This is a genomic window from Enterobacter vonholyi, from assembly GCF_040834095.1.
Taxonomy (GTDB): Bacteria; Pseudomonadota; Gammaproteobacteria; order Enterobacterales; family Enterobacteriaceae; genus Enterobacter; species Enterobacter vonholyi.
In genome coordinates, this window is the sequence record NZ_CP162152.1 from 3,541,462 (window position 1) to 3,599,132 (window position 57,671).

Genomic DNA, 57,671 nt, shown 5'->3' on the forward strand with positions numbered 1-57,671 from the left:
TCGGCCATCAGGCTGGCGACTTCCCCGACCCGGCGGATGTTCTCTTTGCGGTCGTCGTCGCTGAACCCTAAATCGCTGCACAGGCCATGGCGCACGTTGTCGCCATCCAGCAGGTAGGTGCTTACGCCCTGCTGATGCAATGCCTCTTCCAGCGCGCCCGCCACCGTCGATTTACCCGAGCCGGACAGCCCGGTAAACCACAGCACAACCCCACGGTGACCGTGGAGCTGTTCACGCTGGGCAACGGTGACCGGATGAGGATGCCAGACGACGTTCTCATCATGGGCGGCCATTACTTGCCTCCCAGCAGATCGCGCGCGCCCCAGTGCGGGAAGTGTTTACGCACCAGCGCGTTCAGTTCCAGCTCAAAGGCGCTGAATTCAGAGGCCACGGCAGCCTGTTTAATCGGTTCGCGTACCATACCGGCCCCGACGGTAACGTTGGTCAGCCTGTCGATAAAGATAAGACCTCCCGTCACCGGGTTCTGCTGATACGGATCCAGCACCAGCGGTTCGTCAAAGGTCAGATCGACCAGACCAATGCCGTTCAGCGGCAGCTCGGTGACGTCACGCTGGGTCAGGTTGTTGATATCCACCTGGAACTGAATGCCGTCCACGCGGGCGCGGGTTTTCTTGCCGGCAATTTTGATGTCATAGCTCTGGCCAGCGGTCAGCGGCTGTTCGGCCATCCACACCACATCCACGGACGCGCCCTGTACCGCCGCCAGCGTTTCCTGCGCGTCTACCAGGAGATCGCCCCGGCTGATATCAATTTCGTCTTTCAGCACCAGCGTTACGGCTTCACCGGCCCCCGCGTCCTGCAGGTCACCGTCAAAGGTGACGATGCGGGCGATAGTCGATTCCACACCGGATGGCAGCACCTTGACGCGCTGGCCAACCTGTACAGAGCCTGACGCTAGGGTGCCGGAGAAACCACGGAAATCGAGATTTGGACGGTTCACGTACTGCACCGGGAAGCGCATCGTCTGGGTGTCGACCACGCGCTGAATTTCAACCGTTTCCAGCACCTCCAGCAGCGTCGGGCCGCTGTACCACGGCATGTTCGCGCTTTGGGACGCGACGTTATCCCCTTCCAGCGCCGAGAGCGGCACAAAGCGGATATCCAGGTTGCCCGGCAGCTGTTCAGCAAAGGTCAGATAGCTCTGGCGGATCTCCTCGAATTTTTCTTCGCTGAAGTTCACCAGATCCATCTTGTTGACCGCCACCACCAGATGTTTGATCCCCAGCAGCGTCGAGATAAAGCTGTGGCGACGGGTCTGATCCAGCACGCCTTTACGCGCGTCCATCAGCAGGATCGCCAGGTCGCAGGTCGACGCGCCGGTCGCCATATTGCGGGTGTACTGTTCGTGCCCCGGGGTGTCGGCGATAATAAATTTGCGCTTCTCGGTAGAGAAGTAGCGGTAGGCCACGTCAATCGTGATGCCCTGCTCGCGCTCCGCCTGCAGGCCATCCACCAGCAGCGCCAGGTCGAGTTTTTCACCCTGGGTGCCGTGACGTTTACTGTCGTTATGCAGGGAAGAGAGCTGATCTTCGTAAATCTGGCGCGTATCGTGCAGCAGGCGGCCAATCAGGGTACTTTTCCCGTCATCCACGCTGCCGCAGGTCAGAAAACGCAGCAGGCTTTTGTGTTGTTGCGCGTGCAGATACGCTTCCACGCCGCCTTCTTTGGCAATTTGTTGAGCAATAGTGGTGTTCATGGCGGCTCCTTAGAAATAACCCTGACGTTTCTTCAGCTCCATGGAGCCTGCCTGGTCGCGGTCAATCACGCGGCCCTGTCGCTCGCTGGTGGTCGACACCAGCATCTCTTCGATGATCTCCGGCAGCGTCTGTGCGCTGGATTCCACCGCGCCGGTCAGCGGCCAGCAGCCAAGGGTGCGGAAACGCACCATCTGTTTTTTAATCACTTCGCCCGGCTGCAGGTCGATGCGATCGTCGTCGATCATCATCAGCATGCCGTCGCGCTCCAGCACCGGGCGCTCGGCGGCCAGATACAGCGGAACGATCTCGATATTTTCCAGATAGATGTACTGCCAGATATCCAGCTCGGTCCAGTTGGAGAGTGGGAAGACGCGAATGCTTTCGCCCTTGTTGATCTGACCGTTGTAGTTGTGCCACAGCTCCGGACGCTGGTTTTTTGGGTCCCAGCGGTGGAAGCGGTCGCGGAAGGAGTAGATACGCTCTTTGGCGCGGGATTTCTCCTCGTCACGGCGCGCGCCGCCGAAGGCCGCGTCAAAACCATATTTGTTCAGCGCCTGCTTCAGCCCTTCGGTCTTCATAATATCGGTATGTTTGGCGCTGCCGTGCACGAACGGGTTAATGCCCATCGCCACCCCTTCCGGGTTTTTGTGCACCAGCAGCTCGCAGCCGTAGGCTTTCGCGGTACGATCGCGGAACTCGTACATTTCGCGGAATTTCCAGCCGGTATCCACGTGCAGCAGCGGGAACGGCAGCGTGCCCGGATAAAACGCTTTACGCGCCAGATGCAGCATGACGCTGGAATCTTTACCGATGGAGTACATCATCACCGGGTTAGAAAACTCGGCGGCCACTTCGCGGATGATATGGATACTTTCCGCTTCGAGCTGCCGCAGGTGTGTAAGACGTTTTTGGTCCATAACCGTTCCTTAAGCCAAATTTACAACAGAAGAACCAAAGCCTTCTGTATCGGTTGTGTGTTGGAACCAGGCGAGCGTGCTGTGCAGCTGCACCACTTCACCCACCACGATCAGGGCGGGCATAGGGGCGTCTTTCGCCAGGGTTGCAAGATGTTCCAGCGTGCCCGTCGCAACGTGCTGATCGACGCGCGTGCCGCGAGAAATGACGGCAACGGGCGTCGTCGCCTCGCGACCGTGCTGAATAAGCTGTTCGCTGATGTCCGCCGCCTTCATCGTGCCCATGTATATCGCCAGCGTCTGGCGGCTCTGGGCGAGATGCGACCAGTCGAACGGCGTGCTGTCCGCCTTGTAGTGGCCGGTCACAAAGGTGACGCTCTGGGCGTAATCGCGATGGGTCAGAGGAATACCGGCGTAGGCCGTCACCGCAGAGGCCGCCGTAATGCCGGGCACCACCTGGAACGGTATGCCCGCTTCGGCTGCCGCCTGCAGCTCTTCGCCGCCGCGGCCAAAGATAAACGGATCGCCCCCCTTCAGGCGCACCACGGTTTTGCCCGCTTTGGCGGCGTCAACCAGCATCTGGTTGGTGTCGTGCTGCGGCACCGAGTGCTCGCCAGCCCGTTTGCCCACGCAGATTTGCTCCGCGTCGCGACGGATCAGTTCGCGCACGCCGTCGGTGACCAGATGGTCGTAGAACACGACGTCCGCGTCCTGCAGCACCTGCAGGCCGCGCAGCGTCAGGAGCCCGGCATCGCCAGGCCCCGCGCCCACCAGGATGATCTCCCCGCCCGTGCTGCCGGGGTTATCCAGTTCATCCTCGAGGATTTTTTGCGCAGCCGTTTCATTGCCGGCATGCATCAGGCTGGCGAAGCGGCCGCGAAACACGCGTTCCCAGAAGCGACGGCGTTCCGTCACGCTGGTCAGGCGGGTTTTCAGGTGGCTACGCCAGTAGCTGGCTTTCTCCGCCATGCGCCCGAGGCTGGTCGGCAGCAGCGCTTCGATTTTTTCACGCAGCACACGCGCCAGCACCGGTGCGGTACCGCCGGAGGAGATCGCCACCAGCAGCGGCGAGCGGTCAACGATCGACGGGAAAATAAACGAGCATAAAGGCTGGTCGTCCACCACGTTCACCAGGCGGTAACGGGCCTGCGCGGCGTCGGAGATCCGCTGGTTCAGTTCACGATCTTCGGTCGCCGCAATTACCAGCACCACGCTGTCGATTTGTGACTCGTCGAAATCCGCCTCTGCAACGACCTGCACCTGGGCCCCTGCGCGCTGTAGAAACGCGATTTTGCGATCGGCGATTTCACCCGTGCCAACAACCAGCACCGGTTTCTCTTTAATCGCAGCAAATAAGGGCAGATAGTCCACAGGCAACAACTCACTAACAACGAGGAATAGAGGGACTATAGGGGGCGGCTTAGACCGAATGAAATTACGAATTGGAATGAGTAGTTACTCAATGGAATAACGCCATGAAAATGCTAATACCAAAAAGTGCTTAACGCGCGAAATTTCGGGCATTTAAGAGCAATTCAAATTGTGTATGGACGATCACAGTTTCATACTAGGCGGGTTATTATTTTGCTCTGTTTTTAAGGACTCACTATGTTTTCCGCAACGCGCCACCGTATTGCTGCCCTGGCGCTCGGCGTTTGCTTTATTCTTCCTGCTCAGGCAAAAAACCAACCTTATGGTGAAATCGCCAATATGCAGGCGCGGCATATTGCCACCGTTTTCCCTGGCCGCATGACCGGCTCGCCTGCGGAAATGCTCTCCGCGGACTATCTTCGCCAGCAGTTTGCTGAGATGGGTTACCAGAGCGACATCCGGTCGTTTCACAGCCGCTACGTCTATACCTCGCGAAATAAAACGAAAAACTGGCATAACGTGACCGGCAGTACGGTGATTGCGGCCCACGAAGGAAGCGCAAAAGAGCAAATTATTATTATGGCGCACCTTGATACCTACGCTCCGATGAGCGATGCCGACACGGATAACAACCTCGGCGGGCTGACGCTGCAGGGCATGGACGACAACGCTGCAGGCCTGGGCGTGATGCTCGAACTGGCCGAGCGGATGAAAGATATTCCAACCCAGTATGGCATTCGTTTTGTTGCCACCAGCGGTGAAGAAGAGGGCAAACTCGGCGCTGAGAATCTCCTTAAACGCATGAGCGCCGAGGAGAAGAAAAATACGCTGCTGGTGATCAACCTCGACAACCTGATCGTCGGCGACAAGCTCTATTTCAACAGCGGGCAGAGTACGCCGGGTACCGTGCGAAAACTGACGCGCGACCGTGCGCTGGCCATTGCCCGCAGCCATGGCGTTTATGCCACCAGCAATCCCGGCGGTAACCCGGATTATCCGCGAGGCACAGGCTGCTGCAACGACGGGGAAGTGTTCGATAAGGCGGGCATTCCGGTGCTGTACGTGGAAGCCACAAACTGGACACTGGGCAAAAAAGATGGCTACCAGCAGCGGGCTAAATCGAAAGCCTTCCCGGACGGGACAAGCTGGCACAACGTGATGCTGGATAATCAGCAGCACATCGATCGCGCGCTGCCGCAGCGGATTGAACACCGCAGCCGTGATGTAGTGAAGGTGATGTTGCCGCTGGTGAAGGAGCTGGCGAAAGCGGGGAAAGCCTGAGGCCGTTAAGCCCGGTGGCGGCTACGCCTTACCGGGCAAAAAGGTTATCACCCTTCGTGCAACCCGCACTCGCGCTTCAGCCCGAAGAATCGCGTCTCTTCTTCCGCCATTCCCGGTTCCCACTTACGCGTGGTGTGGGTATCCCCCACTGACAGATAGCCCTGATCCCACAGCGGATGGTACTTCAGCCCGTGTTTTTGCAGATACTGGTACACCGTCCGGTTATCCCAGTCGATAATCGGCAGCACTTTAAACACCCCGCGCTGCACCGCCAGCACCGGTAAGGTTGCCCGGCTGCCGGACTGCTCGCGGCGCAGGCCCGCAAACCACGTCTGCGCATTAAGCTCTTTCAGCGCCCGGTTCATCGGCTCGACCTTGTTAATCTCATTGTATTTCTCAATGCCCTCAACGCCCTGTTCCCACAGCTTACCGTAGCGCGCCTCCTGCCAGGCCGCGCTTTCCGTCGCGCGGTAGACCTTGAGGTTCAGCTTGAGCTTGTCCGTCAGCTCGTCAATAAACTGATAGGTTTCCGGGAACAGGTAGCCGGTATCGGTGAGGATCACCGGAATGTCCGGACGGATCTGATTCACCAGATGCAGGCTGACCGCCGCCTGAATACCAAAGCTCGACGAGAGCACATATTCTCCCGGCAGGTTTTCCAGCGCCCACGCCACGCGCCCTTCGGCGTCCAGCTTTTCAAGGTGGGCATTGGTTTCTGCCAGCGCCAGAATACGTTCGACTTTTGGCAGGTCATTAAGGGCGTTTAGATCGAGTTCGGACATAGTTACCTCTCGTGGTTACTCCCAGAAATCCCTTGCGGGATCGAGCACCGGGCGAATGATGCCCGCACGCACCGTAAAGTCGCCGAAGCCTTCACCCGCTTCGCGCTCTTTCGCCCAGCGCCCGACAAGCTCGTCGATGGAATCAAGAATTTCCGGCTCGGTGATGTTCTCGCGGAACATGCGCGGAATGCGCGTGCCGATACGGTTACCGCCCAGATGCAGGTTATAGCGCCCCGGCGCTTTCCCCACCAGACCGAGCTCGGCCAGCATCGCGCGACCGCAGCCGTTCGGACAACCGGTGACGCGCATAACAATATGCTCGTCCGGAATGCCGTGTTTTTCCAGAATCGCTTCCACTTTGTCGGTAAACGACGGCAGGAAACGTTCCGCTTCGGCCATCGCCAGCGGACAGGTCGGGAACGACACGCAGGCCATTGAGTTTTCACGCTGCGGCTTCACCGCATCCATCAATCCATGTTCGCGCGCCAGCTTCTCGATCTTCGCCTTCTGGCTTTCCGGCACGCCGGCAATGATCAGGTTCTGGTTAGCCGTAATGCGGAACTCGCCCTTATGGATCTTCGCAATTTCCAGCAGGCCGGTTTTCAGCGGACGCCCCGGATAATCCAGAATACGGCCGTTTTCGATAAACAGCGTCAGGTGCCATTTATTGTCGATACCCTTCACCCAGCCAATGCGATCGCCGCGACCGGTGAATTCGTAAGGGCGGATCGGCTCAAACTTGATGCCCGCGCGACGCTCCACTTCCGCTTTGAACGTCTCCACGCCCACGCGCTCCAGGGTGTATTTGGTTTTCGCGTTTTTACGGTCGGTACGGTTACCCCAGTCGCGCTGGGTCGTCACCACCGCTTCCGCCACGGCCAGCGTATGCTCCAGCGGCAGGAAGCCGAACTCGCTCGCGGTGCGGGCGTAGGTTTTCTTGTTACCGTGTTCGATGGACAGGCCGCCGCCCACCAGCAGGTTAAAGCCCACCAGCTTGCCGTTTTCGGCTATCGCCACGAAGTTCATGTCGTTGGCGTGCAGGTCGATATCGTTCTGCGGCGGGATCACTACCGTGGTTTTAAACTTGCGCGGCAGGTAGGTCTGGCCAAGGATCGGCTCTTCGTCGGTGGTCGCGACTTTTTCCTGATCGAGCCAAATCTCGGCATAGGCGCGCGTACGCGGCAGCAGGTGCTCAGAGATCTTCTTCGCCCACTCGTAGGCTTCGGCGTGCAGCTCGGACTCATACGGGTTCGAGGTGCAGAGCACGTTACGGTTCATGTCGTTGGCGGTCGCCAGCGCGTCCAGCCCGACCGAGTGCAGCATCTGGTGCACCGGCTTGACGTTCTTCTTCAGAATGCCGTGGAACTGGAAGGTCTGACGGTTGGTCAGACGAATGCTGCCATAAATCGTGTTTTCACCGGCAAACTTGTCGATCGCCTGCCACTGTTTGGTGGTAATCACCCCACCCGGCAGACGGCAGCGCAGCAGCATCGCGTGACGCGGCTCCAGCTTCTGCTCGGCACGCTCGGCACGGATGTCGCGGTCGTCCTGCTGGTACATGCCGTGGAAGCGGATCAGCAGGAAGTTGTCGCCTTTGAAACCGCCGGTGAGACCGTCATTCAGATCTTCAGCAATGGTGCCGCGCAGATAGTTGCTTTCCAGCTTCATGCGCTCGGCGTCTGTCAGTTTACCTTCGACCACCAGTGGCCCTGGATGTTTTTCGCTCATTAGTAGACATCTCGCTGATAACGGCGCTCAACGCGCAGCTCACTTAAAAATTCATCTGCCGTTTCGGCATCCATACCGCCGAATTCGGCAATCACTTCCAGCAGTGCCTGCTCAACGTCTTTCGCCATGCGATTGGCGTCGCCGCAGACATAAATGTGGGCACCGTCATTGATCCAGCGCCACAGCTCTGCGCCCTGTTCGCGCAGTTTGTCTTGTACGTATACTTTTTCTTTCTGGTCGCGAGACCAGGCCAGATCGATGCGGGTCAGTACGCCTTCTTTCACATAGCGCTGCCACTCAACCTGGTAGAGGAAATCTTCGGTAAAGTGCGGATTGCCGAAGAACAGCCAGTTCTTACCCGACGCGCCGTCTGCCGCGCGCTGCTGCATGAAGGCGCGGAACGGCGCAATGCCGGTGCCCGGGCCAATCATGATGACCGGTGTTTCCGGGTTTGCCGGCAGGCGGAAGTTGTCGTTGTGCTCGATAAAAACGCGCACTTCGCCCTCTTCTTCCACGCGATCGGCCAGGAAGCTCGACGCCCCACCCGCGCGCGCGCGGCCTTCGATGTCGTAGCGCACCACGCCGACGGTAACATGCACTTCACTCTCCACTTCGGCCTGCGAAGAGGCGATGGAGTACAGGCGCGGGGTTAGCGGACGCAGCAGGCCGATCAGCGCATCGGCATCCAGCTGAGCCGGAGAGAAACGCACCATATCGACAATCGGCGTCGTCGCGGCGTAATGCTGCAGCTTCGCCTTGTCGCCCACAAGCGGCAGCAGGGATTCGCTGCGCGTTAAGGTGGCATAATTTTCGACGATATTCGGGGTATTCACCGTCAGTTCGAAATGCCACTGCAACGCCTCGGATAACGGCAGCGATTTGCCGTCAACGGTGACAGGCTCGTCGCCTTTCAGCCACAGCAGCTCAACCAGCTCTTTCACCAGCGCCGGATCGTTCTGATACCAGACGCCCAGCGCATCGCCAGGCTGATAGCGCAGCCCCGAGTCGCCTAAATCGATTTCGATATGACGCACGTCTTTTTCTGAGTCGCGGCCGGTAATTTTCTGGTTCACCGACAGGCTCGCCGTCAGCGGCGCCTCTTTGGTGTACGGGCTGGTGTGGATGTCGTTGACAGCACCCGTCGCGGTGAACGCGGCCTGCGTCGAGGTCTCTTTCGGCACGCGCGCTTTTAGCACTTCAACGATGCGGGCGCGCCATTCAGCGGCGGCGGTCTGGTATTCGACATCCGCATCAACGCGGTCCAGCAGACGCTCCGCGCCCAGCTCCGCCAGCCTGCTGTCGAAGTCTTTGCCGGACTGGCAGAAGAATTCATAGGAGGTATCGCCCAGGCCAAAGACGGCAAACGCCGTCCCATCCAGCTTCGGCGCTTTTTTCGAGAACAGGAACTTATGCAGCGCCACCGCTTCTTCAGCAGGTTCACCTTCACCTTGCGTAGAGGCGACCACCACCAGCAGTTTTTCCGACGCGATTTGCTTGAATTTATAATCCCCGGCGTTGACCAGGTTCACGTTCAGTTTAGCGGCCAGCAGGTCGTCGCGCAGCGCTTCGGCCACGCGGCGGGCGTTGCCCGTCTGCGAGGCGGAAATCAGGGTAATGGCCGGAATCTCAACGGCCGTAGCCGGTGCACCCGCCACAGCGCCAGGCTGCTGATTGAGCATTCCCCAGAAATAACCGGAGACCCAGGCAAGCTGAGTGGGAGAAAAATCAGAGGTGGCAGCCTGAAGGCGCGCCAGTTGCTCCGGGTTCAGGGGAAGCAAATTTGAAGGTGGGGCCTGTGTTGTCATGCGTCGTTATGTTCCAGTAGCCAAGCGGACTTTAAGCGAATAAATCCAAACTGAAGATAAGGTTAACGGCGAGGATAATAACAATTAAAGAAGGGATGGAAATAATAAATAACCAAATGGACTAACCTGTTTTGGTTGTCATGCTTAGCGATAAAACCGATTAAATAATTATTTGAAATATAAGAACAAATAGCGATAAACACCCCGAATACGAGGCGGTGGACGCTCAGAGCCGTTTTAGTTAATGCTAAAAATTGTGCTTTCCGGTACTATGCGGCGGTTTTTTCCGCATTACTGAGAGCGATCATGTCCACCACACTGTTTAAAGATTTCACCTTCGAAGCCGCCCACCACCTTCCGCATGTCCCTGAAGGACATAAATGTGGCCGTCTGCACGGGCATTCGTTCATGGTGCGTCTTGAGATCACCGGTGAAGTTGATCCGCATACCGGTTGGATCATGGATTTTGCCGAGCTGAAGGCGGCGTTTAAGCCGACCTACGATCGTCTGGATCACTATTACCTGAATGAGATCCCGGGCCTTGAAAACCCGACCAGCGAAGTGCTGGCAAAATGGATTTGGGATCAGATGAAGCCGCTGGTACCGCTGCTGAGCGCGGTGATGATCAAAGAGACCTGCACCGCGGGCTGCATCTATCGCGGGGAGTGATTCTCCTCTTCCCCACGCACGTTTAGCGGCGTGAACTCATAGAGCACAAGCGCGTTACTTTCCAGCGATTCTGTAATTTGCCAGCCGTCATAAAGCCGTTCATCGCGTAAGGAAAGCGTTGGGCGCGCTTTGTGCGCAATCCAGCGCCACATCTCCTCATCAGGCCCGCTGTCGCTGTGTACTCCTTCCAGCAACGGATAGAGCGCACCGTTGTGCCGATCGAACAAATGGCTCTTAATGCGCCAGTGACCGCGCATTCCTCGTAGCTCAAGATGATACTGCTGGCGAAAACGCTGAATAAAGGCCTCCTCGCTGGAGAGCAGAGGATTGAAGACCACCACGTTACGCAACAGCAGTTGATATCGCCCCTGATGGCGGAGCAGCAGCACGCTCTTGTCGTTAACGAGCACCTCTCCCCGCAGACGCTGCCACAGCCAGAGTACCCAGTAGATGGGCCGTGGAAGGCCGTGATTATATTGAAGCGCAAGGCTTGATGTATCGAGGGTGTTGTTCGCCCTCGCTTCCCCCTGTAAACCAGAATTAAGCCAGAATCCCGCCAGCCATACCTGTTCTGAAAGCCCGAGCAGATTCTGCATCAACAGCGCACCGCGAAAAAACCAGCCGTTGGTCGCCCGCGTATTCCCCGTAAGAGTGTTCCATGAGAGTAACCATACCGGCAGCGTCCGCTGCCGCTGGCGAAGGGCGGCGAGGATCTGGCGGACCTTTAGCACCGGGTAATTTTCAGAAGAGGAAAGATGCGCGGGATCCAGCTGCGCCAGATCGAGCAGCTCGTTGGCATCTGCCGGACATGCGAGGAAATCAGCCTCGTCCAGAATGTCAGAACGGAACAGCGCGTCACCGCTCAGCTCGCTACCATCGGGGGAGAAGCGATGCCACACCCCAAATTTTGCCTGCGGAAGGTAGGCCCTCAGCGCCGCCCGCTGCGCCCGCCAGGCGTGCTCCTGGGTTTCCGCGTTAGCCTGGGGAGACCAGTGCATGACGACGTGCCAGCCAGCGGTAATGTCGGGCAAAAATCGGTTAACCGAAAGCTGCAAAAAGCGCGTCAGGAGATCGCATCGGGTAGTGACCCCCGTGTGCAGCAGGACCGTCCAGCCTTTTTTCGCCACCCAGGTAAACAATTGCTGCAGATGATACCAACAGGCGTAGCCCGCCATTTGGGGATCGTCCCATCCCGTAGCGAACAGACGGCTGCTGAGAAAAGGTTCGGCGATATCAATACCCTCAATCGGGATCGCCTCGTGTAGCGCCTCCAGATGCCGACGAACATCCTCTCGCAGCAAATCGTCTAGCTCGCGCAGGGTGATGACCAGCCGCGTGCGGCGCAGCGCGGAAGAGAGCGGATAAAGCTGCTGCACATCCAGTATCCGCTCCTGACACGGGGAGTAGGTTAGCGGCGAGGGTTCCCAACCGCGGGTCTCAGCGTCGTTAAGCAGGCTAAATAACGTATCTACCGCAACAGGGAAACGCTGTTCATCCACGGTCGTGCGCGGGCGGAACGCAAGGGGACGATGACGCCCGGCCTTACGAAACTCACCTGGAGACATATTGTGATAGCGCTGGAAACTATCGGTCATCATACGTGTGCTGGCAAATCCATTCTCCAGCGCAATCTGATGCAGAGGGCGGCTGGTGAGACACAGGGCGTCAGCCGCTTTCTCCAGCCGCAGGGCAGTGATGTACTGCATAAAACTAGCTCCCGTCTCTTTTCTAAAGAGACGAGAGAGCCACGCTTCTGAGACGAACTCACTCTCTGCGATTTCGGCCAACGTAATGCGGCGGGTGTAGCTGGCGTCGATCCGCTCCAGTACACGGGCGATGCGCTTGCTTACGTTGGCGTGCTGGTTCCGGGGTTTCTGGCGGACGGGCTGCTGAAAGCGACCAATCAGCAGCAGCAGGATCTCGCTCAGCCAGCGATTCGCCTCCAGCCGGTAGCGATGCGGATCGTTGACGAGCGTCACCACCAGCAGCTGGCGCAGCAGGTGCCGAAGCTCGTCACACTGCGGCCAGCGCCCGCCTGACTCCTCCGGAACCGCGTAATCATGGGCAAAAAAATCATTGTACAGCTGGATTACCCAGCGTCCGGATAGAACGACACGCAGAGTCACATTCGCGTTCTGGCTGATAAGCCTCCATCGCTGATGGCGGTTTATCACTACAAGGCCATTTGTCGGAACCCTTTCTAGTCCCGCCTCGGTTTGCAGTTCAGCTTGCCCTTCCAGCACCCACAGTATCGTCAGCAAATCGCCTTCATCCTGCGCGAACAGGCGAATGTCCTCAACGGCTATCGCAAACTCATTTCCACGATGTTCCATTCGCCCCCTCCACGAAGACAAAAAATGACGCACTCTTTTTTGTCATAACCGAATCGTATGAAAAACAATCAGAAAAAAGGCGTCGATTTACAACAAAAAAGGACATTTTCCGGCAATGCGATCGACATAAACTCGAAACTAACACCATTTGGCAGGAAAAGGATAACAAAAATGACACATCCAATTGTTGACGCGCTGCGAGGCTCCGAGGCTCAGTTCACTGAATTACGCCGAGAGTTTCACCGACATCCCGAAACAGGCTTCGAGGAGCACAAAACCAGCGACCGCGTCGCGTCACTCCTGGGGCAGTGGGGCTATGAGGTCCACCGGGGAATGGCCAAAACCGGGGTGGTCGGCACCCTTAAGGTAGGAAACGGCAGCAAACGTCTGGGTCTGCGCGCCGATATGGATGCGCTGCCGATGCAGGAAAATAGCGGCAAAGCGTGGAGCAGCACGGTTGAAGGTAAATTTCACGGCTGCGGGCACGATGGCCACACCACTACCCTGCTTTATGCCGCAGAGTATCTGGCCCGAACCCGCAACTTTAGCGGCACGCTGCATCTGATTTTTCAGCCAGCCGAAGAGCTGCTGTATGGCGGGCGCGTCATGGTTGAAGATGGCCTGTTTGAACAATTCCCCTGCGACCATATTTTTGGCCTGCACAACATGCCCTCCCAGCCGCTTGGGAAAATTGGCCTGCGCGATGGCGCCATGATGGCCTCCTCTGACACCGTTCATATTGAGGTGAACGGCGTAGGGGGTCACGGCGCCGTTCCGGAACACACCGTTGATGCCACGCTGGTTGCCTGCCATATCACCCTCGCCCTGCAGTCGATTGTGTCGAGGAATATCACCCCATTCCAGCCGGTCGTCGTAACCGTGGGCAGCATCCAGGCGGGACATGCCCCGAATATTATCAACGATAAGGTATTAATGAAGCTGACCGTGCGCACGCTGGACGAAGCGGTGCGTCAAACCGTCCTGCAGCGAATCCACGACATTGCCGTGGCACAGGCTGAAAGCTTCAACGCCACGGCCACGATCCGTCACGTCAACGGCAGCCCGGTGCTGCGCAATAGCCCGCAGGCCAATGACATGGTGCGCACGGTGGCGACCGACCTGTTCGGTCAGGATGCCGTCGCGTCGGTGAATGCCTTTATGGGAAGCGAAGATTTTGCGTTCATGCTCGAGAAAAACCCCAACGGCTGTTACTTCACCCTCGGCGCTGGCGATGAGCCGGACCGCTGCATGGTGCATAACCCAGGCTATGACTTTAACGACAAGCTTCTGCTTACCGGCGCGGCACTCTGGAGTGCGTTGACCGAGCACTATCTGCGCTGATTCGCACCAACCCCGGAGGGCCGCACGATGAGTACCGTACCCCTGACAGGCACACCGTCCTACGCCGGTAACGATCGGCTGCTGGCCGGTATTGTGATGAGCGTTCTGACCTTCTGGTTATTTGCGCAGTCGGTGATAAACGTTGTCCCGGCAATGAAAAACAGCCTCGCTATCTCCCTTGAAACCCTCACGCTGGCGGTCAGCCTTAGCGCCTTGTTCAGCGGCTGTTTTGTCGTTGCCTGCGGCGGCTTTGCCGATAAGTTTGGCCGCGTGCGTATGACCTACATTGGCCTCGCGCTGAGCATCATCGGCAGCGCCCTGCTTTTTTTCTCGTGGGAGCCGGTTCTGTTTCTGCTGGGGAGAGCGATACAGGGGCTGTCAGCGGCCTGCATCATGCCCGCCACCCTGGCGCTGATTAAAACCTGGTATCAAGGCAACGCTCGCCAGCGGGCAATCAGCTTTTGGGTGATTGGTTCATGGGGCGGCAGCGGGCTGAGCTCGTTTGTCGGCGGCGCCATCGCCACCACGCTCGGCTGGCGATGGATCTTTATTTTTTCCATGCTGGTGGCGGCGATGGCACTCCTGCTGATCCGCGGCACGCCGGAAAGCCGAAGCGACGGCGCACGTCGCCATAAGCTGGATATTGGCGGCCTGGTGAGTTTTGTCCTTATGCTGGTGCTGCTGAACCTGTTTATCAGCAAAGGCCACGGCTGGGGCTGGAGCAGCGGCCTGTCGCTGCTGGTGCTGGGGGGCTCCACGCTGGCAGCGGCCTGCTTTGTGCTCACCGGGCGACGCAAGGGTGACGCGGCGCTGATTGATTTTGCCCTGTTTAAAAACCGGGCCTACAGCGCCTCGGTATTCTCTAACTTTTTGCTCAACGGCTGCATTGGCACCATGATGATCGCCAGCATCTGGCTGCAGCAGGGCCACCGTCTGTCGCCATTGCAAACCGGCATGATGACGCTGGGGTATCTGATTACCGTGCTGGCGATGATCCGGGTAGGGGAAAAGCTGCTTCAGCGCTACGGCGCGCGCCTGCCGATGATGACCGGGCCGCTGCTGACCGCAACGGGCATCACGCTCATCTCCTGCACGTTTTTAAGCAAGGAGATCTACATCGTCACCGTCTTTCTCAGTAACATTTTATTTGGTCTGGGGCTGGGATGTTACGCCACGCCGTCAACAGATACGGCGGTGATGAACGCGCCAGAAAACAAAGTCGGGGTGGCCTCGGGGGTGTACAAAATGGGCAGCTCGCTGGGGGGAGCGATGGGGATCGCGGTTACCGCGTCGCTCTATGCGCTGCTGCTGCCGCTGGGCATGGCCAGCGCCGCACAGTATGCCCTCCTTTTCAACAGCGCGATGTGTCTCGCTTCGGTGGGAGTGACCTGGGCGTTACTCCCTTCAGGTCGGGCCCCGCAATAGGCGGGGCCACGAAAGGGTCAGGCAATATTCAGGTACTTGTGCGTCTGCATCGACAGGCGCCAGTTGCGCGCAATACAGGTTTCAATGCACAGGCGCGTCGCGTCGTCTTTCTGGCTGATCGGCTGTAGCGCAATGACGCGCTGCTTTTCATCCGTCAGCGTTGCCAGCAGTTCATCCAGCGCTTCGATATCACGCACGCGCCCAACCGGGTGCTTAATCTCATCCGCGCGTTCCAGCGCCTGAGACAGCACGTCATACCCGCCGCGCATATTCACTTTTGGCGATACCGTCACCCAGGTGGTGTGTGAACAGCGCACTTCATGGGTGCCGCTGGTTTCAATCTGGCAGCTGTAGCCGTTCTTTTCGAGCAGCTCGGTCAGCGGCGTCAGATCGTGGATGCAGGGCTCACCGCCGGTGATCACCACATGGCGCGCCGTCCAGCCCTGACGACCAATAATGGCCAGCAGATCTTCTGAACTGCCCGCGCCCCATTTATCGCTCTCTTTGGTTTTCGCCAGAATGCTAAACAGCGATACTTCCCGATCTGCGAGCTTATCCCACGTATGTTTGGTATCACACCAGGCACAGCCAACCGGGCATCCCTGTAAACGAATGAAAATAGCGGGAACGCCGGTAAAGTAACCCTCGCCTTGCAGGGTCTGGAACATCTCGTTAATCGGGTACTGCATAGTCATCTCAGTAAAGGGGATAAACGATAAGTATCGCAGATCCCCGCCGGATGGTCATGCTCCATCGGTGCTTTGCGCGCCAATCGCCGCCATAAAACGCTCGGTAATTTGCTGTGGACGGGTGATCGCACCGCCGACAACGACCGTATGCGCGCCCAGCGCCAGGCATCTGGCCGCGCGTTCAGGGGTATCCACGTTGCCTTCGGCAACCACGGGAACCGTCACAGCGGCCAGCACGGCCTTCAGGAACGCGCCGTCGTTCTCAGGAAGCGAATGGCCCGCCGTTTCCGCCGTATAGCCGTAAAGCGTGGTGCCGACGCAGTCGAAGCCCAGCGCCTGCGCCGTCACGGCTTCGCCCACGGTGGAAATATCCGCCATCAGCAGCACCGCGGGATAGCGTGAGCGTATGCGCGTGACCAGCGTTTCCAGAGATTCTCCGCCGGGACGCTCCCGCGCCGTCGCATCAAGCGCAATGATTTCCGGAGAGACGGCCATGAGCTCATCCACCTCTTTCATTGTCGCGGTGATAAATACCTCGCTTTCCGGGTAATCCCGTTTGATGATGCCGATAACAGGCAAAGAGACCTGCTGCTTAATGGCCTCGATATCCACCACGCTGTTGGCACGAATTGCGGCGGCCCCGCCCTGTGCCGCTGCCAGCGCCATTCGCGACATAATAAACGGGCTATGCAGCGGTTCATTTTCCAGCGCCTGACAGGAGACGACCAGTTTTCCCTTCAGGGTATCCAGTACAGTTTTCATTACGATAAGATCTCTTCCACTTCGTTTTTGATAATCGTGACGTGCGGGCCATAGATGACCTGAACACCGTTGCCGCGCATGATAACGCCGCGCGCCCCGGTGGCTTTCAGCGCCGAGTCATTCACTTTGCTGCCGTCCTTGACCGTAACGCGAAGACGAGTGGCGCAGCAGTCCACCTCTTCCAGATTGTCTTTTCCGCCTAATCCGGCGATCACCGCAGCGGCGCGTTCGTTTTGCGGCAGGCTGACCTCGTCAGCCATCGCCTCCTTTTCCCGACCCGGCGTGGCGAAATCAAAACGGTTAATCAGATAGCGGAAGGTAAAGTAGTAAAGGAAGAACCACGGTACGCCGACCAGCGGTACGAACATCCAGTTGGTTTTGGCCTCCCCCTGCAAAATGCCGAACAGCACGAAGTCGATGAAGCCGCCGGAGAAGGTTTGCCCGATGGTGATATGCAGCATGTGCGCGAGCATGAACGCCAGCCCGTCAAACAGCGCATGAATGACGTAAAGCACCGGCGCAATAAACAGGAAGGAGAACTCAATAGGCTCGGTAATCCCGGTAAGGAACGAGGTTAACGCCGCAGAGAGCAGCAGCCCGGCAACGCGCTTTTTGTTCTCGGGTTTTGCCGTGTGGTACATCGCCAGACACGCGCCGAGCAGGCCAAACATCATCGTAATAAAGCGCCCGGACATGAAGCGCGACGTGCCCTCATAGAAATGCTGCGTGTTCGGGTCGGCCAGCTGGGCGAAGAAGATCCGCTGTGTGCCTTCCACGAGGTGTCCGTTGACGATTTCACTCCCGCCAAGCGCGGTAGTCCAGAAAGGCAGATAGAAGATGTGGTGCAAACCAAACGGGCCCAGCATGCGGAGAATAAAGCCGTACAGCAGGGTGCCCAGATAACCCGTAGCATCCACCAGCCCGCCCAGACCAAAAATCAGCTTCTGGAAATGCGGCCAGACCACGGTCATGAGCGCACCGACGAGTATCGCCGCCAGGGAGCTGATAATGGGGACAAATCGCGAGCCGCCAAAAAAGCCCAGGAACTGCGGAAGCGCAATCTTGTTAAAACGATGATGGAGCGCGCAGGTCACCAGTCCAATCACCACGCCGCCAAACACGCCGGTTTCCAGCGTCTGAATACCCAGCGTCATGCCCTGCCCCACGGCCCCCGGGTTCTCATGCGCCAGTTTGCCGGTGAGGATCAGCAGCGCGTTGATGGTGGCATTCATCACCAGAAACGCGAGTAATGCCGCCAGCCCGGCCGTGCCCTTATCGCTTTTTGCCAGCCCGACGGCCACCCCAACGGCAAACAGCACCGAGAGGTTCGCAAACACGATGGATCCAGCGCTGCTCATGATGGTGAAAATGGCCTGCAGCCAGCTCACGTCTAAAAACGGATAGGCTGCCAGCGTGTTGGGATTCGATAGCGCGCCGCCTATCCCCAGCAGCAGACCCGCCGCAGGCAACACGGCAATCGGCAACATAAAGGATTTGCCAAAGCGCTGCGCTTTTTCAAACCATCCTCCTGAAGAAGCCCCACTGAATATTTGCATCATTTTTTCATCCCCTTATTAAACGATGAAAATTTTTACCATATAAATATTTAATAGTGAAAATTATCATCACAAACCAGGACGACGATCATACTTTTTCAAAATGACTGGCATCTTTCCCCCGCTTTCCGCCACACTAGTCGCAGAGAAACGCATTAAGGATCGAGCATGTCAGACCATGAAAACCTGCTGCTGAAGCTACGCCAGGAGGCTTCCGGGTACAGCCCAACACAACAAAAACTCGGCGAGTTTGTCCTCAGCGATCCTGCCCGGGTGCTCTACCTGACGATCACCGAGCTGGCGCGCGAGAGCCACACCAGCGAGGCCAGCGTCACGCGTCTTTGCCGGACGCTGGGCTGCAAGGGCTATAACGAATTTAAAATGGCGCTTGCGCTGGATATTCAGCAGGGCCAGCCCGCGCGTCAGGCGGGCGATGAGATTGATGACGTCGTGGATGAGTCGGTGCAAGCTTTGCAGGATACCGCCCGGCTCCTTGACCGCACGCTGCTTGAAAAGGCCGCACTGGCGCTGCACCAGGCGCAGTCCGTGCAGATTTATGGCGTTGCGGCCAGCGCGATCCTTGGGGAGTATCTCCACTACAAGCTGTTGCGGTTGGGCAAACCCGCGCAGCTGTTCAGCGATATGCACCGCGCGGCCATGAATGCGACAACGCTTTCAAAAGAGACCCTGGTCGTGGCTATCTCCAGTTCGGGTTCAACGCGGGATTTACTCCACGTGGTGAAGCTTGCCCGCAAGCGCGGCGTTAAGGTTCTGGCACTCAGCAATACGCCACGCAGCCCGCTGGCATCCCTGAGCGACATGCTGCTGGTTGCGGCCAAACCAGAGGGTCCCCTGAGCGCGGGCGCACTCAATGCTAAGGTTGGGGTGATGCTGCTGGTCGAGCTGCTGACCACGTCCATGATTGCGCTGGATGGTCATTACGGCGACGTTAGCCAGCAAACAGCCAGCGCCACGCTTCCCCTTTTGCTCTGAAAATCATTCGCAGGCTAAATAAATCGGCCTGCGCCTTATATTGTCTGATTTTCGTTAAGTGGGGTTTTCATCATTTATCCGGCAAATGTTTGGTGTAACAAAGTATTATATTTATTACATTTTGAATTAAGTCCACCATTCGGCACAGACCTTATATAATCAATTAAATTCAACGAGTTAAAATTTAAATTTTAATAGATTGAATTTTTACCATTGCGATAATGTCCAATATCTTCACCTGATTTCCTTTCCTTAAAATAAGCTTAAGACGCCACTGATTTCGGCGTTTTATTATTTAAATGCCGTTTACTTTTGCCCGCCTACAATCCGCCTCATCAATCATAATGAGACGGTATTAATGAAGATGTTATTGATTACAGGCGTGACCGGATTTCTGGGCGGTGCAGTTCTTGAAAAAATTCTGACCAACGATCAATCCATAGAACTCCTTTTGCTTGCGCGCGCCAGCGATCCGCAGAGCGGGCTGGAGCGCGTACTGGAGAATATGCGCAAGTTCAACGTTCCTGAGGACAAACTGGCCTCCCTGAATGTGGACAATATCCTGATTGGCGACCTCAGCCAGCCAGAAGCCTTCCTGAACGATCCCCGTCTGGATCGGGTCACGCATGTCGTGAACTGTGCGGCCGTCGCCTCATTTGGTAACAACCCGCTGATCTGGAAGGTCAACGTTGAAGGTACGCTCGCGCTGGCGCGTCGTATGGAGCAGGTCACAGGACTGCAGCGTTTCCTCCACGTCGGCACTGCGATGTCATGCACGCCGGAGCAGGATTCCCTGGTCGCCGAAAGCGCCGAATTCAGAGAGAATGCTGAACACCTGGTGGAATACACGTTTTCGAAGTCAACCATCGAACAGCTGATGCGCCAGGAGTGCCCTAACCTTCCCCTGCTCATCGCCCGTCCGTCCATCGTTGTCGGCCATACCCGTTACGGCTGCACGCCGTCGAGCAGCATTTTCTGGGTCTTTAGCATGGGCCTGATGCTGCAGAAGTTTATGTGCTCCATGGAAGACCGGATTGACGTTGTGCCAGTGGATTACTGCGCCGACGCGCTGTTAATGTTGCTTAACAGCAACGCGCGTCCGGGGGAAGTGGTGCACATTTCTGCGGGTGAAGAGAACAGCGTTCGCTTTGCGGATATCGATCAGGCGATGGCGCAGGCGCTGGAGAAAGCCCCCGTCGGAGATAAATATGCCCAGGTCAGCTACGAAACGCTGGTCCGAATGCGCCGCGAGCTGAAACATATTTTTGGCCCGTGCAACGAACGTCTGATGCTGAAAGCCATGCGGTTATACGGTGCGTTTGCCACGCTTAACGTGCGTTTCAGCAACGATAAGCTGCTGAGTATGGGAATGCCCAAGCCGCCCCGGTTTACGGATTATATCGCCCGCTGCGTGCAAACTACCCAGGGGCTGACCATTCCGGAGCAAATGGCGGTCGATTTTAAATAGCCAAAAAAATGCCAGTCATTCGACTGGCATTTTCATTTTAAGACTTAAGCAATTATGCCTGGCCTTTGATCTCTTTACGACCGTTGTATGGTGCTTTTTCACCCAGCGCTTCTTCGATACGAATCAGCTGGTTGTATTTAGCAACACGGTCAGAACGGCTCATAGAACCGGTTTTGATCTGGCCTGCAGCGGTACCCACAGCCAGGTCGGCAATGGTAGCGTCTTCAGTTTCACCAGAACGGTGAGAGATAACCGCGGTGTAGCCAGCGTCTTTCGCCATTTTGATCGCAGCCAGAGTTTCGGTCAGAGAACCGATCTGGTTGAATTTGATCAGGATGGAGTTAACGATGCCTTTCTCGATGCCTTCTTTCAGGATCTTGGTGTTGGTCACGAACAGGTCGTCACCAACCAGCTGGATTTTGTCGCCCAGTACTTTAGTCTGGTATGCGAAGCCAGCCCAGTCAGACTCGTCCAGACCGTCTTCGATAGACACGATTGGGTACTGTTTGGTCAGGTCTTCCAGGAAGTGAGTGAACTCTTCGGAGGTGAACGCTTTGTTGCCTTCGCCAGCCAGAACGTATTTACCGTCTTTGTAGAATTCAGATGCTGCACAGTCCATCGCCAGGGTGATGTCTTTGCCCAGCTCGTAGCCAGCAGCTTTAACTGCTTCTGCGATAACAGCCAGTGCTTCTGCGTTAGAACCCAGGTTTGGCGCATAGCCACCTTCGTCACCAACAGCAGTGTTCATGCCTTTAGCTTTCAGAACTTTAGCCAGGTTGTGGAACACTTCAGAACCCATACGTACCGCTTCTTTCAGGGATTTCGCGCCAACTGGCTGAATCATGAATTCCTGAATATCAACGTTGTTATCTGCGTGCTCACCACCGTTGATGATGTTCATCATTGGTACAGGCATGGAGTATTTGCCTGGGGTGCCGTTCAGTTCAGCGATGTGCTCGAACAGTGGCATACCTTTAGCAGCCGCAGCCGCTTTGGCGTTCGCCAGGGAAACAGCCAGGATTGCGTTCGCACCGAAGTTAGATTTGTTTTCAGTACCGTCCAGATCGATCATGATCTTGTCGATGCCAGCCTGGTCTTTAGCGTCTTTGCCAATGATTGCCTGAGCAATAGGACCGTTTACAGCGCCAACCGCTTTCAGTACGCCTTTACCCAGGAAGCGAGATTTGTCGCCATCGCGCAGTTCCAGCGCTTCGCGAGAACCGGTAGAAGCACCTGATGGAGCAGCAGCCATACCAACGAAACCACCTTCCAGGTGAACTTCGGCTTCAACGGTCGGGTTACCACGGGAGTCGATGATTTCACGACCGATGACTTTAACGATTTTGGACATTAGATTTTCCTCAGTACAAGTTAAACTAAAACTCCAGACAAACAACGCGTACCAAAGGTACGCGTTGCCGTTCTAACTTTTTTTACTTCGCCTGACGCTTCTGGTAGTCGCTGGCGGCTTTAACGAAGCCTGCAAACAGCGGATGCCCGTCACGTGGCGTTGAAGTAAATTCCGGGTGGAACTGGCAGGCGACAAACCACGGATGGTTTGGCACTTCAATGATCTCGACTAACTGATCATCCCCGGAGCGTCCCGCAACACGCAGGCCCGCGGCTTCAATAGGTTTCAACAACATGTTGTTGACTTCATAGCGGTGACGATGGCGCTCGGTGATGACCGGCTCGCCATACAGCTTGCGAACCACGCTATCGTCAGTCAGCTGGCAGGCCTGTGCGCCAAGACGCATGGTGCCACCCAGATCGCTCTTCTCGGTACGGACTTCGACGTTACCTTCTTCGTCACGCCATTCGGTGATAAGCGCCACAACAGGGTACTTACAGTCTGGCACAAATTCCGTAGAGTTCGCGTTTTCCATTCCCGCTACGTTGCGCGCAAATTCGATCAGCGCAACCTGCATACCCAGACAGATGCCGAGGTATGGAATATTGTTTTCACGCGCATAGCGCGCGGTGGCGATCTTGCCTTCTACACCACGGTAGCCGAAGCCGCCAGGGATAAGGATAGCATCCAGATCTTTCAGGATTTCAACGCCACGCGTTTCAACATCCTGCGAATCAATCAGCTTGATGTTCACGGAGACACGGTTCTTCAGACCACCGTGTTTCAGCGCTTCGATCACTGACTTATAGGCATCCGGCAGCTCGATGTACTTGCCGACCATACCGATAGTCACTTCGCCTGCCGGATTGGCTTCTTCGTAAATAACCTGTTCCCATTCAGACAGGTTAGCTTCCGGACAGTTCAAGCTGAATCGTTTACAAATATAATCGTCCAGGCCCTGAGATTTCAACAGGCCCGGGATTTTATAAATGGAATCGACATCTTTCATTGAAATAACGGCTTTTTCAGGCACGTTACAGAACAATGCAATTTTCGCACGTTCGTTCGCCGGAACCGCGCGATCGGAGCGGCAAACCAGGATGTCTGGCTGAATACCAATAGAAAGCAGCTCTTTAACAGAGTGCTGAGTCGGTTTGGTTTTCACTTCACCTGCAGCGGCCATGTACGGCACCAGCGTCAGGTGCATGAACAGCGCGTGTTCACGGCCAATGTCTACCGCCAGCTGACGAATCGCTTCCAGGAATGGCAGGGATTCGATATCACCCACGGTACCGCCGATTTCAACCAGCACCACGTCGTGGCCTTCGCCACCCGCAACAATGCGTTCTTTGATGGCGTTAGTAATGTGCGGGATAACCTGAACGGTTGCACCCAGGTAGTCACCACGGCGCTCTTTACGCAGAACGTCGGAGTAGATGCGGCCGGTCGTGAAGTTGTTACGACGGGTCATTTTGGTGCGGATGAAACGCTCGTAGTGGCCAAGATCCAGATCGGTTTCAGCGCCGTCTTCAGTAACGAACACTTCCCCGTGTTGGATTGGGCTCATGGTGCCCGGATCGACGTTGATGTACGGATCCAGTTTCATCATGGTCACATTAAGGCCACGGGCTTCAAGAATGGCTGCGAGGGAGGCTGCGGCAATGCCTTTACCCAGAGAGGATACGACCCCGCCGGTCACAAAAATATAGTTCGTTGTCATGCTGAACCTGAGAAGTTAGGGTGAAACGATGGAATAACCAGGACGGGAAAGTAGTATACCCGAACACGGCGAGCGCCACAAACTTTCATTCTCCGTCTCCATTCCAGGCCATGACAAACATAAGGAGTGAGAAAATAGCCCCTTTTGGGTAAATGTTTTTGACGCAAATCAAGCGCTTGTCATTTAAAAAATCACACAAATTGCGCTTGATCGCAAAATTTCGTTAGAGATCAGATTCCTGGCGCTTTACTTCCTGCCAGACTTCTTCCATCGCGTCGAGGTCAATACCGCTCATTTCCAGGCCGCGCGAGGCGACAATCCGCTCTACTTCGCGAAAGCGGCGTTCGAATTTCAGGTTGGCTTTTTGCAGCGCCGTTTCCGCTTTTACACCCAGGTGGCGAGAAAGGTTGACGGTCGCAAACAGCAGGTCGCCCATCTCTTCCTCAAGCTTTGCTTCATCCACCACCGCCTGCTGCGCTTCATGCATGACCTCGTCAATCTCTTCGTGCACTTTATCCAGCACCGGGCCGAGAGAGGTCCAGTCAAACCCCACCGCGGAGCAGCGTTTCTGGATTTTGTGCGCACGCATCAGTGCGGGCAGGCTCAGCGGAATGTCGTCCAGCGCGGAGTGCTGGGATTTTTCTGCCCGCTCGGCGCTTTTGATCTGCTCCCAGCGGGCCAGGACTTCGGTGCTGGTTTCTGCGGTAGCGTCACCGAAAATATGGGGATGACGGCGCTCAAGCTTGTCGCTGATTGCTGCGCAGATATCGTCAAAGTTAAAGCGCCCTTCTTCCTGCGCCATTTGTGCATAGAACACCACCTGGAACAGCAGATCGCCCAGCTCGCCGCGCAGGTCGTCAAAGTCTTCGCGGGAAATGGCGTCCAGCACCTCATAGGTCTCTTCAAGGGTGTACGGGGCAATGGTAGCGAAAGTCTGCTCTTTGTCCCACGGGCAGCCGTTTTCCGGGTCGCGCAGGCGTTTCATGATGCCGAGCAGGCGGTCGATTTGAGTCATGGTTATGTCCTGATAAAAAAATGCCGGGTGGCGGCGTTGCCTAACCCGGCCTACGGAAGACGATGTTTAGCCGCCGTGCAGACGACGCGCGTCAATCACATCCGGCACCTGGTTCAGCTTGCCAAGCACGCGGCCCAGCACCTGCAGGTTGTAGATTTCGATGGTCATATCGATGGTGGCAAGCTGCTCGCGGGTATCGCTGCGGCTGGCGACGCCCAGCACGTTGACCTTCTCGTTGGCAAGAATGGTCGTGATGTCGCGCAGCAGGCCGCTGCGGTCGTTGGCGGTAACGCGCACCACCAGCGAGTAGCCAGCGGAATAGCTTTCCCCCCAGACCGCTTCCACGATGCGCTCCGGCGCATGGGACTGCAGCTCGGCAAGCTGGTCGCAGTCGGAACGGTGAATCGAAATTCCGCGCCCCTGGGTGATAAAGCCGACGATATCGTCCCCTGGAATTGGCTGGCAGCAGCGGGCAATGTGGTGCATCAGGTTACCGACACCCTCGACCACCACGCGGCCGTTGTCTTTACTGCGCTGCTGCGGCGCGTAGGTTTTCTGCTGCAGCTGCTTCAGCGCCGCAGCATCCTGCTCTTCCGCGCTTGGCTTATTGAACTGCGCCTGCAGGAAATTCACCATCTGATTCAGACGAATATCACCACCGCCAATGGCCGCTAACAGCTCGTCAAGCTCGTTGAAGTTGTAGCGCGGCAGCAGGAATTTTTCCGCCTCTTTCAGGCTTATCCCGATATGCTCCAGCTCGTCGTCGAGGATTTGGCGACCGGCAAGGATGTTCTTGTCACGATCCTGCTTACGGAACCAGGCGTGAATCTTCGAGCGCCCGCGGCTGGTGGTAACATACCCCAGGTTCGGGTTAAGCCAGTCCCGGCTCGGGTTGGGCTGCTTCTGGGTAATGATTTCAATCTGGTCACCCATCTGCAGCTGATAGGTGAACGGTACAATACGCCCGCCGATTTTCGCCCCGATGCATCGGTGTCCCACATCGCTGTGGATATGGTAGGCAAAATCAAGCGGCGTAGAGCCGGCCGGCAGGTCGACAACGTCCCCTTTCGGCGTAAAGACATACACCCGATCGTCAAAGACCTGGCTGCGCACTTCGTCGAGCATCTCGCCGGAATCGGCCATCTCTTCCTGCCACGCAATCAGCTTGCGCAGCCAGGCAATGCGGTCTTCGTGGCCAGAACGCGCCCCACCGGAGGTGCCTTCTTTGTATTTCCAGTGCGCGGCAACGCCCAGCTCGGCGTCTTCATGCATCTGTTTGGTGCGAATCTGAATCTCAACCGTTTTACCGCCAGGGCCAAGCACCACGGTATGGATAGACTGGTAGCCGTTCGGTTTTGGGTTGGCGACATAGTCGTCGAACTCATCGGGCAGATGACGGAAGTGAGTGTGTACTATCCCCAACGCGGCGTAGCAGTCCTGCAGACGCTCGGCCACGATGCGCACGGCGCGCACGTCAAACAGCTCGTCAAAGGCGAGGTGTTTCTTCTGCATTTTGCGCCAGATGCTGTAGATATGCTTAGGCCGACCATAGACTTCGGCGCGCACGTTCTCTTCTTTCATCGCCTGGCGCAGGCCGCCGACAAACTCCTCGATATAGTGCTCGCGGTCGATACGGCGCTCGTGCAGAAGTTTGGCAATCCGTTTATATTCCGCCGGGTGCAGATAGCGGAAGCAGTAATCTTCCAGCTCCCATTTCAGCTGACCAATCCCTAAGCGGTTCGCCAGCGGCGCATAGATGTTCGTACACTCTTTGGCGGCCAGCACGCGCTCGTCTTCCGGCGCATCCTTTACCTCTCGCAGGTGGGCAATACGCTCGGCCAGCTTGATGACCACGCAGCGGAAATCATCCACCATGGCCAGCAGCATCCGGCGAACGTTATCGACCTGCTCTGAGGAGACGGAATCGGTATGCGCGGCTTTAAGCTGACGAATGGCCGCCATATCGCGCACGCCGTGGATCAGCGCGACGACGGATTTTCCGACGCTGTCGCGCAGCACGTCTTCGCTGACCACGTCCGCATCCGCGAGGGGGAAGAGTAGCGCGGCCTGCAGCGTTTCGATGTCCATGTTTAGCATGGACAGGATTTCAACCATCTCCACGCCGCGCCACAGGAGAAGATCCGCGTCGGGATGCCCCTGCGTGGTGCGCAGACAATAGGCCCAGGTTTCGGTTAAGCGTTCACACGACTGCTGGCTGGAAATTCCCAGACTTGCGATCCATTTTTGTGGGTCAAACTCCCCAGCTTTATTGAGATGTGCACTTCTTACCGCAACCATTGTCCTCTCCTTTAGGGACCAGGGCCTGTCGAAGTCGACAAGCCAAACAAATTAGATGTGCTCGAACAACACCATCGATTCCAGATGCCCAGTGTGCGGGAACATGTCCAGCATTGCCAGACGCTGAATCTGGTAACCCGCGCTGAGTAATGCCTCGCTGTCCCGGGCAAGCGTTGCCGAGTTACAGGAAACATAGACCACACGCTTTGGCGCGAGTTTAATAATATGTGCCATCACGCCCGGGGCACCGGCACGTGCCGGGTCGAGCAAAATTTTATCAAAGCCCTGCTTTGCCCACGGCTGTTGAGTGACATCTTCCTCAAGATTTTGATGAAAGAATGTCACATTTTGCAAGCCGTTCTGCCGCGCGTTCTCCTGCCCTTTCGCCACCAGCGCCTCAACGCCTTCCACGCCGACGACGCTGGCCGCTTCTCGCGCCAGCGGCAGCGTGAAGTTGCCCATTCCGCAGAACAGATCGAGCACCCGATCGCTTTTCTGGACATCCAGCCACGCCAGCGCTTTCGCCACCATCTGCTGGTTAACGCCATCATTGACCTGAATGAAATCCCGCGGGCTAAACGTTAAGCGTAGCCCGTTTGACGCATACCAGGGTGCCTCACCGGTAACCTGCTCAAGTATCTCGCTTTGTGGTGCCAGGAAAAGCGCCAGGTCGTGGGAATGCGAAAAGCGTTCCAGTTTTTCGCGATCTTTTTTCGACAGCGGTGCGGTGTGGCGCAGCACCATCAGCGGGCCATTGTTTGCCATGACCAGTTCGACGTGCCCGAGATGGCGTACGCCGTCCAGCCCGGAGAGGCAGATGCGCACTTCCGGAAGCAATGCCTCAAGATGGGGCACCAAAATGGGGCACTGCTTCACGTCAACGATGTCGCTGGAGCCGGCCTTGCGAAACCCCATCTCCAGACGATCCGTTTTTGGCTGATAGCTGAGGCTCAGGCGCGCGCGACGACGATAGCCCCAGGGCTCATAGGCAACAATTTCGTTAACGTCATGTTTGAGCAGACGCGCCAGCGCGCGGCTTTTACTTTTTTGCTGTAATTCTGTGCTCGCATGCTGTTGCTGGCAGCCGCCGCAAACGCCAAAATGCGGGCAGCGGGGCTTCACGCGCTCCGGGCTATCGTTGAGACGACGCTTAACCTGTCCGCGCGCGAACTGGCGTTTATCTTCCGTCAGCGTAATTTCTGCTCGTTCTGCTGGCAGTAAACCTGTTATAAACAGAGCCTTACCATTGTGACGTGCTACTCCCTGACCAAACGGATCGAGGTCCGTGGCTTCAACAGTAATGATTTCACGCGTCGTCACGCGTCGCTTTGCAGAGTAGAATTGCGCCATCGCCGAGATTTTTCTCACATAAACATAATTATCTTAATTGTCCCATAACGGAACGCCATGACCAACTACAGCCTGCGCGCGCGCATGATGATTTTGATCCTCGCCCCCACCGTTCTTATCGGTTTGCTGCTGAGTATCTTCTTTGTGGTGCACCGCTATAACGATTTGCAGCGGCAGCTGGAGGATGCAGGCGCCAGCATCATCGAACCGCTGGCCGTATCCAGCGAGTACGGCATGAACCTGCAAAACCGCGAATCCATTGGGCAGTTAATCAGCGTACTCCACCGCCGCCACTCGGACATCGTACGCGCCATTTCCGTGTACGACGAACATAACCGGCTGTTTGTCACCTCGAACTTTCATCTCGATCCGGCGGCCCTGAAGATCCCGGACGGTACGCCGTTCCCGCGCCACCTCACCGTATTGCGGCGCGGCGATATCATGATCCTGCGCACGCCGATCGTGTCGGAAAGCTATTCCCCCGATGAGTCCGCGCAATCCGACGCCAAATCCAGCAATAATATGCTGGGATATGTGGCGCTGGAGCTGGATCTCAAGTCGGTACGGCTACAGCAGTACAAAGAAATCTTCATCTCTGGCGTGATGATGCTGTTCTGCATTGGCATTGCGCTGATCTTCGGCTGGCGCCTGATGCGCGACGTGACGGGCCCCATCCGCAACATGGTTAACACGGTTGACCGCATCCGCCGGGGACAGCTCGACAGCCGTGTGGAAGGGTTTATGCTGGGCGAGCTGGACATGCTGAAAAACGGCATCAACTCGATGGCGATGTCGCTGGCGGCCTATCACGAAGAGATGCAGCACAACGTTGACCAGGCGACGTCCGACCTGCGCGAAACGCTGGAGCAGATGGAGATCCAGAACGTTGAGCTGGATCTGGCGAAAAAGCGCGCCCAGGAAGCGGCGCGTATCAAGTCGGAATTCCTTGCCAATATGTCGCACGAGCTGCGCACGCCGCTCAATGGCGTGATCGGCTTTACCCGCCTGACGCTCAAAAGCGAGCTCAACCCCACTCAGCGCGATCACCTGCACACCATTGAACGCTCGGCCAACAACCTGCTGGCGATCATCAACGACGTGCTGGACTTCTCCAAGCTGGAAGCGGGCAAGCTGATCCTGGAGAGTATTCCCTTCCCGCTGCGCAGCACGCTTGATGAAGTGGTGACGCTGCTAGCGCACTCGTCGCACGATAAAGGCCTGGAGCTGACGCTTAATATTAAAAACGACGTGCCGGATAACGTTATTGGCGATCCGCTGCGCCTGCAGCAGGTCATTACCAACCTTGTCGGGAATGCCATTAAATTCACCGAAAGCGGTAATATCGACGTCCTGGTAGAGAAACGCTCGATCAGCAGCAATAAGGTTCAGATTGAAGTCCAGATCCGCGATACCGGCATCGGTATTCCGGAGCGCGACCAGTCGCGTCTGTTCCAGGCGTTCCGTCAGGCGGACGCCAGTATCTCCCGCCGTCATGGCGGCACCGGTTTGGGGCTGGTGATCACCCAGCGTCTGGTGAACGAGATGGGCGGCGATATCTCTTTCCACAGCCAGCCGAACCGCGGTTCAACCTTCTGGTTCCACATTAATCTGGACCTTAATCCGAACGTGCTGACCGACGGTCCGATGACGGACTGCCTGAAGGGCAAGCGACTGGCCTATGTTGAGCCTAACGCCGCAGCGGCGCAGTGTACGCTCGACATATTAAGCACCACGCCGCTGGAGGTGGTCTACAGCCCAACCTTCTCCGCCCTGGCCGTTGAGCATTACGACATCCTGCTGATGGGGATCCCGGTCACCTTTACCGGCGAGCTGACCATGCAGCAGGAGCGGCTGGCGAAAGCCGCGTCGATGACCGACTATCTGCTGCTGGCGCTGCCTTGCCACGCTCAGCTGAATGCAGAAGAGTTAAAAAATGACGGAGCCGCCGCGTGTCTGCTAAAACCGCTCACCGCGACCCGTCTCCTGCCCGCGCTCACGGAGTATTGCCGTCTTAGCCAGCATGCCCTTCCGCTGATTTACGATGAGCAAAAATTGCCGATGAGCGTGATGGCGGTGGATGATAATCCGGCCAACCTGAAGCTGATAGGCGCATTGCTTGAGGACCAGGTTCAGCATGTTGAGCTGTGCACCAGCGGCGCGCAGGCGGTTGAACAGGCTAAGCAGATGCAGTTCGATTTAATCCTGATGGATATTCAGATGCCGGGCATGGACGGCATCCGGGCCTGCGAGCTGATCCACCAGCTGCCGCATCAGCAGCAAACGCCGGTCATTGCGGTCACCGCCCATGCGATGGCGGGCCAGAAGGAGAAGCTGCTGAGCGCCGGGATGAACGATTACCTGGCAAAGCCCATCGATGAAGAGAAACTTCATAGCCTGCTGCTGCGCTACAAGCCGGGTCATATCGTCGGGACGTACACGGTTTCCAGCGAGCAGGCTGAGGTAAGCGTTAATCAGAACGCTACCTTTGACTGGCAGCTTGCGCTGCGCCAGGCGGCAGGTAAACCCGATCTCGCCCGCGACATGCTGCAAATGCTGGTCGCGTTTCTGCCGGAGATCCGCAATAAGGTGGAAGAGCAGCTGGTGGGTGAAAATCCGGAAGATCTGCTGGACGCGATCCACAAGCTACACGGCAGCTGCGGGTACAGCGGCGTGCCGCGGCTGAAAAACCTCTGCCAGCTGCTGGAGCAGCAGCTGCGTGCCGGTACGCCGGAATCGGAGCTTGAACCGGAGTTCCTGGAGCTGCTGGATGAAATGGATAATGTGACGCGGGAAGCGATGAAGGTGTTGGGAAGCTGAGGTAAATGCCCGGTGGCGCTACGCTTACCGGGCCTACAGGTGCACTAACGTAGGCCGGGTAAAGCGAAGCCGCCACCCGGCAACCACAGCTAAAATGCCTGCCCCACTTTCAGCACCGCAGCGATATTCCTTGCGGTCATCCTGACGTTCTCGCTGGCATTTTCCAGCGCGTCTTCCAGGGAGCAGATGGTGTAGATCACGCTAAACACTGCATCAATGCCGTGATCGTGTACTACGCCAACGTCCGCCGTCAGGCTGCCAGCAATGCCAATAACGGGTTTGTTAAAGCGTTTCGCCACCTTCGCCACCCCCACCGGGACTTTGCCGTGGATCGTCTGGCTGTCAATGCGGCCTTCCCCGGTGATCACCAAATCCGCATCGGCCACCTGGTCGGCCAGGTGTAGCGCATCGGTCACGATCTCAATGCCCTGGCGCAGCTGCGCGCCGCAAAAGGCGTACAGCGCCGCCCCCATGCCACCTGCCGCTCCGCCGCCAGCAAGGTTTAGCACGTCGATATCCAGATCCCGGGCAATGACTCTCGCATACTGCGCCAGCGCGTTGTCCAGGGTGACGATCATCTCGGGTGTGGCACCCTTTTGCGGTCCAAATACGGCTGACGCACCGTCCTTTCCGGTGAGTGGATTCGTGACATCACAGGCGACTTCTATCCGACACTCCGCCAGACGTCTGTCCAGCCCGCTCAGGTCGATACGCGCGAGTTTTCCCAGTTCGCCTCCGCCCTGCCCAAGAGGTTGTTCGCTCGCGTCGAGCAATTTAGCGCCCAGCGCCTGCACCATCCCTGCTCCGCCGTCATTGGTGGCGCTGCCGCCAATGCCAATGATGATATGCTTAACGCCCGCATCCAGCGCATGCCGAATCAGTTCGCCCGTGCCCCAGGAGGTGGTTTTCAGAGGATTACGCAGTGAAGGGACGACCAGCTCCAGGCCGCTTGCCGCCGCCATTTCAATAAAGGCGCTCTGCTCGTCACCGGATAAGCCATAAAACCCGTCCACGCGCTCACCCAGCGGGCCGGTCACCGGAACATGCACAATGCGTCCCTGCGTTGCCGCGATCATCGCCTCAACCGTCCCTTCGCCGCCGTCCGCAACCGGCAGTTTGACGTAAACCGCCTCGGGAAAGATCTCGCGAAAACCACGTTCTATCGCTGTCGCAACCTCAAGCGCACTCAAACTTTCCTTATACGAGTCCGGTGCGATAACAATTTTCATAAGCCATCCTTACGCATAGTCGTTACGTTAAGCATACACCACGTAAAAGACCGCCCATGGGAGCGGTCCCAATGCGTTTATCGTACCATGCACGGGCGTTTATTGTCGAATGTCCAGTCGGGGATCAGATACTGCATCGCCATCGCGTCATCGCGCGCGCCCAAACCGTGTTTCTGGTACAGCTCATGGGCCTTCATCACCTGGTCCATATCCAGCTCAACCCCCAGCCCCGGAGTGGAAGGCACCTGAACCATGCCACCTTTGATTTCAAACGGCTGCTTAGTCAGACGCTGATTACCCTCCTGCCAGATCCAGTGCGTGTCGATAGCGGTAATCGTCCCCGGAGCGGCAGCGGCAACGTGCGTGAACATTGCCAGCGACACGTCGAAGTGGTTGTTAGAGTGCGAGCCCCAGGTCAGGCCAAACTCATGACACATCTGCGCCACGCGCACCGAGCCCTGCATCGTCCAGAAGTGCGGGTCCGCCAGCGGAATGTCGACAGATTGCAATGACAGCGTGTGTCCCATCTGACGCCAGTCGGTAGCAATCATATTGGTCGCGGTTGGCAGCCCCGTTGCGCGGCGGAATTCCGCCATCACCTCACGGCCCGAGAAGCCTTGTTCTGCCCCGCACGGATCTTCCGCATACGCCAGCACGCCTTTCAGCTGCTTTCCGATTTTGATCGCTTCATCAAGCGACCATGCTCCGTTAGGATCCAGCGTCACGCGCGCCTGTGGAAAACGTTTTGCCAGTGCGGTGACGGCTTCCGCCTCTTGTTCCCCGGCCAGCACGCCGCCCTTCAGTTTGAAATCATTAAAGCCATATTTTTCGTACGCGGCTTCCGCCAGGCGCACCACCGCATCCGGTGTCATTGCCTCGTCGTGGCGAAGCCGGTACCAGTCGCATTGTTCATCCGGCTGGCTCTGATACGGCAGTGGCGTCAGCTTGCGGTCGCCGACAAAGAACAGATAGCCCAGCATTTCCACTTCGCTACGCTGCTGCCCCTCGCCCAGCAGCGACGCAACGTTAACGCCCAGATGCTGGCCCAGCAGATCCAGCATCGCGGCTTCAATGCCGGTCACCACGTGGATAGTGGTGCGCAGATCGAAGGTCTGCAGACCCCGGCCCCCGGCATCGCGATCGGCAAAGGTGTTACGCACGGTGTTGAGGACATTTTTGTACTCACCCAGCGTTTTGCCCACCACCAGCGGAATGGCGTCCTCCAGCGTGTTGCGGATCTTCTCCCCGCCCGGAATTTCGCCCACGCCGGTATGGCCGGCATTGTCTTTGATAATGACAATATTGCGGGTAAAGAACGGCGCGTGCGCGCCGCTCAGGTTCATCAACATGCTGTCATGGCCCGCAACCGGAACGATCTGCATGGCGGTGACGACAGGGGTAGAAAAAGTACTCATCATTCAATCCTTTTATCAGTGACGTCCGAAAACAGGGCGCTTACGGTCAAATGTCCAGCCGGGGATAAGGTACTGCATCGGGCCCGCGTCGTTACGCGCGCCGCCCGGTAGCTTTTTATACGCCTCATGGGCTTTATGGATCCGATCCCAGTCCAGCTCCACGCCCAGACCCGGCGCATCCGGTACGGCAATTTTGCCATCTATGATTTCCAGCGGATTTTTCGTCAGTCGGGCTTCACCTTCCTGCCAAATCCAGTGGGTATCGATGGCGGTCGGGTTACCCGGCGCCGCCGCGCCAACGTGGGTAAACATCGCCAGCGAAATATCAAAGTGATTGTTCGAGTGACAGCCCCAGGTGAGCCCCCACTCATCGCACAGCTGGGCCACGCGGACTGCGCCTGATAGCGTCCAGAAGTGCGGGTCCGCCAGCGGTATGTCGACGGCGTTAAGCATCACCGCGTGACCCATTTCGCGCCAGTTGGTGGCGATCATATTGGTCGCGACAGGTAGCCCGGTTGCGCGACGGAACTCAGCCATGACTTCACGACCCGAGAATCCTTGCTCCGCGCCACAGGGGTCTTCTGCATAGGTCAGGACATCGCCCAGCCCTTTGCACAGGCTAATGGCTTCATCCAGCAGCCATGCGCCGTTGGGATCGACGGTGATCCGTGCATCAGGGAAGCGCTTTTTCAGCGCCCGGGCCGTTTCAATCTCCCGCTCGCCGGGCAGCACGCCGCCCTTCAGCTTGAAATCCTTAAAGCCGTAGCGATCCTGCGCCGCCTCGGCCAGCCGCACCACCGCGTCGCTGGAGAGCGCTTCCTGATGGCGCAGCTGATACCAGTCGTGGTCGCCCGCGGTTCGGGCCAGATAGGGGAGATCGGTTTTATTGCGATCGCCAACGTAAAACAGATAGCCCAGCACGGTGACCGCATCGCGCTGTTTGCCGGGCCCCAGCAGTTCGCAGACCGGGACATTGAGCGCCTTCCCCAGTAAATCAAGCAGAGCCGCTTCCAGGGCAGCAACCGCGTTGACGCGCAGTTCGAACGTCCAGGCACCTTTACCGAACGTATCAAAATCTGCCGACTGATTGCCCTTATGCACCCGCTGAACCACCTTGTTCAGACGGGCGACCTCCTGACCCACGACCTGCGGAATGGCATCAACCAGCGTCTGGTAAATCACCTCTCCGCCAGGGGCCTCGCCCACGCCGGTATTCCCTGCGCTGTCTTTTAGCACGACGATATTACGGGTAAACCAGGCGTTATGCGCGCCGCCAATATTGAGCAGCATGCTGTCCTGCCCGGCCACCGGGATGACCTTCATCTCCGTGACGGTTGGGCTCGATTGCGTTGTCATGATCCACGCTCCGCAACAGGTTTAAGTTCGACGCGTTTGATATCCCCAACAAGCACCAGGTAACTCAGTACCGCCACCAGCGCATGCACACCCACGTAAATCAGCGCACCGTTGAAAGAGCCGGTGGTGCCGACGATGTAGCCGATAGCGATGGGCGTAACAATCCCGGAGATGTTGCCGAACATGTTGAACAGACCGCCGCTCAGGCCGCTGATCTCTTTCGGTGCCGTATCCGCCATCACCGCCCAGCCCAGCGCGCCAATGCCTTTGCCGAAGAAGGCCATCGCCATAAAGCCGATAATCATCCATTCGGCATTGACGTAGTTACAAAACACCATTGTCATGGAGAGCAGCATGCCGAGCACGATAGGCGTTTTACGTGCGATGTTCAGGGAACCGGTGCGGCGCATCAGCCAGTCGGAAATCACCCCGCCGAGCACGCCCCCCACGAAGCCGCAGATTGCCGGGACCGAGGCGACAAACCCCGCTTTCAGAATCGACATGCCGCGTGCCTGCACCAGGTAAACCGGGAACCACGTAATGAAAAAGTAGGTTAAGGCGTTAATACAGTACTGGCCCAGATAGATGCCGATCATCATGCGCGAGCCGACGAGCTGCCTGATCTGCGCCCATTTCTGGCTGAACGGCACTTTCGCCGTCGAGGATTTCTGATCCATGTTGATCAGCGCGCCGCCTTCCGCGATGTACTCCAGCTCTTTTTTGTTTACGCCAGGATGCTGGTTGGGTTCGTGGATCACTTTCAGCCAGATAAAGCTGATGACGATCCCGAGTCCGCCCATAAAGAAGAAAACGTGTGACCAGCCCACCTCATGGGTCAGCCAGCCCATAATGGGCGCAAAGATCACCGTCGCGAAGTACTGTGCGGAGTTGAAAATCGCCACCGCCGTTCCCCTCTCCTGCGCCGGGAACCAGGCCGCCACAATGCGGCTGTTGCCCGGGAAGGAAGGTGCTTCCGCTAGCCCCACCAGGAAGCGCAGCGTGAAGAGCGCCACGATAATGCCGAAGCCGCTGAAGATATCGACGAAGCCCTGCAGCAGGGTAAAGGCAGACCAGATGAAGATGGACCAGAAATAGACGCGTTTCGAGCCAAAACGGTCCAGCAGCCAGCCGCCAGGAATTTGCCCGATGACGTAGGCCCATGAGAATGCAGAGAAAACGTAACCCATCCCCACCGGATCAAGGCCGATATCTTTTGCCATTTCCGAACCGGCAATCGACAGCGTGGCGCGGTCACCATAGTTAAAGGACGTGACGATAAACAGCATCACCACTATCCAGTAGCGGGCATTGGTGCGCTTTTCAGCGCTGCTCGCTGCGTGGCTTAATGTACTCATTGTTGCACTCCTGAAACATAGCTTTCGCCTGGTTCATTCTGTACAGCACCGGTAGGGTAATCAGAATGAGATTGGTTTTTGTCGTTTTGGTACGGCCTGACGCCGTTTTATAGTGACCGGAAAAGTATATGAAGGAGTGCCTCATCACCTCACCGTGCAGAAACACAGTATTAAAGGATGTATGAGAGGTTGTTTATGGCATAAGCCCAAAGCAGTGGAAGATGCTTCACGGAATCGAGGATTTGGTGTGGCTTCGTTGCCGGGTGGCGGTTAAGCCTTACCCGGCCTGGAGAACTATTTAAGCAGCGTTGCCCAGTGTTCGACCCACGGGTTTGATTCGCTTTCTGGCTCCGGGTGCTCGCCCGCGTCAATCAGCAGCATCTCGCCGACGCGCTGGGCGCTCTGTTCCTGCAGGAGCGCATCGAACTGCTTGCCGCCGCCGCAGAAGTTGGCGTAAGAGCTGTCGCCGAGGGCGATGATGCCGTAGTGAACATCTGGCTGATAGCCAAGCAGGTCTTTAATGCCCTGGAACAGCGGCACGATGCTGTCCGGCAGGTCGCCCTGCCCGGTGGTGGAGGTCACCACCAGAATGTATTTATCTTTATACTTTTCCCAGTCCGCCAGCTCCGGATCTTCATAGACCGTGGCTTTATGGCCCTGGCTGGCGAGTATTGCCTCAGCCTCTTCCGCTACCAGCAGCGAGTTGCCGTACATTGTGCCGACAAAAATGCCTACTTCAGCCATGCTATTTTCCCATATTGAATGCGCTTACTCTTCATCCTGAACGTTGCCCGATACAAACTCAACCCTTTCATTTTCGGGGAGTTGTCCCAGCCAGCCAAACTGTGACAGCGCCTGCATCCAGACGTCGTCCAGCCGCGCACGGATAGTCAGCGGCTCGCCGGTAAACGGGTGCGTCAGGCTGAGCTCGCTCGCGTGCAGCATCAGACGATGGCAGCCAAAGTGTTCGGCCGCGCTGCGGTTCTGGCGTAAATCACCGTGTTTGCTGTCGCCAATAATCGGGTGGCGCAGATGCGCAAGGTGGCGTCGCAGCTGGTGCTTACGCCCGGTTTTGGGCAGAAGCTCAACCAGGCTGTAGCGCGTGGTCGGAAATTTGCTGGTTGCCACCGGCATTTCCGTCGTCGCCATACCGCGATAATCAGTCACGGCGGGCTGCGGGCCTTTGTCATCGCGGGCAAATTTATCGGCGATTTTGTCCAGCTCCTCCACCAGCGGGTAGTCCAGCGTGGCGGACTCGGTCAGCCAGCCCCGCACGATCGCGTGGTAGCGCTTCTGGATCTGATGTTGTTCAAACTGCTGCGCCAGCAGACGCCCCGCCTCGCTGGAAAGCCCCATCAGCAGCACGCCGGAGGTCGGCCGGTCGAGACGATGGGCGGTAAAAACATGCTGACCAATCTGATCGCGAACGGTCTGCATCACCACCACTTTCTCATCACGATCGAGCCAGCTGCGGTGTACCAGCCAGCCGGACGGTTTATTCACCGCCACCAGCCACTCGTCCTGATAGAGGATCTCAAGCGTCATGCATCTTCACCGGCAAACAGGGAATCCAGTTTTTCCAGTTCGACCAGCATGACGTCGCGCGCAGGATGCGTCGCTTCGAGCGCCATTTCATAATAGGGAGAGACAGCAAACGCCTGCGGCAGCGGATGACCGCCCTCAAGCAGGGCGTGCATGCGCGGAATTAACACCCACTGCAGCCACTCAAACGGGGCCAGCGTATCCAGGCAGAAAGGCTGGGTGCTCGCGAACGCTTCTGGCTGCGGCGCGGTCTCCTGCCACAGCTGATGTTGGCGCAAAAGGGCTTCGATGGCGTGCAACTGAGCACGAACGCTATCGTGTTGCGTCATAGTAACCTCAACTGAAAAAGTGAACGGCGCGCAGCATAGCATTGCGGAAGGCAGAAATAAAAAAAGGGAGCACTGTAAAAACAGTGCTCCCGGTTCGTTTCGCAGCATTCCAGCTACAATTCGTGCTCCCTGCTCATCCGTGACAACTTTTCCTGAAGCCCGAAGGCCTGGTCATCCGTCTACCTTTTGCATCGTGCACACATCTTCCTGACGTGTTTGTTTCATCCTGAAACGTCCTGGCCTTCCTGACCCACCGACCATCCTGACCGGTTCTCGTTCTCCTTCCTGGAGGTGTCCCTTACGCATCTTGCGTTATCCGCTTCGCTTCATCCTGAAGCCTTCCTGCAGCGCCATCCTGACGAGTCCTGAGTGTGAAACGCCATCATCCTGATGTTCGTTTCTCGTGTCGGCTTCCTGTCGACGGAGATAGAATCCGCTATTCCGCTTCGTCTTACAACCCACTCAGCCAGCGTTGTAAGACGCGAGGACTCCCTAAAAATAATAGGCAGAACAACTAATTCATTGAAAAATAGAGTGATATTAATCTGAATTTAATGAGGTAATACTGAATGTTCCAGCGATCTCTCACAAACGTTGTAAGAGATCTCTCACACGCGTTATAGCATCAGGGGTTACAGAAGTGGCTCAAGGCGGGTGAGGAAATCCGCAAGAGAGGGGGCGAGAGTCTCGCGATTGCGGGTACCGATAGTCTCTTTAACCACTTCACCTGACAGGTTACAGACGGAGATAACGTCGAGCTCGCTGTCCAGCGTGGCAATAAAGAGCGTCGGAGAAAGCTTAAGGCGTTTTTGCGTGACAAGATGACCAATCAGGTTTTCCTGAACACGCTGCAGATCGTCTTCGCTCCAGGTCTGCAACAGCGTCAGCGTGATATCGGCAAAGCGCGCGGGCATATCCCCTGCAAACTGCGCGGTATAAAATGCGTGAACCGCTGGTTGTACCACAATGTCCATTGCCCGCTCAACCGCATTTACATTTTGCTCGCCGTCAAAAGGTTTTGGTTGCCAGATAACGTAACCGTCGAGCGAAGAGATAATACACGGTGAAGGTACGCCATATAAATCAGAACTTTGCGGCCACGAGCCCTGCTTTTCATGCCATGCGTCGCAGTAGCGGGTCGTAAAGGTAGTGAGGGCATTTGCAGTTTCGATGTCCACCGATTTCTCTCTTCTTGTCAGACAGGATAAACTCAGGCCATAAGTGTACCTGTAAAGTGGCTATGAAACATGTCTTACGAAAATCATCAGGCGTTAACCGGCTTAACGCTGGGTAAATCGACCGATTACCGCGATACCTACGATGCAAGCCTGCTGCAGGGCGTGCCGCGCAGCCTGAACCGCGATCCTCTGGGTCTGCACGCAGACGCGCTGCCGTTCGTGGGTGGAGATATCTGGACGCTGTACGAACTCTCGTGGCTCAACGCACGCGGTCTGCCGCAGGTGGCGGTGGGCCACGTTGAGCTGGACTACGCCAGCGTGAATCTCGTCGAGTCTAAAAGCTTTAAGCTCTATCTCAACAGCTTTAACCAGACAAAATTTAACAGCTGGGACGACGTTCAGCACACGCTGGAACGTGATTTAAGCGCCTGCGCGCAGGGAAAGGTGAGCGTTTCACTGTATCGCCTGCACGAGCTGGAAGGGCAGCCAGTCGCCCACTTCAACGGAACCTGCATCGACGATCAGGATATTGAGGTGGAGAATTATGAATTTAGCGCCGATTACCTCGAAAACGCGGCGAGTGGCAAGGTGGTCGAAGAGACTTTGGTCAGCCATCTGCTGAAATCCAACTGCCTGATCACGCATCAGCCAGACTGGGGCTCGGTGAAGATCCAGTACCGCGGCCCGAAAATCGACCGGGAAAAATTGCTGCGCTACCTGGTGTCATTCCGACATCACAACGAGTTCCACGAGCAGTGCGTGGAGCGCATCTTTAGCGATATTCAGCGCTTCTGCCAGCCAGAAAAACTGAGCGTTTACGCGCGCTATACCCGCCGCGGCGGTCTGGACATCAACCCGTGGCGCACCAACACCGATTTTGTGCCGGCGACCGGACGGCTGGTGCGTCAATAATATAAATATTTTCACAATATGCGCGGTATCTTCCGCGCTTTAGGTTGTGAAACGTCACGCGCCAGGGCTATTGTAATCAACAGGGAAAGACGATAATCATCCCGTAAGGAGCTCACTTGATTACACATATTAGCCCGCTTGGCTCAATGGATATGTTGTCGCAGCTGGAAGTGGACATGCTTAAGCGCACGGCCAGCAGCGATCTTTATCAACTGTTTCGTAACTGTTCACTTGCCGTACTGAACTCCGGAAGCCTGACAGATAACAGTAAAGAACTGCTGTCCCGCTTCGAAAGCTTTGATATCAACGTGCTGCGCCGCGAGCGTGGCGTGAAGCTTGAAGTCATCAACCCGCCGGAAGAGGCCTTTGTTGACGGGCGTATCATTCGTTCACTTCAGGCTAACCTGTTTGCCGTGCTGCGTGACATCCTGTTTGTTAACGGGCAGATCCACAACGCAGGTCGTTTCCAGCATCTCGATCTGGAAAGCTCGGTCCATATCACCAACCTGGTGTTCTCCATTTTGCGTAACGCCCGTGCCCTGCACGTCGGCGAAGCGCCGAACATGGTTGTCTGCTGGGGAGGCCACTCCATTAACGAAACCGAATACCTTTATGCCCGTCGGGTTGGAACGCAACTCGGCCTGCGTGAGCTGAATATCTGTACCGGCTGCGGTCCGGGTGCGATGGAAGCACCAATGAAAGGAGCGGCGGTTGGGCATGCGCAGCAGCGCTACAAAGAGGGACGGTTTATCGGCATGACCGAACCGTCCATCATCGCCGCTGAGCCACCTAACCCGCTGGTTAATGAGCTGATTATCATGCCGGATATTGAGAAGCGTCTTGAAGCGTTTGTCCGTATCGCCCACGGCATTATCATCTTCCCGGGCGGCGTGGGGACAGCAGAAGAGCTGCTCTATCTGCTGGGTATTCTGATGAACCCGGCCAACAAGGATCAGGTTCTGCCGCTGATCCTGACCGGGCCAAAAGAGAGCGCCGACTACTTCCGCGTGCTGGACGAGTTTATCGTGCACACGCTGGGTGAAGCCGCCCGTCGCCACTATCGCATCATCATTGACGATGCCGCGGAAGTGGCGCGCCAGATGAAAAAAGCGATGCCGCTGGTGAAGGAGAACCGTCGCGATACCGGCGATGCGTACAGCTTTAACTGGTCAATCCGTATTGCGCCAGACCTGCAGATCCCGTTCGAGCCAACGCACGAAAATATGGCGAACCTGAAACTCTACCCGGACCAGCCGGTGGAAGTGCTGGCTGCGGATCTGCGTCGCGCCTTCTCCGGTATTGTCGCGGGCAACGTGAAAGAGATGGGCATCCGCGCCATTGAACAATACGGTCCGTACAAGATCCACGGCGACCCGGAGATGATGCGCCGCATGGACGACATGCTGCAGGGCTTTGTCGCCCAGCACCGCATGAAGCTGCCAGGCTCAGCCTATATTCCTTGCTACGAAATCTGCACATAACGCTTAGCGATATCTCATCAAAGCCGGGTCGCCCTGTTGCGCGTCCCGGCTTTTTTTATTCCTGATGTAATTCATACGAATCACTTATGTCTTTAACAAACTATGCCCAAACGCAAACGATTACCTTGTTTTCTCAACCGTAAATTATCAGCCTTAATCTAAATTACCCGTCAGAAAATACTAAAAACCCCTTTCTTTACAGCTAAAGACACCTATATCACGGGCCAGTCTTTCAGCTCACGTGTCGTTGGTGGTAGCCTTCGCGCCCGTAAATTCTCTTTGGTGTTTTTTTAACAGATAAATGGTCTAAAGATGCCCACATCATAAGTGGATTATTGCATTTGGGATCAGGATCACTGATAGATTCATAACTAGAATGTATCTTTCCGCCCGCCAATAGTTACGGGCAAAAATTATTAAAAAACCGTCACTGAACGAATTTCATATTACCGTCAGGCACTTTTTCATCGGATTTGACTAAAAACCTGACAATTCCCTTCCTCCAGGAGATATAGATGGAAACCACTCAAACCAGCACCGTTGCTTCGATTGAATCCCGAAGTGGTTGGCGCAAAACGGATACCATGTGGATGCTTGGCCTTTACGGCACGGCAATCGGCGCTGGTGTACTGTTCCTTCCTATCAACGCAGGCGTCGGCGGTCTGATTCCGCTGATCATTATGGCTATCATTGCTTTCCCGATGACCTTCTTTGCACACCGCGGTTTGACCCGCTTCGTGCTGTCCGGTAAAAACCCGGGCGAAGACATCACTGAAGTGGTTGAAGAGCATTTCGGCGTGGGCGCAGGTAAGCTGATTACCCTGCTCTACTTCTTCGCGATTTACCCTATCCTGCTGGTTTACAGCGTGGCGATTACCAACACCGTTGAAAGCTTCATGCTGCACCAGCTGCACATGACGCCGCCTCCGCGTGCCATCCTGTCTCTGATCCTGATTGTCGGCATGATGACCATCGTGCGCTTCGGTGAGCAGATGATTGTGAAGGCGATGAGCGTGCTGGTGTTCCCGTTTGTGGCTGCACTGATGCTGCTGGCCTGCTACCTGATCCCACAGTGGAACGGTGCAGCGCTGGAAACCCTGTCCCTGAGCAGCGCATCGGCGACCGGTAACGGCCTGCTGATGACCCTCTGGCTGGCGATTCCGGTAATGGTCTTCTCCTTCAACCACTCTCCAATCATCTCTTCCTTCGCCGTTGCGAAACGTGAAGAGTACGGTAACGGCGCAGAGAAGAAGTGCTCCAGCATCCTGGCACGCGCTCACATCATGATGGTTCTGACCGTTATGTTCTTCGTCTTCAGTTGCGTACTGAGCCTTTCCCCGGCGGATCTGGCTGCAGCGAAAGAGCAGAACATCTCTATCCTGTCTTACCTGGCGAACCACTTTAACGCACCGCTGATTGCGTGGATGGCACCGATCATCGCGATTATCGCCATCACTAAATCCTTCCTGGGCCACTACCTCGGCGCACGTGAAGGCTTCAACGGTATGGTGATTAAATCTCTGCGCGGTAAAGGCAAGAGCATTGAAATCAACAAGCTGAACAAAATCACCGCGCTGTTCATGCTGCTCACCACCTGGGCAGTAGCGACCCTGAACCCAAGCATCCTGGGCATGATTGAAACCTTGGGCGGCCCGGTCATCGCGATGATTCTGTTCCTGATGCCGATGTACGCGATTCAGAAAGTCCCTGCTATGCGTAAGTACAGCGGTCATGTGAGCAACGTGTTTGTGGTTATCATGGGTCTTATCGCAATCTCTGCGATCTTCTACTCCCTGTACACCATGTTCTGATTACCACCCGCGCCGTTTTCGGACGGCGCACTCCTCCCTCTCTGACTGAAAGCAATGGACGCATCATGATTAGCGTATTCGATATCTTCAAAATCGGTATTGGTCCTTCCAGCTCTCATACCGTCGGACCGATGAAAGCCGGTAAGCAGTTCACGGATGACTTGATTGCACGCGGCATCTTGCACGACATTACGCGCGTGGTTGTAGATGTGTACGGCTCGCTTTCCCTGACCGGGAAAGGCCACCATACCGATATCGCGATTATCATGGGCCTGGCGGGAAACCTGCCGGATACCGTTGATATTGATGCGATCCCTGGTTTCATCCAGGACGTTAATACCCACGGGCGCCTGCTGCTGGCGAACGGCGAGCACGAGGTTGAATTCCCGGTTGACCACTGCATGAATTTCCATGCGGACAACCTGTCGCTGCACGAAAACGGCATGCGCATTACCGCGCTGGCCGGCGAAAAAGCGGTATACAGCCAGACTTATTACTCTATCGGCGGCGGCTTTATCGTCGACGAAGACCACTTTGGTCAAACCAGTACTTCCTCTGTCGAGGTGCCGTATCCGTACAAAACGGCGGCAGACCTCCAGCGCCACTGCCAGGAGACGGGCCTTTCCCTCTCCGGCCTGATGATGAAAAACGAGCTGGCACTTCACAGCAAAGAGGAGCTCGAACAGCACTTCACTAACGTCTGGGAAGTGATGCGCGGCGGTATTGAGCGCGGGATCACCACCGAAGGCGTTCTGCCGGGCAAACTTCGCGTGCCGCGTCGTGCTGCAGCGCTGCGCCGTATGCTGGTGAGCACCGACAAAACGACCACGGACCCGATGGCCGTGGTGGACTGGATCAACATGTTCGCCCTGGCGGTAAACGAAGAGAACGCCGCAGGGGGCCGTGTGGTCACCGCGCCGACCAACGGTGCCTGCGGTATCGTTCCGGCGGTGCTGGCGTACTACGACAAGTTTATCCGTGAAGTGAACGCAAACTCGCTGGCGCGCTACCTGCTGGTGGCCAGTGCAATTGGTTCGCTGTATAAGATGAACGCGTCTATTTCCGGTGCGGAAGTGGGCTGTCAGGGTGAAGTCGGCGTGGCGTGCTCTATGGCGGCGGCGGGTCTGGCGGAACTCTTGGGCGCAAGCCCGGCGCAGGTGTGCATCGCAGCGGAAATCGGCATGGAACACAACCTGGGGCTGACCTGTGACCCGGTTGCCGGCCAGGTACAGGTGCCGTGCATCGAGCGTAACGCGATTGCCTCCGTGAAGGCGGTTAACGCGGCGCGAATGGCGCTGCGCCGCACCAGCGAGCCTCGGGTCTGTCTCGATAAGGTTATCGAAACCATGTACGAAACCGGTAAAGATATGAACGCCAAATACCGCGAAACCTCTCGCGGCGGCCTGGCGATGAAGATCGTAACCTGCGATTAAGCCTCTCAGGAAGCCTCGTTTTGCGAGGCTTCTTCCTGTTTTCCCCACCATTCATAGTTTCACGCTGCTGACAGTGTTACCCTTCACATATGAGATAGAAGGGAGATTATCTGTGGCCGTTCATTTACTTATCGTCGATGCACTAAACCTGATTCGCCGTATCCATGCGGTACAGGGGACGCCTTGTAAAGACACCTGCCTGCACGCGCTGGAACAGCTTATCCGCCACAGCGAGCCCACCCATGCGGTCGCGGTTTTTGATGACGAAGACCGCAACACGGGCTGGCGACACCAGCGTTTGCCCGACTACAAAGCCGGACGCGCACCGATGCCGGACGATCTTCACGCTGAATTGCCCATGCTGCGCGCTGCATTTGAACAGCGGGGCGTCCCCTGCTGGGGCGCACAGGGAAATGAAGCCGACGATCTCGCAGCCACTCTGGCCGTAAAGGTAGCCAGCGCCGGGCATCAGGCCACTATCGTTTCAACTGACAAAGGCTACTGCCAGCTGCTCTCTCCCACTATCCGCATTCGCGACTATTTTCAAAAACGCTGGCTGGACGCGCCATTTATTGCCAGCGAGTTCGGCGTCTCGCCTGGACAACTGCCGGATTACTGGGGGCTGGCAGGCATCAGCAGCTCTAAGGTTCCGGGTGTCGCCGGTATTGGGCCGAAGAGCGCCGCGCAGCTGCTGGCCGATTTTCAGAGTCTGGAAGGGATTTACGCCCGCCTGGATGAGGTGCCGGAAAAGTGGCGCAAGAAGCTGGAGGCGCATAAAGAGATGGCGTTTATCTGCCGGGAAATCGCAACGCTACAGACGGATTTACAGCTCGACGGGAATTTACAGCAGCTGCGTTTAGAACGTTAAAACGACTACACAGTTTTTTCGCCCGGTAAGCGCAGCGCCACCGGGCAAAAAAAGCACGCACTATCGCTCGTCGCGACGTCCGCCGACCGCAGCCCACCAGCGACGAATATGCACCGTCACCTCTTCACGATCGTGATACAGCTGACGTGCCTGGATCTCCACGTTAATACCGTGTTCGTTCATCTGCTCCTGAATGTACGCCAGGTTCTGCGACACTTCCTCATAGCGCTTTTTCATCGGCAGCTTGAGGTTGAAAATGGTCTCACGACACCAGCCGTTTACCAGCCAGGAGGCCATCAGCGCAGCCACTTTTGCCGGCTTCTCAACCATATCACACACCATCCACGAGATGTTGTTACGGTTCGGGCGATAGCGGAAACCGTCTTCACGCAGCCAGGTAACCTGCCCGGTGTCCATCAGGCTTTGCGCCATTGGGCCGTTATCAACGGACGATACCCACATATTGCGTTTCACCAGCTGATAGGTCCAGCCGCCCGGGCACGCACCAAGGTCGACGGCGTACATGCCGTTTGCCAGACGCTCATCCCACTCATCCGCCGGGATAAAGACGTGGAACGCCTCTTCCAGCTTGAGCGTGGAACGGCTTGGCGCATCGGCCGGGAAGCGCAAACGCGGGATGCCCATAAAGAAAGGAGAGTTGTTGGTGGTGTACGAATAGCCTGCATAGCAGCAGCCCGGTGCGATAAAGAAAATATGCACTACCGGACGCTTCGGCGTTTCGTAGTCCGTCAGCACGCCCGCATCACGCAGCGCCGCACGCAGCGGCACGGTGAACTTACGGCAGAACTTCATCAGCTCTTTACTTTCGTTGGTATCCGCCACTTCAACGCGCAGATCGCCGCCCTTTTCCACCACGCCCTGCAGCATGCCGACAATTGGCGTGATGCGGTCTTCCGGCGGAAGATCCTTCAGCAGCTCACCCGCAACAATCATCTGGCGAGCAAAGATCAGCGAGCTGAACGGCAGCTCGCGTGCCAGCTTGTCTGCGTCTTCGGGCTGGTAGCACTCGAATACCACATAGCCCGCGTTCTCTTTTACGCGGGCAAAGCCGAAGACTTCGCGCTTCGCCGCTTTATCGGTAATTTCCGCGGCACACTCTTTCTCAAACCCCGGGCGACAATATAAAACAACCTTATTCATGAACAACGCCCTTGCGTTTCAGACGGATAGCTCCGATAAACATTAATACCCAACCTGCCAGGAAGCTGAAGCCGCCGACAGGTGTAACGAACGCCCACAGGCGCAGATGTGAGAGCGCAAGGCAGTACAGGCTACCGCTAAACAACACGGTACCCAGCGCCATAAACACGCTGCTCCAGTAAAACCAGATACTGATACGACGCTGCATCGCCACCGCCAGCCCAAAAATAGCCAGCGTGTGGAATGCCTGATATTCAAGGCCGGTCTGGATCCAGCCCATCTCTACAGCGCCCAAAGACTTGCTTAATACATGTGCGCCAAAGGCGCCCAGTGCAACAAAAATAAAGCCACTCACCGCGGCAAAAATCAGCATGAATCGGCTGGTCATGTTTAAGTCCTGAGTTGATGCGTGCCCGGCACACAAACGTTATTGTTCATACCTGAAGCGGAATTTTTCTTGCTCGGTTGCCGCTTTCGCCAGTATCCACTGCCGGAAGGCGGCTATTTTACCCAGTTCTGCCTGACTGTCATGACAAACCAGATAAAACGCATTCTTGCTGACCAGTACATCATTAAAAGGGCAGACCAGGCGGCCTGCCTCAATTTCAGACTGCGCCATGACGTTGTTCGCCAACGCCACGCCTTGTCCGTGAATGGCAGCCTGTAACACCATCGCACTGTGGCTAAAGATGGGTCCCTGCTGCACGTTTATATGAGTAAGACCTAATTGACGGGTATAAGTTTGCCAGTCGCGGCGAGAGGCATCATGCAAAAGCGTATGCTGCGCCAGATCAGCGGGAGACTTCAGCGCCTTGTCGCCCGTTAACAGCAGGGGAGAACAGACCGGCAGGAGATATTCTGCGTATAATTTCTCAACACGCAAGCCCGGCCAGTTACCGCGACCATAAAAAATGGCGACATCCACGTCATCGGCCAGCTTGTCCTCCTGACGATCTACCGCCTGGATTCGAACGTCGATCCCCGGATAAGCTGAGTTAAAGCTTGAGAGTCTGGGCACCAGCCATTGAATCGCAAAACTGGGCAATAAACTGACAGTCAGGGCACCTTTTGCACTGCGAGCCTGCAGCTTACGCGTGGCTTCCGTAAGCTGGGAAAAAATCTCTTTAATATCCTGAAAATAGCTCTGCCCCTCTTCGGTCAACAGCAACGAACGGTTGCGTCGACGAAACAGCTTAAGGCCCAGAAAATCCTCCAGAGACTTGATTTGGTGACTTACTGCGGCCTGTGTCACAAAAAGCTCATCTGCTGCGCGGGTAAAGCTCAGGTGACGTGCTGCTGCATCAAAAACACGTAATGCATTAAGAGGTGGCAATCGCTTTGACATGGTTATCTGGCTTAGATGTTAACGGATTTTAACAAACAGGAAACAACGTTTAACCTATTAGTTTTTTTTATCTGAGCCATTATAATTTGTCCGTTGAGGAACTACCAGCAAATACCTATAGTGGCGGCACTTCCTGAGCCGGAACGAAGAGCTTTTTTCGGAATGCGTGTTCTGAAGGGCTTTTGGCTTACGGTTGTGATGTTGTGTTGTTGTGTTTGCAATTGGTCTGCGATTCAGACCACGGTAGCAACGCTACCAATTTTTCACTTCCTGTACATTTACCCTGTCTGTCCATAGTGATTAATGTAGCACCGCCAATTTGCGGTGCTTTTTTTTCGCTTGCGATCTGTTAATGCTCGATCTCTTTCATCTCTTTCACGTCCGTGCGGTTGATCTGCTGCTTGTTCCCGTTAGCATCTTTGTACGAAATCATCCCGGTATCATTATCGGTAGTCGGTTTCCCTTCCGAAACGATAGAACGACCATCGTTGGTGTGCATCACGTAGTTATTACCAGAACAGGCGCTCAGGGCAAAAGTAAACGCACAGGCAGAAATGATTGCAGCTGTCTTATTCATGATTATTCTCCTTTAGCAATTAATGCTATTCAAACCTCGATTTATAACAGGCTAAAACATCCGCCTAACGCTATTTAGCATAACCTGCTTTTTTGAGGTCATCAGGATAAGCAGACAATTCTGATAGATATCAACCTCCTTGCCCTGCAGCTGAAATTGCGCGACGATCGCTATATTGAAATGAGGAATCCCATGAACGCTTTCAGCCCTGCGCAGTTCCGCGCACAGTTTCCGGCGCTGGCCGATGCCGGTATTTATCTGGATAGCGCCGCCACCGCCCTTAAGCCCCAGGCGGTGATTGAGGCCACTCAGCAGTTCTACAGCCTGAGCGCCGGGAACGTGCATCGCAGCCAGTTTGCCGAAGCGCAGCGGTTAACCGCGCGCTATGAAGCGGCACGCGATCAGGTCGCCCGCCTGATCAATGCCGAAAGCGGGAAAAACATCGTCTGGACGCGCGGCACGACCGAGGCCATCAACATGGTGGCCCAGTGCTTCGCGCGCCCGCTGCTTCAGCCGGGCGATGAGATCGTCGTCAGCGAGGCGGAACATCACGCCAACCTGGTGCCGTGGCTGATGGTGGCCGAGCAGACGGGCGCACGCGTGGTGAAGCTTCCGCTGGGTGCAGACCTTCTGCCCAATGTGGCTCGCCTCCCCGAGCTGATTACCTCCCGCAGCCGCATTCTGGCGCTCGGACAGATGTCGAACGTCACGGGAGGTTGCCCGGATCTGGCTCAGGCCATTCGCGTAGCCCATGCCTGCGGGATGGTGGTGATGGTTGACGGCGCTCAGGGCGTGGTGCACTTCCCCGCCGACGTGCAGGCGCTGGATATCGATTTCTATGCCTTCTCAGGACATAAACTTTATGGGCCAACCGGTATTGGGGCGTTGTACGGCAAGCCAGAACTGCTGGCAAAAATGACGCCGTGGCTTGGTGGCGGCAAAATGATTACCGAAGTGTCGTTCGAGGGCTTCAAAACGCAGGACATCCCCTATCGTCTGGAAGCCGGTACGCCGAACGTGGCGGGGGTGATTGGCTTAAGCGCGGCGCTGGAGTGGCTGGCAGAAACAGACATTGTTCAGGCTGAAAGCTGGAGCCGGGGGCTAGCGACGCTGGCAGAGGAAGAACTCAAAAAGCGCCCGGGCTTCCGCTCGTTCCGCGTTCAGGACTCAAGCCTGCTCGCCTTTGATTTTGCGGGCGTACATCACAGCGACATGGTGACGCTGCTGGCCGGATACGGCATTGCCCTGCGTGCCGGACAGCACTGCGCCCAGCCGCTGCTTGCGGCGCTTGGCGTTAACGGTACGCTGCGCGCCTCGTTTGCGCCGTATAATACCCAAAGCGATGTCGACGCGCTGGTTGCCGCCGTTGACCGTGCCCTTGAAATACTGGTGGATTAATGACTAGCGCTGCTTTAGCCGGACATCCGTTTGGCACCGTCATCACAGAAGAGACCTTGAAACAGACCTTCGCCCCGCTCCAGCAGTGGGAAGATAAATATCGACAGCTGATCCTGCTGGGTAAACAGCTCCCTGCCCTTTCAGACGATCTCAAAGCGCAGGCGAAAGAGATCGCAGGCTGTGAAAACCGCGTCTGGCTTGGCGTGAGCGTCTCCGGTGAGAAGCTGCACTTCTTCGGCGACAGCGAAGGCCGCATCGTCCGGGGCCTGCTGGCCGTATTGTTGACCGCTGTGGAAGGGAAAAGCGCGGCGGAACTGCTGGCCCATTCGCCGCTGGCGTTATTTGATGAGCTTGGGCTGCGCGCGCAGCTCAGCGCCTCGCGCGGTCAGGGGCTGATCGCGCTAAGCGAAGCCGTGCAGGACGTCGCACGCCAGGCTCAGGCCTGACGCTCCGCTTTCGCCATCATCTTCTTCAGGGCGTGTGACACCGCCACAAAGCCAAAGGAAGCGGTCACCATCGTGGCCGCGCCAAAGCCTGAGGCGCAATCCATTCTCTTTGGTCCTTCCGCCGTGCTTTTCATCGCGCACACGGAGCCGTCCGCCTGCGGGTAAACCAGCGCTTCGGTCGAGAACACGCAGTCAACGCCCAGCTTGCCTTTGCTGTTCTTCACCACGTTAAAGTCGCTCTTCAGGCGCTCACGCAGCTTAGCCGCCAGCGGATCCTGAATGGTTTTCGCCAGATCGGCTACCTGGATCTGCGTAGGGTCGATTTGCCCGCCCGCGCCGCCCGTCGTCACCAGGGGAACCTTGTAACGACGACAATAGGCGATCAGCGCCGCTTTTGGCCGCACGCTGTCGATGGCGTCAATCACATAGCTGTAGCCTTTGCTCATATACTCCGCGACGTTATCTGCCGTCACAAAGTCGTCGATCACCGTGACCTGACATTCCGGGTTGATCAGGCGGATACGCTCCGCCATGACCTCAGACTTCGCCAGACCAACGTTATCGCGCAGGGCGTGGATTTGACGGTTGGTGTTGGTGACGCAAACGTCATCCATGTCAATCAGCGTGATTGCGCCAATACCGGTTCTCGCCAGCGCTTCTGCCGCCCACGACCCCACACCACCAATGCCCACGACGCAGACATGCGCATCCGCAAATAGCTGCAGGGCTTTTTCACCATATAAACGTGCCGTCCCGCCAAAACGCTGGCGCCAGGCGTCGCTGATTACCACAGACATAAAACCTCAGATGTAAAAAGGGTGAGGTTATCCTCACCCTGAACAGTAATCCGTATTGCGCTCAGAATACCACAATCAGCCGCTGAATACGTTTCCGGCACCTGGTGCCGCCTTCAGTACCCACACGCGTCCGTAGTGATTATACCAGCCCGCGCGATGACCTGCGTCAGGGCCAATACCCTGATAGATGTCGAAGTGCTGGCCTTTAATCGCCCCGCCGACGTCCAGCGCCACCATCAGACGCAGCTCATACTGGCCGTTGAACTTGCCGTTGTTGTCCAGCAGCGGGACCTCAGCAAGCAGCGTGGTGCCTGCAGGAATAATCGAACGATCGGATGCTACCGACGCGCGGCCAATCAGCGGAACTGCGCTCGCCCCTTTCACCGGCGCGAAGTTTTGCGGTTTGAAGAAGACGAACGACGGGTTCTGCTCAAGCAGCTCGCGCACCTCGGCTTCGCTGTGTTTCTCGCCCCACTCGCGGATCGCCTGCATCGACATATCTTCTTTCTTCACTTCGCCGCGGTCGATCAGCACCTTGCCGATACTGCGATAGGCGTGGCCGTTTTTACCGGAATAGCTGAAGAAGTTAAGTGGCGAACCGTCGCCAAAATCAATGTAGCCGCTGCCCTGAACGTCCATGATGAAGTTATCCATCAGGGAGTTGCTGTAGGCCAGGACGTAGTTTTCGCTCAGCGCACCGGCGTAGATCTCGGCGCGCGACGGGAGGCGACCGCGTTTTGGCGGCATACGGTAGATAGGATACTGGAACTCGCCCTGACGCGAGTGTCGTGCCTGGATAACTGGGGTGTAATAGCCGGTAAACTGGACGTTGCCGTAGTTATCGGCCCCTTCCATCTGCCAGGCGTCGATACCAAACTGGCGCATATTGCGCGTATCGCCGCCTGCTTTCAGCCAGTCCTGGACCGCGTTATATACGCTACTCTGGGCGCCATACAGACGCGGCGACGCGTTGCGGATCTGGTAGACCTGCTCGGAGAAATCACCGGCATTAATCGGTGCGCCGACAGCATCAGGCTGATTAACTAAAGAGAAAGGCTGGGATAACTTCCCGTCTTTATACTGTTGACCGCGATCGGTCGGTTTGGAAGAACAGGCCGCAAGAATCGCTACCATTGCGCCCGTCATCAGATACTTCGCCCAACGTCCTTTCATTATATCTCGTCTTTAAGTTGCCCATTTCCGCGTGATGAAGATAACAAACCGCCAGGGCTAATGAAATGCGATCGCATGCCCTTTGGCAAATTTTGCGCAAAAAATAGTCCAAACAACGCCATGTCGTTCAATTTGCATACAAAATCATGATAAATGTGAAAAAGGGGTTGCATCACAAGTCTATCCGAGTATAGTGCGCATCCACGGACGCGGGGTGGAGCAGCCTGGTAGCTCGTCGGGCTCATAACCCGAAGGTCGTCGGTTCAAATCCGGCCCCCGCAACCAACACTTCTAAAACAATAAACACCCTGAAGGGTGTTTTTTTGTATCTGTCGTTTGTGAATTTGCCGGGCGTGTACCCGGCTGAAAGCGTTATCCGCGCCGCGCCAGCGTCGCCCCGTCAGAGAAATACGCACGAATCCCTGCCAGAATCGACTCCGCAACCTCCTGCTGGAATTTTGCCGTCTTGAGCTTACGCTCCTCTTCCACGTTACTGATAAACGCGGTTTCAACCAGGATGGACGGAATATCCGGCGCCTTGAGTACCGCAAATCCGGCCTGTTCAACGCTGTTCTTATGCAGCTTATTGATGTTCCCCAGCTTGCCCAGCACCGCTTTACCAAACTTCAGGCTGTCGTTAATGGTCAGCGACTGCACCATATCGAACATGGTGTGGTCGACGTAGCGATCGCCGCTTTTGCTCACGCCACCAATCAGGTCCGAGGCGTTCTGGGTGTCCGCAAGGTATCTCGCGGCGGTACTGGTCGCGCCTTTGGTTGAGAGCGCGAACACGGACGAACCGCTTGGCTGGCGGCTGGTAAACGCATCCGCATGGATCGACACGAACAAATCTGCGCGCTGCTTCTGTGCTTTCGCCACCCGGACCTTCAGCGGAATAAAGATATCTTCATTGCGCGTCATATAGGCGCGCATATTGCCTTCTTTATCAATCAACGCCTTCAGGCGACGGGCAATTTGCAGCACCACGTCTTTTTCACGCGTACGGTATTTTCCCACCGCGCCGGAGTCTTCGCCGCCGTGGCCAGGATCGAGCATGATCACAATCGGACGATCGCGCCCTGCTTTCCCCGGCTGCGGACCACTTTGCGCGGGCGGCACCTGACGCTGAAGATCGCCTTTGTTGTAATCCTCCAGCAGGGCGAGAAGCGGATCCTGAATATCCGTCGCATTGGCCGGGTAGAGATCCATGACCAGTCGCTCTTTAAACGTCGCGACGGGCGCCAGGGCGAACAGCTGCGGCTTCACGTTCTGCTTAAGCTCAAACACCATGCGCACGGTTTGCGGGTCGAACTGCCCGACGCGCGCCGATTTAATAAACGGATCGTCGCCGCGGATCTGCGCCGCTATCCCTTTCAGCACGGAGTTGAGGTTAACGCCTTCGAGATCCACCACCACGCGTTCCGGGTTGCTGAGGGCAAATTGCTTATATTTCAGCACGCGATTGGATTCGACCGTCACGCGCGTATAGGTCGACGATGGCCAGACGCGCACCGCTACCACCTGACTGGTTGCGGCAAGACCGACCTGACTGACGCTAAGCAACCACATTGCCCCGGCCCCTTTTAACAAACGGCGGCGGCTTATTGCTGAATTGGATCCCGACATGCTTCTCCCGAGCAAGAACACTGACTGATATACAAAATGTCCAGATTGACCGAAAACTTTAACGAATGACGCATAAACTGTCATCTATAAAAGGGTAAACAATCATACGCTAACGCACGGATTACTTACCAAATTCTGTGGGTCGCGGAAAATTTGCGCTTGCACACGCGGTCACAATCGAATAAAAATACATAAATTACGAATAAACATTCATTAAGGGTTGTGCCATGGTGAAGGAACGTAGAACCGAACTGGTCCAGGGATTCCGCCATTCTGTTCCCTATATCAACGCCCATCGGGGAAAAACGTTTGTCATCATGCTTGGCGGCGAAGCCATTGAGCATGAAAATTTTTCCAGCATCGTCAATGACATTGGCCTGCTGCACAGCCTCGGGATCCGCCTGGTGGTGGTTTATGGCGCCCGTCCGCAGATCGACGCCAACCTGGCCGCTCATCACCACGAGCCGATTTACCACAAACATACCCGCGTCACGGATGCCAAAACCCTTGAGCTGGTGAAACAGGCGGCAGGTCTGCTGCAGCTGGATATTACCGCTCGCCTGTCCATGAGCCTGAACAACACGCCGCTGCAGGGCGCGCATATCAACGTCGTGAGCGGCAACTTTATCATTGCCCAGCCGCTCGGCGTGGACGATGGCGTGGATTACTGCCACAGCGGTCGCATTCGTCGTATTGATGAAGAAGCTATTCACCGCCAGCTGGACAGCGGAGCCATCGTCCTGATGGGCCCAGTCGCCGTTTCAGTGACCGGCGAAAGCTTTAACCTCACCTCAGAAGAGATCGCCACGCAGCTGGCGATCAAGCTGAAGGCGGAAAAAATGATTGGGTTCTGCTCCTCTCAGGGCGTCGTGAACGATGAAGGAACGATCGTGCCGGAACTCTTCCCGAATGAAGCCCAGGCTCGCGTGGAAGCGCTGGAAGCCGAAGGCGATTACTACTCCGGCACCGTCCGCTTCCTGCGTGGCGCCGTGAAGGCCTGCCGCAGCGGCGTGCGCCGCAGCCACCTTATCAGCTATCAGGAAGACGGGGCCCTGCTGCAGGAGCTGTTCTCCCGCGACGGTATTGGTACACAGATTGTGATGGAGAGTGCGGAGCAGATCCGCCGCGCCACCATCAACGACATCGGCGGTATTCTGGAGCTGATTCGCCCGCTGGAACAGCAGGGTATCCTGGTGCGTCGTTCACGCGAGCAGCTGGAGATGGAGATCGACAAATTCACCATTATTCAGCGCGATAACCTGACCATCGCCTGCGCCGCGCTCTATCCGTTCCCGGAAGAGAAGATCGGTGAAATGGCCTGCGTGGCGGTGCATCCTGATTACCGTAGCTCTTCACGCGGTGAAATGCTGCTTGAGCGCGTGGCGGCACAGGCGCGCCAGATGGGGCTGAGCAAGCTGTTCGTCCTGACGACGCGCAGCATTCACTGGTTCCAGGAGCGCGGGTTCACGCCGGTGGATATCGATTCTCTGCCGGAAACAAAGAAAGAGATGTACAACTATCAGCGTCGTTCAAAAGTGCTGATGGCGGACCTGGGATGATACTAGGCCCTCACCGTCCGGCGAGGGCTTTCGTTCAGAGGGACTCAAATATCGCGCTCAGCCCGCTTCGGCGTTCCGTACGGGTGGCGATCGCCTTCACCAGCACCCGTTCATCGGCATAAAGCGACAGGCGCTGACGCGCGCGCGTAATGGCGGTATAGATCAGCTCGCGGGTAATAACGGGTGAAAGCTGCGTAGGCAGGATCAGCGCCGCATGGTTAAATTCGGAGCCCTGAGATTTATGCACCGTCATCGCCCAGGCGGTTTCATGCTCGGGTAAACGGCTGGGCTGGAAGGACTTCACGCTCCCGTCCGGCATCTGGAACCAGACGCGTAGTCCCTGACCGCAGTCGAGCGCAATCCCGATATCCCCGTTAAACAACCCCAGCGCGCTGTCGTTACGGGAGATCATCACCGGTCGCCCTTCATACCAGCGCGAATGCGGGGTACGGTTAATTTTGCGTTTTTGCGCCAGCAGCTGTTCCAGCCTGTCGTTGAGACCCCGGACGCCAAAGGGGCCTTCCCTCAGCGCACAGAGCAGCTGGTATTCGCCAAACGCGGCAATGATCTGCTCAGGCGCACTTTGCTGTTGTACGCTTGTCAGAAAGTGCTGATACCCCTGCAGAGCGTCGTCCAGCATCGCCTGATACTCTTCCCCGTTTTGCAGCGATTTTTTCTCAATATCCGTAAAGGTTCCGGCAAACACCGCTGAGGTGGCGTGTCTGTCTCCCCGGTTTACGGCCGCCGCAAGCTGGCCGATGCCGGAATCGCTGCCGAAACGGTAGCTTTTCTGCAGCAGACACAGGCTGTCGCGCAACGCCCCTGCAAGCGAGTGGCTTTCAGAGGTGAGCGTACATCCGGTGAGACGCGCTAACTCCTGAGCGCGTTCAGCGGTATATCCCAGACTGGCATAGGTGCAAATATCGCCCAGCACAGCCCCCGCCTCTACGGAGGCAAGCTGGTCACGATCGCCGAGGAAAATGACGCGCGCGTGCGGCGGTAGCGCATCAATCAAACGCGACATCATCGTCAGATCAATCATTGAGGCTTCATCCACCACCAGCACATCCAGGTGCAGCGGGTTACCGGCATGGTAGCGCAAACGCTGGCTGCCAGGCTGTGCGCCAAGCAAACGGTGCAGCGTGCTGGCTTCATTGGGAAAAAGCGCAAGCTGCTCCCCGGTAAGCGGCAGCTTTTGCAGCGCGCCGCCTAACGACTCCGTCAGACGCGCAGCGGCTTTACCGGTGGGGGCCGCCAGGCGAATACGGCACTTTTGCTCCCCCGATAACTGAAT

47 protein-coding genes and 1 tRNA gene (2 of these 48 only partly in view) are annotated in these 57,671 nt (G+C 56.6%); 16 read left to right on the forward strand and 32 right to left on the reverse strand.

Going from position 1 to position 57,671, the window contains the following annotated elements:
• The 4 genes in view from cysC to cysG are tightly spaced (at most 9 nt apart) and all read right to left on the reverse strand, a layout consistent with a single transcriptional unit that may run on beyond the window.
• Window positions 1–293, reverse strand: the start of a protein-coding gene (cysC, locus tag AB3N39_RS16640; protein WP_021241908.1) for an adenylyl-sulfate kinase. 313 nt of this gene lie to the left of the window's left edge; 293 of the gene's 606 nt are visible here — the first part of the coding sequence; the start codon lies at window positions 291–293; its stop codon lies beyond the left edge, outside the window.
• A complete protein-coding gene (gene cysN, locus AB3N39_RS16645; protein WP_367896906.1) occupies window positions 293–1,717 on the reverse strand; it encodes a sulfate adenylyltransferase subunit CysN in 1,425 nt (474 codons plus the stop codon). The genes cysC and cysN overlap by 1 nt, the downstream gene beginning before the upstream one ends.
• Before the next feature lie 9 nt (window positions 1,718–1,726).
• On the reverse strand, window positions 1,727–2,635 hold the full coding sequence (gene cysD / locus AB3N39_RS16650; RefSeq protein WP_006811770.1) for a sulfate adenylyltransferase subunit CysD: 909 nt from the start codon (window positions 2,633–2,635) through the stop codon (window positions 1,727–1,729).
• A gap of 9 nt (window positions 2,636–2,644) precedes the next feature.
• Entirely contained in the window at window positions 2,645–3,994 is a 1,350-nt protein-coding gene (gene cysG / locus AB3N39_RS16655) for a siroheme synthase CysG (protein ID WP_172621938.1), read from the reverse strand.
• Between the two features lie 246 nt (window positions 3,995–4,240).
• Here cysG and AB3N39_RS16660 point away from each other — a divergent pair, with 246 nt between their 5' ends.
• The gene (locus tag AB3N39_RS16660; protein ID WP_133295059.1) at window positions 4,241–5,284 is read left to right on the forward strand and encodes an aminopeptidase; all 1,044 of its coding nucleotides are present in this window, start codon (window positions 4,241–4,243) and stop codon (window positions 5,282–5,284) included.
• A 47-nt stretch (window positions 5,285–5,331) separates the two neighbouring features.
• Here the strand turns inward: AB3N39_RS16660 and cysH are convergent, their stop codons facing one another.
• The 3 genes from cysH to cysJ are packed head-to-tail and all read right to left on the reverse strand — an operon-like array spanning window position 5,332 to window position 9,599.
• Window positions 5,332–6,066 carry a phosphoadenosine phosphosulfate reductase gene (gene cysH / locus AB3N39_RS16665; protein WP_111965450.1) on the reverse strand — a complete coding sequence of 245 codons (735 nt, stop codon included), beginning with the start codon at window positions 6,064–6,066 and terminating at the stop codon, window positions 5,332–5,334.
• Window positions 6,067–6,081: 15 nt separating this feature from the next.
• A complete protein-coding gene (gene cysI / locus AB3N39_RS16670; RefSeq protein ID WP_008499617.1) occupies window positions 6,082–7,794 on the reverse strand; it encodes an assimilatory sulfite reductase (NADPH) hemoprotein subunit in 1,713 nt (570 codons plus the stop codon).
• Window positions 7,794–9,599: an NADPH-dependent assimilatory sulfite reductase flavoprotein subunit gene (cysJ, locus tag AB3N39_RS16675; protein ID WP_143345458.1), complete on the reverse strand. Its 1,806-nt coding sequence runs from the start codon at window positions 9,597–9,599 to the stop codon at window positions 7,794–7,796. Before cysJ ends, cysI begins: the two co-directional genes overlap by 1 nt.
• Before the next feature lie 306 nt (window positions 9,600–9,905).
• On the opposite strand from cysJ, the gene queD reads away from it, so the two are divergent.
• Window positions 9,906–10,268: a 6-carboxytetrahydropterin synthase QueD gene (gene queD / locus AB3N39_RS16680; RefSeq protein ID WP_111965448.1), complete on the forward strand. Its 363-nt coding sequence runs from the start codon at window positions 9,906–9,908 to the stop codon at window positions 10,266–10,268.
• Here queD and AB3N39_RS16685 read toward each other — a convergent pair.
• Window positions 10,253–12,601 (reverse strand): helix-turn-helix transcriptional regulator, encoded by a 2,349-nt coding sequence (locus AB3N39_RS16685; protein ID WP_367896907.1) that lies wholly within the window; start codon window positions 12,599–12,601, stop codon window positions 10,253–10,255. The genes queD and AB3N39_RS16685 overlap by 16 nt on opposite strands.
• Window positions 12,602–12,772: 171 nt before the next feature.
• On the opposite strand from AB3N39_RS16685, the gene AB3N39_RS16690 reads away from it, so the two are divergent.
• Both AB3N39_RS16690 and AB3N39_RS16695 read left to right on the forward strand, forming a co-directional pair.
• Window positions 12,773–13,942, forward strand: coding sequence for a M20 aminoacylase family protein (locus tag AB3N39_RS16690; RefSeq protein WP_133295062.1), 1,170 nt, complete (start codon window positions 12,773–12,775; stop codon window positions 13,940–13,942).
• A 27-nt stretch (window positions 13,943–13,969) separates the two neighbouring features.
• Window positions 13,970–15,367, forward strand: coding sequence for an MFS transporter (locus AB3N39_RS16695; RefSeq protein WP_367896908.1), 1,398 nt, complete (start codon window positions 13,970–13,972; stop codon window positions 15,365–15,367).
• A 17-nt stretch (window positions 15,368–15,384) separates the two neighbouring features.
• Here the strand turns inward: AB3N39_RS16695 and queE are convergent, their stop codons facing one another.
• From queE to AB3N39_RS16710, 3 genes are read right to left on the reverse strand one after another with little or no spacing between them, the layout of a single operon-like run.
• Window positions 15,385–16,056: a 7-carboxy-7-deazaguanine synthase QueE gene (gene queE, locus AB3N39_RS16700; protein WP_023333236.1), complete on the reverse strand. Its 672-nt coding sequence runs from the start codon at window positions 16,054–16,056 to the stop codon at window positions 15,385–15,387.
• 54 nt (window positions 16,057–16,110) lie between these two features.
• The gene (locus AB3N39_RS16705) at window positions 16,111–16,818 is read right to left on the reverse strand and encodes an N-acetylmannosamine-6-phosphate 2-epimerase (RefSeq protein WP_248175219.1); all 708 of its coding nucleotides are present in this window, start codon (window positions 16,816–16,818) and stop codon (window positions 16,111–16,113) included.
• Window positions 16,818–18,377 (reverse strand): PTS transporter subunit EIIC, encoded by a 1,560-nt coding sequence (locus AB3N39_RS16710; RefSeq protein ID WP_325814271.1) that lies wholly within the window; start codon window positions 18,375–18,377, stop codon window positions 16,818–16,820. Before AB3N39_RS16710 ends, AB3N39_RS16705 begins: the two co-directional genes overlap by 1 nt.
• A 165-nt stretch (window positions 18,378–18,542) precedes the next feature.
• Between AB3N39_RS16710 and AB3N39_RS16715 the strand changes: the two genes are divergently transcribed.
• A complete protein-coding gene (locus AB3N39_RS16715; RefSeq protein WP_367896909.1) occupies window positions 18,543–19,367 on the forward strand; it encodes a MurR/RpiR family transcriptional regulator in 825 nt (274 codons plus the stop codon).
• 358 nt (window positions 19,368–19,725) lie between these two features.
• On the forward strand, window positions 19,726–20,835 hold the full coding sequence (locus AB3N39_RS16720) for an SDR family oxidoreductase (RefSeq protein WP_367896910.1): 1,110 nt from the start codon (window positions 19,726–19,728) through the stop codon (window positions 20,833–20,835).
• A gap of 52 nt (window positions 20,836–20,887) precedes the next feature.
• Here AB3N39_RS16720 and eno read toward each other — a convergent pair whose 3' ends face one another.
• From eno to rlmD, 5 genes are all read right to left on the reverse strand, one after another.
• On the reverse strand, window positions 20,888–22,186 hold the full coding sequence (eno, locus tag AB3N39_RS16725; RefSeq protein WP_024909267.1) for a phosphopyruvate hydratase: 1,299 nt from the start codon (window positions 22,184–22,186) through the stop codon (window positions 20,888–20,890).
• An 82-nt stretch (window positions 22,187–22,268) separates the two neighbouring features.
• Window positions 22,269–23,906, reverse strand: coding sequence for a glutamine hydrolyzing CTP synthase (pyrG, locus tag AB3N39_RS16730; RefSeq protein ID WP_032648095.1), 1,638 nt, complete (start codon window positions 23,904–23,906; stop codon window positions 22,269–22,271).
• A 223-nt stretch (window positions 23,907–24,129) separates the two neighbouring features.
• Window positions 24,130–24,921 (reverse strand): nucleoside triphosphate pyrophosphohydrolase, encoded by a 792-nt coding sequence (gene mazG, locus AB3N39_RS16735; protein WP_143345462.1) that lies wholly within the window; start codon window positions 24,919–24,921, stop codon window positions 24,130–24,132.
• A 66-nt stretch (window positions 24,922–24,987) separates the two neighbouring features.
• Window positions 24,988–27,219: a GTP diphosphokinase gene (relA, locus tag AB3N39_RS16740; RefSeq protein ID WP_008499628.1), complete on the reverse strand. Its 2,232-nt coding sequence runs from the start codon at window positions 27,217–27,219 to the stop codon at window positions 24,988–24,990.
• A 51-nt stretch (window positions 27,220–27,270) separates the two neighbouring features.
• Window positions 27,271–28,569, reverse strand: a complete 1,299-nt coding sequence (rlmD, locus tag AB3N39_RS16745; RefSeq protein ID WP_252093606.1) for a 23S rRNA (uracil(1939)-C(5))-methyltransferase RlmD — start codon at window positions 28,567–28,569, stop codon at window positions 27,271–27,273.
• Between the two features lie 57 nt (window positions 28,570–28,626).
• On the opposite strand from rlmD, the gene barA reads away from it, so the two are divergent.
• Window positions 28,627–31,386 carry a two-component sensor histidine kinase BarA gene (gene barA, locus AB3N39_RS16750; RefSeq protein WP_143345464.1) on the forward strand — a complete coding sequence of 920 codons (2,760 nt, stop codon included), beginning with the start codon at window positions 28,627–28,629 and terminating at the stop codon, window positions 31,384–31,386.
• An 89-nt stretch (window positions 31,387–31,475) separates the two neighbouring features.
• On the opposite strand, the gene AB3N39_RS16755 is transcribed toward barA, so the two are convergent.
• The 8 genes from AB3N39_RS16755 to syd all read right to left on the reverse strand — a co-directional run bounded on the left by AB3N39_RS16755 (window position 31,476) and on the right by syd (window position 39,790).
• Window positions 31,476–32,615, reverse strand: coding sequence for a glycerate kinase (locus AB3N39_RS16755; RefSeq protein WP_133295067.1), 1,140 nt, complete (start codon window positions 32,613–32,615; stop codon window positions 31,476–31,478).
• 77 nt (window positions 32,616–32,692) lie between these two features.
• Window positions 32,693–34,033 carry a glucarate dehydratase gene (gene gudD / locus AB3N39_RS16760; RefSeq protein WP_136195125.1) on the reverse strand — a complete coding sequence of 447 codons (1,341 nt, stop codon included), beginning with the start codon at window positions 34,031–34,033 and terminating at the stop codon, window positions 32,693–32,695.
• Between the two features lie 12 nt (window positions 34,034–34,045).
• A complete protein-coding gene (locus AB3N39_RS16765) occupies window positions 34,046–35,386 on the reverse strand; it encodes an enolase C-terminal domain-like protein (RefSeq protein WP_143345466.1) in 1,341 nt (446 codons plus the stop codon).
• Window positions 35,383–36,741: a galactarate/glucarate/glycerate transporter GudP gene (gene gudP / locus AB3N39_RS16770; protein ID WP_143345467.1), complete on the reverse strand. Its 1,359-nt coding sequence runs from the start codon at window positions 36,739–36,741 to the stop codon at window positions 35,383–35,385. Before gudP ends, AB3N39_RS16765 begins: the two co-directional genes overlap by 4 nt.
• 294 nt (window positions 36,742–37,035) lie before the next feature.
• Window positions 37,036–37,485 (reverse strand): flavodoxin, encoded by a 450-nt coding sequence (locus AB3N39_RS16775; RefSeq protein WP_047173522.1) that lies wholly within the window; start codon window positions 37,483–37,485, stop codon window positions 37,036–37,038.
• A 24-nt stretch (window positions 37,486–37,509) separates the two neighbouring features.
• The gene (gene truC, locus AB3N39_RS16780; protein WP_047173523.1) at window positions 37,510–38,286 is read right to left on the reverse strand and encodes a tRNA pseudouridine(65) synthase TruC; all 777 of its coding nucleotides are present in this window, start codon (window positions 38,284–38,286) and stop codon (window positions 37,510–37,512) included.
• On the reverse strand, window positions 38,283–38,612 hold the full coding sequence (locus tag AB3N39_RS16785; RefSeq protein WP_047173524.1) for a YqcC family protein: 330 nt from the start codon (window positions 38,610–38,612) through the stop codon (window positions 38,283–38,285). The genes truC and AB3N39_RS16785 overlap by 4 nt, the downstream gene beginning before the upstream one ends.
• A 632-nt stretch (window positions 38,613–39,244) precedes the next feature.
• Window positions 39,245–39,790, reverse strand: coding sequence for a SecY-interacting protein (gene syd / locus AB3N39_RS16790; protein ID WP_127732186.1), 546 nt, complete (start codon window positions 39,788–39,790; stop codon window positions 39,245–39,247).
• Between the two features lie 69 nt (window positions 39,791–39,859).
• On the opposite strand from syd, the gene queF reads away from it, so the two are divergent.
• From queF to xni, 5 genes are all read left to right on the forward strand, one after another.
• Complete coding sequence (gene queF / locus AB3N39_RS16795; RefSeq protein WP_133295072.1) at window positions 39,860–40,702, forward strand: NADPH-dependent 7-cyano-7-deazaguanine reductase QueF; 843 nt, start codon at window positions 39,860–39,862, stop codon at window positions 40,700–40,702.
• A gap of 116 nt (window positions 40,703–40,818) precedes the next feature.
• Window positions 40,819–42,183, forward strand: a complete 1,365-nt coding sequence (gene ppnN / locus AB3N39_RS16800) for a nucleotide 5'-monophosphate nucleosidase PpnN (protein ID WP_023309027.1) — start codon at window positions 40,819–40,821, stop codon at window positions 42,181–42,183.
• A gap of 515 nt (window positions 42,184–42,698) precedes the next feature.
• Complete coding sequence (locus AB3N39_RS16805) at window positions 42,699–43,994, forward strand: HAAAP family serine/threonine permease (protein WP_111965430.1); 1,296 nt, start codon at window positions 42,699–42,701, stop codon at window positions 43,992–43,994.
• 65 nt (window positions 43,995–44,059) lie between these two features.
• Window positions 44,060–45,427 (forward strand): L-serine ammonia-lyase, encoded by a 1,368-nt coding sequence (locus AB3N39_RS16810; RefSeq protein ID WP_111965429.1) that lies wholly within the window; start codon window positions 44,060–44,062, stop codon window positions 45,425–45,427.
• Window positions 45,428–45,539: 112 nt separating this feature from the next.
• The gene (gene xni, locus AB3N39_RS16815) at window positions 45,540–46,295 is read left to right on the forward strand and encodes a flap endonuclease Xni (protein WP_115876191.1); all 756 of its coding nucleotides are present in this window, start codon (window positions 45,540–45,542) and stop codon (window positions 46,293–46,295) included.
• Window positions 46,296–46,355: 60 nt separating this feature from the next.
• Here the strand turns inward: xni and rlmM are convergent, their stop codons facing one another.
• The 4 genes from rlmM to AB3N39_RS16835 all read right to left on the reverse strand — a co-directional run bounded on the left by rlmM (window position 46,356) and on the right by AB3N39_RS16835 (window position 49,378).
• A complete protein-coding gene (gene rlmM / locus AB3N39_RS16820; RefSeq protein WP_136195120.1) occupies window positions 46,356–47,456 on the reverse strand; it encodes a 23S rRNA (cytidine(2498)-2'-O)-methyltransferase RlmM in 1,101 nt (366 codons plus the stop codon).
• Window positions 47,449–47,844 (reverse strand): DUF423 domain-containing protein, encoded by a 396-nt coding sequence (locus AB3N39_RS16825; RefSeq protein ID WP_023309031.1) that lies wholly within the window; start codon window positions 47,842–47,844, stop codon window positions 47,449–47,451. The genes rlmM and AB3N39_RS16825 overlap by 8 nt, the downstream gene beginning before the upstream one ends.
• A 39-nt stretch (window positions 47,845–47,883) precedes the next feature.
• Window positions 47,884–48,801: a glycine cleavage system transcriptional regulator GcvA gene (gene gcvA / locus AB3N39_RS16830; RefSeq protein WP_032643156.1), complete on the reverse strand. Its 918-nt coding sequence runs from the start codon at window positions 48,799–48,801 to the stop codon at window positions 47,884–47,886.
• Between the two features lie 349 nt (window positions 48,802–49,150).
• Window positions 49,151–49,378 (reverse strand): YgdI/YgdR family lipoprotein, encoded by a 228-nt coding sequence (locus tag AB3N39_RS16835; RefSeq protein ID WP_008499648.1) that lies wholly within the window; start codon window positions 49,376–49,378, stop codon window positions 49,151–49,153.
• A gap of 192 nt (window positions 49,379–49,570) precedes the next feature.
• Between AB3N39_RS16835 and csdA the strand changes: the two genes are divergently transcribed.
• A complete protein-coding gene (gene csdA / locus AB3N39_RS16840) occupies window positions 49,571–50,776 on the forward strand; it encodes a cysteine desulfurase CsdA (RefSeq protein WP_133295074.1) in 1,206 nt (401 codons plus the stop codon).
• Complete coding sequence (csdE, locus tag AB3N39_RS16845) at window positions 50,776–51,222, forward strand: cysteine desulfurase sulfur acceptor subunit CsdE (RefSeq protein ID WP_143345472.1); 447 nt, start codon at window positions 50,776–50,778, stop codon at window positions 51,220–51,222. Before csdA ends, csdE begins: the two co-directional genes overlap by 1 nt.
• Here the strand turns inward: csdE and tcdA are convergent.
• Both tcdA and mltA read right to left on the reverse strand, forming a co-directional pair.
• Window positions 51,213–52,019, reverse strand: coding sequence for a tRNA cyclic N6-threonylcarbamoyladenosine(37) synthase TcdA (gene tcdA / locus AB3N39_RS16850; protein ID WP_003862764.1), 807 nt, complete (start codon window positions 52,017–52,019; stop codon window positions 51,213–51,215). The two genes, csdE and tcdA, sit on opposite strands and share 10 nt — an antisense overlap.
• A gap of 75 nt (window positions 52,020–52,094) precedes the next feature.
• Window positions 52,095–53,192, reverse strand: a complete 1,098-nt coding sequence (mltA, locus tag AB3N39_RS16855) for a murein transglycosylase A (protein ID WP_111965423.1) — start codon at window positions 53,190–53,192, stop codon at window positions 52,095–52,097.
• 208 nt (window positions 53,193–53,400) lie between these two features.
• Here mltA and AB3N39_RS16860 point away from each other — a divergent pair.
• Window positions 53,401–53,477, forward strand: a tRNA-Met gene (locus tag AB3N39_RS16860).
• Between the two features lie 87 nt (window positions 53,478–53,564).
• Here the strand turns inward: AB3N39_RS16860 and amiC are convergent.
• Window positions 53,565–54,818 carry an N-acetylmuramoyl-L-alanine amidase AmiC gene (gene amiC, locus AB3N39_RS16865; protein WP_133295076.1) on the reverse strand — a complete coding sequence of 418 codons (1,254 nt, stop codon included), beginning with the start codon at window positions 54,816–54,818 and terminating at the stop codon, window positions 53,565–53,567.
• A gap of 227 nt (window positions 54,819–55,045) precedes the next feature.
• Here amiC and argA point away from each other — a divergent pair, with 227 nt between their 5' ends.
• On the forward strand, window positions 55,046–56,377 hold the full coding sequence (gene argA / locus AB3N39_RS16870) for an amino-acid N-acetyltransferase (RefSeq protein WP_023294467.1): 1,332 nt from the start codon (window positions 55,046–55,048) through the stop codon (window positions 56,375–56,377).
• Between the two features lie 34 nt (window positions 56,378–56,411).
• On the opposite strand, the gene recD is transcribed toward argA, so the two are convergent.
• Window positions 56,412–57,671, reverse strand: partial view of an exodeoxyribonuclease V subunit alpha gene (gene recD, locus AB3N39_RS16875; RefSeq protein WP_367896911.1) — the 3' portion only. 561 nt of this gene lie beyond the right edge of the window; only the last 1,260 of its 1,821 coding nucleotides appear in the window; the start codon falls outside the window, past its right edge; the stop codon is at window positions 56,412–56,414.

Coding starts and splice junctions, on each gene's coding strand:
- cysN (WP_367896906.1), bottom strand. CDS start 1,717: ATGAACACCACTATTGCTCAACAAATTGCCAAAGAAGGCGGCGTGGAA.
- cysD (WP_006811770.1), bottom strand. CDS start 2,635: ATGGACCAAAAACGTCTTACACACCTGCGGCAGCTCGAAGCGGAAAGT.
- AB3N39_RS16660 (WP_133295059.1), top strand. CDS start 4,241: ATGTTTTCCGCAACGCGCCACCGTATTGCTGCCCTGGCGCTCGGCGTT.
- cysH (WP_111965450.1), bottom strand. CDS start 6,066: ATGTCCGAACTCGATCTAAACGCCCTTAATGACCTGCCAAAAGTCGAA.
- cysI (WP_008499617.1), bottom strand. CDS start 7,794: ATGAGCGAAAAACATCCAGGGCCACTGGTGGTCGAAGGTAAACTGACA.
- cysJ (WP_143345458.1), bottom strand. CDS start 9,599: ATGACAACACAGGCCCCACCTTCAAATTTGCTTCCCCTGAACCCGGAG.
- queD (WP_111965448.1), top strand. CDS start 9,906: ATGTCCACCACACTGTTTAAAGATTTCACCTTCGAAGCCGCCCACCAC.
- AB3N39_RS16685 (WP_367896907.1), bottom strand. CDS start 12,601: ATGGAACATCGTGGAAATGAGTTTGCGATAGCCGTTGAGGACATTCGC.
- AB3N39_RS16690 (WP_133295062.1), top strand. CDS start 12,773: ATGACACATCCAATTGTTGACGCGCTGCGAGGCTCCGAGGCTCAGTTC.
- AB3N39_RS16695 (WP_367896908.1), top strand. CDS start 13,970: ATGAGTACCGTACCCCTGACAGGCACACCGTCCTACGCCGGTAACGAT.
- queE (WP_023333236.1), bottom strand. CDS start 16,056: ATGCAGTACCCGATTAACGAGATGTTCCAGACCCTGCAAGGCGAGGGT.
- AB3N39_RS16705 (WP_248175219.1), bottom strand. CDS start 16,818: ATGAAAACTGTACTGGATACCCTGAAGGGAAAACTGGTCGTCTCCTGT.
- AB3N39_RS16710 (WP_325814271.1), bottom strand. CDS start 18,377: ATGATGCAAATATTCAGTGGGGCTTCTTCAGGAGGATGGTTTGAAAAA.
- AB3N39_RS16715 (WP_367896909.1), top strand. CDS start 18,543: ATGTCAGACCATGAAAACCTGCTGCTGAAGCTACGCCAGGAGGCTTCC.
- AB3N39_RS16720 (WP_367896910.1), top strand. CDS start 19,726: ATGAAGATGTTATTGATTACAGGCGTGACCGGATTTCTGGGCGGTGCA.
- eno (WP_024909267.1), bottom strand. CDS start 22,186: ATGTCCAAAATCGTTAAAGTCATCGGTCGTGAAATCATCGACTCCCGT.
- pyrG (WP_032648095.1), bottom strand. CDS start 23,906: ATGACAACGAACTATATTTTTGTGACCGGCGGGGTCGTATCCTCTCTG.
- mazG (WP_143345462.1), bottom strand. CDS start 24,921: ATGACTCAAATCGACCGCCTGCTCGGCATCATGAAACGCCTGCGCGAC.
- relA (WP_008499628.1), bottom strand. CDS start 27,219: ATGGTTGCGGTAAGAAGTGCACATCTCAATAAAGCTGGGGAGTTTGAC.
- rlmD (WP_252093606.1), bottom strand. CDS start 28,569: ATGGCGCAATTCTACTCTGCAAAGCGACGCGTGACGACGCGTGAAATC.
- barA (WP_143345464.1), top strand. CDS start 28,627: ATGACCAACTACAGCCTGCGCGCGCGCATGATGATTTTGATCCTCGCC.
- AB3N39_RS16755 (WP_133295067.1), bottom strand. CDS start 32,615: ATGAAAATTGTTATCGCACCGGACTCGTATAAGGAAAGTTTGAGTGCG.
- gudD (WP_136195125.1), bottom strand. CDS start 34,033: ATGATGAGTACTTTTTCTACCCCTGTCGTCACCGCCATGCAGATCGTT.
- AB3N39_RS16765 (WP_143345466.1), bottom strand. CDS start 35,386: ATGACAACGCAATCGAGCCCAACCGTCACGGAGATGAAGGTCATCCCG.
- gudP (WP_143345467.1), bottom strand. CDS start 36,741: ATGAGTACATTAAGCCACGCAGCGAGCAGCGCTGAAAAGCGCACCAAT.
- AB3N39_RS16775 (WP_047173522.1), bottom strand. CDS start 37,485: ATGGCTGAAGTAGGCATTTTTGTCGGCACAATGTACGGCAACTCGCTG.
- truC (WP_047173523.1), bottom strand. CDS start 38,286: ATGACGCTTGAGATCCTCTATCAGGACGAGTGGCTGGTGGCGGTGAAT.
- AB3N39_RS16785 (WP_047173524.1), bottom strand. CDS start 38,612: ATGACGCAACACGATAGCGTTCGTGCTCAGTTGCACGCCATCGAAGCC.
- queF (WP_133295072.1), top strand. CDS start 39,860: ATGTCTTACGAAAATCATCAGGCGTTAACCGGCTTAACGCTGGGTAAA.
- AB3N39_RS16805 (WP_111965430.1), top strand. CDS start 42,699: ATGGAAACCACTCAAACCAGCACCGTTGCTTCGATTGAATCCCGAAGT.
- AB3N39_RS16810 (WP_111965429.1), top strand. CDS start 44,060: ATGATTAGCGTATTCGATATCTTCAAAATCGGTATTGGTCCTTCCAGC.
- rlmM (WP_136195120.1), bottom strand. CDS start 47,456: ATGAATAAGGTTGTTTTATATTGTCGCCCGGGGTTTGAGAAAGAGTGT.
- AB3N39_RS16825 (WP_023309031.1), bottom strand. CDS start 47,844: ATGACCAGCCGATTCATGCTGATTTTTGCCGCGGTGAGTGGCTTTATT.
- gcvA (WP_032643156.1), bottom strand. CDS start 48,801: ATGTCAAAGCGATTGCCACCTCTTAATGCATTACGTGTTTTTGATGCA.
- AB3N39_RS16835 (WP_008499648.1), bottom strand. CDS start 49,378: ATGAATAAGACAGCTGCAATCATTTCTGCCTGTGCGTTTACTTTTGCC.
- csdA (WP_133295074.1), top strand. CDS start 49,571: ATGAACGCTTTCAGCCCTGCGCAGTTCCGCGCACAGTTTCCGGCGCTG.
- csdE (WP_143345472.1), top strand. CDS start 50,776: ATGACTAGCGCTGCTTTAGCCGGACATCCGTTTGGCACCGTCATCACA.
- tcdA (WP_003862764.1), bottom strand. CDS start 52,019: ATGTCTGTGGTAATCAGCGACGCCTGGCGCCAGCGTTTTGGCGGGACG.
- mltA (WP_111965423.1), bottom strand. CDS start 53,192: ATGAAAGGACGTTGGGCGAAGTATCTGATGACGGGCGCAATGGTAGCG.
- amiC (WP_133295076.1), bottom strand. CDS start 54,818: ATGTCGGGATCCAATTCAGCAATAAGCCGCCGCCGTTTGTTAAAAGGG.
- argA (WP_023294467.1), top strand. CDS start 55,046: ATGGTGAAGGAACGTAGAACCGAACTGGTCCAGGGATTCCGCCATTCT.